53 protein-coding genes (1 of these 53 only partly in view) are annotated in these 57186 nt (G+C 64.8%); 25 read left to right on the forward strand and 28 right to left on the reverse strand.

Features of this window, described 5'->3' with window-relative positions:
• The coding region (locus DOD19_RS17310; RefSeq protein WP_162634379.1) for an AraC family transcriptional regulator at positions 1-297 on the forward strand (297 nt) is incomplete at its 5' end.
• Between the two features lie 4 nt (positions 298-301).
• Here the strand turns inward: DOD19_RS17310 and DOD19_RS28170 are convergent.
• The 10 genes from DOD19_RS28170 to DOD19_RS17360 form a co-directional block, all read right to left on the reverse strand.
• A complete protein-coding gene (locus DOD19_RS28170) occupies positions 302-436 on the reverse strand; it encodes a hypothetical protein (RefSeq protein WP_024978017.1) in 135 nt (44 codons plus the stop codon).
• 46 nt (positions 437-482) lie between these two features.
• A complete protein-coding gene (locus DOD19_RS17315; protein ID WP_112186830.1) occupies positions 483-875 on the reverse strand; it encodes a 4-oxalocrotonate tautomerase family protein in 393 nt (130 codons plus the stop codon).
• Between the two features lie 54 nt (positions 876-929).
• The gene (locus DOD19_RS17320) at positions 930-1346 is read right to left on the reverse strand and encodes a MarR family transcriptional regulator (protein ID WP_112186832.1); all 417 of its coding nucleotides are present in this window, start codon (positions 1344-1346) and stop codon (positions 930-932) included.
• 585 nt (positions 1347-1931) lie between these two features.
• Entirely contained in the window at positions 1932-4118 is a 2187-nt protein-coding gene (locus DOD19_RS17330) for a TonB-dependent receptor (RefSeq protein ID WP_112186834.1), read from the reverse strand.
• 119 nt (positions 4119-4237) lie between these two features.
• Entirely contained in the window at positions 4238-5860 is a 1623-nt protein-coding gene (locus DOD19_RS17335; RefSeq protein WP_112186836.1) for a PepSY-associated TM helix domain-containing protein, read from the reverse strand.
• Between the two features lie 7 nt (positions 5861-5867).
• A complete protein-coding gene (locus DOD19_RS17340) occupies positions 5868-6134 on the reverse strand; it encodes a hypothetical protein (RefSeq protein ID WP_024978011.1) in 267 nt (88 codons plus the stop codon).
• A complete protein-coding gene (locus DOD19_RS17345) occupies positions 6131-6415 on the reverse strand; it encodes a hypothetical protein (RefSeq protein ID WP_112186838.1) in 285 nt (94 codons plus the stop codon). The genes DOD19_RS17340 and DOD19_RS17345 overlap by 4 nt, the downstream gene beginning before the upstream one ends.
• A 170-nt stretch (positions 6416-6585) precedes the next feature.
• Positions 6586-7065, reverse strand: a complete 480-nt coding sequence (locus DOD19_RS17350) for a hypothetical protein (protein WP_162634380.1) — start codon at positions 7063-7065, stop codon at positions 6586-6588.
• A gap of 88 nt (positions 7066-7153) precedes the next feature.
• Entirely contained in the window at positions 7154-7741 is a 588-nt protein-coding gene (locus tag DOD19_RS17355) for a 2-hydroxychromene-2-carboxylate isomerase (RefSeq protein WP_112186840.1), read from the reverse strand.
• Between the two features lie 49 nt (positions 7742-7790).
• Positions 7791-8525, reverse strand: a complete 735-nt coding sequence (locus DOD19_RS17360; RefSeq protein WP_024978007.1) for an SDR family oxidoreductase — start codon at positions 8523-8525, stop codon at positions 7791-7793.
• 92 nt (positions 8526-8617) lie between these two features.
• On the opposite strand from DOD19_RS17360, the gene DOD19_RS17365 reads away from it, so the two are divergent.
• The gene (locus DOD19_RS17365) at positions 8618-9193 is read left to right on the forward strand and encodes a TetR/AcrR family transcriptional regulator (RefSeq protein ID WP_024978006.1); all 576 of its coding nucleotides are present in this window, start codon (positions 8618-8620) and stop codon (positions 9191-9193) included.
• Positions 9194-9206: 13 nt separating this feature from the next.
• On the opposite strand, the gene DOD19_RS17370 is transcribed toward DOD19_RS17365, so the two are convergent.
• From DOD19_RS17370 to DOD19_RS17380, 3 genes are all read right to left on the reverse strand, one after another.
• Positions 9207-9704: a hypothetical protein gene (locus tag DOD19_RS17370; RefSeq protein ID WP_037032090.1), complete on the reverse strand. Its 498-nt coding sequence runs from the start codon at positions 9702-9704 to the stop codon at positions 9207-9209.
• Entirely contained in the window at positions 9701-10204 is a 504-nt protein-coding gene (locus tag DOD19_RS17375; RefSeq protein ID WP_112186841.1) for a hypothetical protein, read from the reverse strand. Before DOD19_RS17375 ends, DOD19_RS17370 begins: the two co-directional genes overlap by 4 nt.
• A gap of 322 nt (positions 10205-10526) precedes the next feature.
• Positions 10527-11342, reverse strand: a complete 816-nt coding sequence (locus DOD19_RS17380; protein ID WP_112186843.1) for a helix-turn-helix transcriptional regulator — start codon at positions 11340-11342, stop codon at positions 10527-10529.
• 98 nt (positions 11343-11440) lie between these two features.
• On the opposite strand from DOD19_RS17380, the gene DOD19_RS17385 reads away from it, so the two are divergent.
• Both DOD19_RS17385 and DOD19_RS17390 read left to right on the forward strand, forming a co-directional pair.
• A complete protein-coding gene (locus DOD19_RS17385; RefSeq protein WP_112187211.1) occupies positions 11441-12334 on the forward strand; it encodes a DMT family transporter in 894 nt (297 codons plus the stop codon).
• A 111-nt stretch (positions 12335-12445) separates the two neighbouring features.
• Positions 12446-13486, forward strand: coding sequence for a LacI family DNA-binding transcriptional regulator (locus DOD19_RS17390; protein WP_024978001.1), 1041 nt, complete (start codon positions 12446-12448; stop codon positions 13484-13486).
• Between the two features lie 27 nt (positions 13487-13513).
• Here DOD19_RS17390 and DOD19_RS17395 read toward each other — a convergent pair whose 3' ends face one another.
• From DOD19_RS17395 to DOD19_RS17415, 5 genes are all read right to left on the reverse strand, one after another.
• Positions 13514-14440, reverse strand: coding sequence for an NAD(P)-dependent oxidoreductase (locus DOD19_RS17395; RefSeq protein WP_112187213.1), 927 nt, complete (start codon positions 14438-14440; stop codon positions 13514-13516).
• A 155-nt stretch (positions 14441-14595) separates the two neighbouring features.
• A complete protein-coding gene (locus DOD19_RS17400; protein ID WP_024977999.1) occupies positions 14596-15798 on the reverse strand; it encodes a sugar ABC transporter permease in 1203 nt (400 codons plus the stop codon).
• Between the two features lie 6 nt (positions 15799-15804).
• Positions 15805-17352, reverse strand: a complete 1548-nt coding sequence (locus DOD19_RS17405) for a xylose ABC transporter ATP-binding protein (RefSeq protein WP_024977998.1) — start codon at positions 17350-17352, stop codon at positions 15805-15807.
• Positions 17353-17415: 63 nt separating this feature from the next.
• Complete coding sequence (xylF, locus tag DOD19_RS17410; protein WP_024977997.1) at positions 17416-18426, reverse strand: D-xylose ABC transporter substrate-binding protein; 1011 nt, start codon at positions 18424-18426, stop codon at positions 17416-17418.
• Positions 18427-18456: 30 nt separating this feature from the next.
• Positions 18457-18558 carry a carbohydrate porin gene (locus DOD19_RS17415; RefSeq protein WP_112186845.1) on the reverse strand — a complete coding sequence of 34 codons (102 nt, stop codon included), beginning with the start codon at positions 18556-18558 and terminating at the stop codon, positions 18457-18459.
• Between the two features lie 341 nt (positions 18559-18899).
• Between DOD19_RS17415 and DOD19_RS17420 the strand changes: the two genes are divergently transcribed.
• Entirely contained in the window at positions 18900-19979 is a 1080-nt protein-coding gene (locus tag DOD19_RS17420) for a porin (protein ID WP_024977996.1), read from the forward strand.
• A gap of 137 nt (positions 19980-20116) precedes the next feature.
• Entirely contained in the window at positions 20117-20560 is a 444-nt protein-coding gene (gene cynS / locus DOD19_RS17425; RefSeq protein ID WP_112186847.1) for a cyanase, read from the forward strand.
• Positions 20561-20564: 4 nt separating this feature from the next.
• Here cynS and DOD19_RS17430 read toward each other — a convergent pair whose 3' ends face one another.
• A complete protein-coding gene (locus DOD19_RS17430) occupies positions 20565-21413 on the reverse strand; it encodes a FadR/GntR family transcriptional regulator (protein WP_112186850.1) in 849 nt (282 codons plus the stop codon).
• Between the two features lie 355 nt (positions 21414-21768).
• Here DOD19_RS17430 and DOD19_RS17435 point away from each other — a divergent pair, with 355 nt between their 5' ends.
• From DOD19_RS17435 to DOD19_RS17465, 7 genes are all read left to right on the forward strand, one after another.
• Positions 21769-22968, forward strand: coding sequence for an ABC transporter substrate-binding protein (locus DOD19_RS17435; protein ID WP_112186851.1), 1200 nt, complete (start codon positions 21769-21771; stop codon positions 22966-22968).
• A gap of 80 nt (positions 22969-23048) precedes the next feature.
• Positions 23049-23906 carry a branched-chain amino acid ABC transporter permease gene (locus DOD19_RS17440; protein ID WP_024977992.1) on the forward strand — a complete coding sequence of 286 codons (858 nt, stop codon included), beginning with the start codon at positions 23049-23051 and terminating at the stop codon, positions 23904-23906.
• Positions 23906-24874, forward strand: coding sequence for a branched-chain amino acid ABC transporter permease (locus DOD19_RS17445; protein WP_112186854.1), 969 nt, complete (start codon positions 23906-23908; stop codon positions 24872-24874). The genes DOD19_RS17440 and DOD19_RS17445 overlap by 1 nt, the downstream gene beginning before the upstream one ends.
• A complete protein-coding gene (locus DOD19_RS17450; protein WP_024977990.1) occupies positions 24871-25641 on the forward strand; it encodes an ABC transporter ATP-binding protein in 771 nt (256 codons plus the stop codon). The genes DOD19_RS17445 and DOD19_RS17450 overlap by 4 nt, the downstream gene beginning before the upstream one ends.
• Positions 25638-26351, forward strand: coding sequence for an ABC transporter ATP-binding protein (locus tag DOD19_RS17455; RefSeq protein ID WP_112186856.1), 714 nt, complete (start codon positions 25638-25640; stop codon positions 26349-26351). Before DOD19_RS17450 ends, DOD19_RS17455 begins: the two co-directional genes overlap by 4 nt.
• Positions 26348-27610 carry a Zn-dependent hydrolase gene (locus DOD19_RS17460; RefSeq protein WP_343226197.1) on the forward strand — a complete coding sequence of 421 codons (1263 nt, stop codon included), beginning with the start codon at positions 26348-26350 and terminating at the stop codon, positions 27608-27610. The genes DOD19_RS17455 and DOD19_RS17460 overlap by 4 nt, the downstream gene beginning before the upstream one ends.
• A gap of 20 nt (positions 27611-27630) precedes the next feature.
• Entirely contained in the window at positions 27631-29109 is a 1479-nt protein-coding gene (locus DOD19_RS17465) for a M81 family metallopeptidase (protein WP_112186858.1), read from the forward strand.
• Positions 29110-29112: 3 nt separating this feature from the next.
• On the opposite strand, the gene DOD19_RS17470 is transcribed toward DOD19_RS17465, so the two are convergent.
• Positions 29113-30165 (reverse strand): LacI family DNA-binding transcriptional regulator, encoded by a 1053-nt coding sequence (locus DOD19_RS17470; protein ID WP_112186859.1) that lies wholly within the window; start codon positions 30163-30165, stop codon positions 29113-29115.
• A 163-nt stretch (positions 30166-30328) separates the two neighbouring features.
• On the opposite strand from DOD19_RS17470, the gene DOD19_RS17475 reads away from it, so the two are divergent.
• The 5 genes from DOD19_RS17475 to DOD19_RS17495 are packed head-to-tail and all read left to right on the forward strand — an operon-like array spanning position 30329 to position 36653.
• Positions 30329-31876 carry an altronate dehydratase family protein gene (locus tag DOD19_RS17475; RefSeq protein ID WP_112186860.1) on the forward strand — a complete coding sequence of 516 codons (1548 nt, stop codon included), beginning with the start codon at positions 30329-30331 and terminating at the stop codon, positions 31874-31876.
• Positions 31877-31926: 50 nt separating this feature from the next.
• Positions 31927-33264: an MFS transporter gene (locus tag DOD19_RS17480; protein WP_112186861.1), complete on the forward strand. Its 1338-nt coding sequence runs from the start codon at positions 31927-31929 to the stop codon at positions 33262-33264.
• Positions 33233-34036, forward strand: coding sequence for a 4-hydroxy-2-oxoheptanedioate aldolase (gene hpaI, locus DOD19_RS17485; RefSeq protein WP_112186862.1), 804 nt, complete (start codon positions 33233-33235; stop codon positions 34034-34036). The genes DOD19_RS17480 and hpaI overlap by 32 nt, the downstream gene beginning before the upstream one ends.
• 29 nt (positions 34037-34065) lie before the next feature.
• Positions 34066-35151 (forward strand): tartrate dehydrogenase, encoded by a 1086-nt coding sequence (locus DOD19_RS17490; RefSeq protein WP_112186863.1) that lies wholly within the window; start codon positions 34066-34068, stop codon positions 35149-35151.
• A gap of 20 nt (positions 35152-35171) precedes the next feature.
• A complete protein-coding gene (locus DOD19_RS17495) occupies positions 35172-36653 on the forward strand; it encodes an NAD-dependent succinate-semialdehyde dehydrogenase (protein ID WP_112187215.1) in 1482 nt (493 codons plus the stop codon).
• Here DOD19_RS17495 and DOD19_RS17500 read toward each other — a convergent pair.
• The 4 genes from DOD19_RS17500 to DOD19_RS17515 are packed head-to-tail and all read right to left on the reverse strand — an operon-like array spanning position 36650 to position 41122.
• Positions 36650-37903, reverse strand: a complete 1254-nt coding sequence (locus DOD19_RS17500) for an FAD-binding oxidoreductase (RefSeq protein ID WP_112186864.1) — start codon at positions 37901-37903, stop codon at positions 36650-36652. The two genes, DOD19_RS17495 and DOD19_RS17500, sit on opposite strands and share 4 nt — an antisense overlap.
• A gap of 13 nt (positions 37904-37916) precedes the next feature.
• Positions 37917-38273 carry a RidA family protein gene (locus tag DOD19_RS17505; protein WP_112186865.1) on the reverse strand — a complete coding sequence of 119 codons (357 nt, stop codon included), beginning with the start codon at positions 38271-38273 and terminating at the stop codon, positions 37917-37919.
• A gap of 21 nt (positions 38274-38294) precedes the next feature.
• Positions 38295-39818, reverse strand: coding sequence for an amidase family protein (locus DOD19_RS17510; protein WP_112187217.1), 1524 nt, complete (start codon positions 39816-39818; stop codon positions 38295-38297).
• Positions 39819-39829: 11 nt separating this feature from the next.
• On the reverse strand, positions 39830-41122 hold the full coding sequence (locus tag DOD19_RS17515; protein ID WP_024977977.1) for an MFS transporter: 1293 nt from the start codon (positions 41120-41122) through the stop codon (positions 39830-39832).
• Positions 41123-41216: 94 nt separating this feature from the next.
• On the opposite strand from DOD19_RS17515, the gene DOD19_RS17520 reads away from it, so the two are divergent.
• Both DOD19_RS17520 and DOD19_RS17530 read left to right on the forward strand, forming a co-directional pair.
• Complete coding sequence (locus DOD19_RS17520) at positions 41217-41867, forward strand: XRE family transcriptional regulator (protein WP_024977976.1); 651 nt, start codon at positions 41217-41219, stop codon at positions 41865-41867.
• Between the two features lie 670 nt (positions 41868-42537).
• Complete coding sequence (locus DOD19_RS17530) at positions 42538-43452, forward strand: hypothetical protein (RefSeq protein ID WP_239498029.1); 915 nt, start codon at positions 42538-42540, stop codon at positions 43450-43452.
• Between the two features lie 3 nt (positions 43453-43455).
• Here DOD19_RS17530 and DOD19_RS17535 read toward each other — a convergent pair whose 3' ends face one another.
• From DOD19_RS17535 to DOD19_RS17550, 4 genes are all read right to left on the reverse strand, one after another.
• Entirely contained in the window at positions 43456-44901 is a 1446-nt protein-coding gene (locus tag DOD19_RS17535; protein WP_112186867.1) for an efflux transporter outer membrane subunit, read from the reverse strand.
• The gene (locus DOD19_RS17540) at positions 44898-46223 is read right to left on the reverse strand and encodes an efflux RND transporter periplasmic adaptor subunit (RefSeq protein ID WP_112186868.1); all 1326 of its coding nucleotides are present in this window, start codon (positions 46221-46223) and stop codon (positions 44898-44900) included. The genes DOD19_RS17535 and DOD19_RS17540 overlap by 4 nt, the downstream gene beginning before the upstream one ends.
• Positions 46216-49422 (reverse strand): efflux RND transporter permease subunit, encoded by a 3207-nt coding sequence (locus tag DOD19_RS17545; RefSeq protein ID WP_024977972.1) that lies wholly within the window; start codon positions 49420-49422, stop codon positions 46216-46218. The genes DOD19_RS17540 and DOD19_RS17545 overlap by 8 nt, the downstream gene beginning before the upstream one ends.
• Before the next feature lie 161 nt (positions 49423-49583).
• Positions 49584-50057, reverse strand: coding sequence for a MarR family transcriptional regulator (locus DOD19_RS17550; RefSeq protein ID WP_024977971.1), 474 nt, complete (start codon positions 50055-50057; stop codon positions 49584-49586).
• 190 nt (positions 50058-50247) lie between these two features.
• Here DOD19_RS17550 and DOD19_RS17555 point away from each other — a divergent pair, with 190 nt between their 5' ends.
• The 5 genes from DOD19_RS17555 to mhpT form a co-directional block, all read left to right on the forward strand.
• Complete coding sequence (locus tag DOD19_RS17555; protein ID WP_024977970.1) at positions 50248-51081, forward strand: p-hydroxycinnamoyl CoA hydratase/lyase; 834 nt, start codon at positions 50248-50250, stop codon at positions 51079-51081.
• A gap of 33 nt (positions 51082-51114) precedes the next feature.
• Positions 51115-52578 (forward strand): aldehyde dehydrogenase, encoded by a 1464-nt coding sequence (locus DOD19_RS17560; protein WP_112186869.1) that lies wholly within the window; start codon positions 51115-51117, stop codon positions 52576-52578.
• 81 nt (positions 52579-52659) lie between these two features.
• Complete coding sequence (locus DOD19_RS17565) at positions 52660-54564, forward strand: feruloyl-CoA synthase (RefSeq protein WP_112187219.1); 1905 nt, start codon at positions 52660-52662, stop codon at positions 54562-54564.
• 60 nt (positions 54565-54624) lie between these two features.
• A complete protein-coding gene (locus tag DOD19_RS17570; protein ID WP_112186870.1) occupies positions 54625-56373 on the forward strand; it encodes a tannase/feruloyl esterase family alpha/beta hydrolase in 1749 nt (582 codons plus the stop codon).
• Between the two features lie 29 nt (positions 56374-56402).
• Positions 56403-57186, forward strand: partial view of a 3-(3-hydroxy-phenyl)propionate transporter MhpT gene (gene mhpT / locus DOD19_RS17575; protein ID WP_024977966.1) — the 5' portion only. 437 nt of this gene lie beyond the right edge of the window; the window shows 784 of its 1221 coding nt (coding positions 1-784); its start codon is at positions 56403-56405; its stop codon lies off the right edge, out of view.

Below are 57186 nucleotides of genomic sequence, written 5' to 3' on the forward strand. Positions count from 1 at the left end.
ATCGTGGAGCGGGAATTGGCCGTGCCGCCTGCATTGGCGGAACTGGCCGCCCAGGCAGCGATGAGCGAGCGGACCTTGACGCGCCGTTTTGCCGCCGCTACGGGCAGCAACCTGCGGCGTTACGTGGCGACGCTGCGGTTGGAGCTGGCGGCGTTTCTGCTGCGCACGGGCCGGCTGCCGCTCGATCACATTGCCGATGAATGCGGTTACGGCAGTGTCAGCGCACTGAGCCGCGCGTTTTCTGCCGGCCAGGGTTGCAGCCCCTTGCAATACCGGGCGCAACAGCGCACGCGCTGAAGCGTCACGGACGCAGCAGATCGAAGCCAGCCAGCAACACCACACCCGAGAGCGCGGTCAGCGGCAACGAATGTTGGCCAAAGTACAGCAAGCCGGCGGCCAGCCAACTGGCCGCGAAGAAAGCGCTCATGCGGTTCATGATTTCACCTGTTCTTTGTTGGGTGGGATCGACGCGATCGGCACATTCACGCGTGCTGGTAGCGGTACTCCTGCGTCTTGCCGCCGTAGCCGTAAGCCGCTGCGCGAACGTCCTGCACATAGATATAGCTCTCTTCATGCAGATTGCCGAGTAGCTCAGCAAACGCCGTGAACGCCTCGGCGATGTACTGCGCCTTCTCCGCCTTCGTATTCGTTTCGTCCGTCACCTTGATGTCGAAATAGACGCTGTTCTTGCCTTGCGCGGCCAGCGTCTGCCCGCCGACGACCCAGTCTTCCGGGGCTACATAGTCGATGGCGATGGCCGTGACCTTCGGGTCTTTGCCCAGGATGCGAGAGGTGAGTTCCAGCAGCGTGGTGGAGATCTTCTGCGTCATTTCTGCAGAACGTTGGGCACTGACTTTGACGTTGAGAATCGGCATGATCGTCTTCCTTATTGGTTAGCAATGCAACTAGTTGATCAAAAAAATGGACGCTCATGTCAGGGTGGAGCGCACACCTCGGATCTTCGTCACCGTATCGGTGAATTCATTACTGCCCAATACGCGCTTCAACCTTGCGGTGACGGCGCCGCTTGCCTCGTTCAACGCCGCACCGATCTTGACCGCTTCCCGCGTCGGAAAGACGGCGGTCTCGCGGCCGTCGGCTTCGGTCTTGCGCCGTTCGATCAGGCCCTTGGCTTCCAGGCCATCGAGCGCGCGCGTTGCCGTGGGGCGCGTGACGGACATCGCTTCCGATAACTCGCTTTGCAGCATGCCCGGGCGGTCGACGATCGCACGGAGCATGAAGCCCTGCGGCGGCGTGAGATCGAAAGGCGCAAAGGCGTCTGCCCAGACGCGGTCGAGCTTGCGGGCCAGGGCGGTGGTGTTGAAGTAGAGGCAGTGGTCGAACATGGTGAAGTGGATGGTAGGTGAGGATGGTTAGATATGCAACTTGTTTTTTGTTTTTGTGGTCCATCTCCTTTTCGTTCCCTGCCGGGACCGACTCACTTTTCTTTGTCTTGCCAAAGAAAAGTAAGCAAAAGAAAGGCGCGCCCGAGATGGCGACTTCCCCTTGAATTTGTGTGACCGTGCGGGGAAGGAGGCAAACTCGCTGCGCTCAGACAAGCCTCCTTCCTTTATCCGCCCGCTCACAAAAATTCAAGGCGCCATCAAGGGCTCAACGTCAAAAAAAAAAAAAGGCCAACCCGTCGCGCGGTTGGCCTTGCCGTTTGGGCGAGCGCCCAGATTGTTTGGCTGTTGGTCTTTGACTTTGCTGCCCTATGCGGCGCCTTGAATTTCTGTTGCAAGGACGAAAGAGGAAGGGAAACTGTTTGAGCGAAGCGAGTTTTTCCCTTCCCCTCCTTGCGACATAAATTCAAGGAAGGGTTCGCCGCATCGGGCGCGCATTTCTTTGCTTACTTTCTTTGGGCAAGACCAAAGAAAGTGAGTCAGCCCCGGCAGGGGATGAAACCAGGGATGCACCAACAACAAAAAACATCAAAAATAAACCGTAGCACTAGCCCTGAACGTCCGAGGCGCCCCCTGCACAAGAATGAACCCCCAGCTCGGCAACCAGTACTTCTCATTCGTCAGGTTGTCGACATTGAACCGCAGCGTGACCGGTTTGCCGCTCACCTTGGTCGAATACCGCGCCCCCACATCAAACGTGTGATACCCCGGCACGATGTTGCTGTTGTTTGCTTCCAGCGCCGAGTTGCCAACGTATTGGCCGCCCGCCGAGAGCACAAGCCCCGGCATGGGCGGCACCGCATATTCCACATAGGCCGTGGCCTTGAAGCGCGGCGACCCATAGGCCCGTTTGCCCAGCACGGAGGCGTCGGACTCCGTGTTCTCGGAGTTCATGAACAGCACGCCGCCCAGCAGCGTCCAGTCACGCGCGAGCTTGCCGCGTGCGCTCAATTCGAGCCCGCGATATCGCGTCATGCCGTCTTGCGTATAGACGTTGTCCGGCCGCAGATACGCCAGCCCGCGCTGCACCTGGAACAGCGCTGCGCCGAATGTCCAGTCATGCAGTTCGGCCTTGGCGCCCACCTCGACCTGCTTACTCTTGAGCGGCCCGAATACCGTGCCCGCGTTGAGTGCTGTGATTGGTGCGCTGGCGCCGGCCTCAAGCGATTCCACGTAGCTCGTGTACAAGGTCACCGGCTGCACGGGTTTGAACATCACCGCCAGCGTGGGCGTGATGGGCTCGCGGTTGTATTTGGCTGAAGTGCTACCGTCGGTGTTGTACCCGGTCTGGTTGAAACGCGTGTAGCGCAACCCGCCAAGCACCGACCACTGATCGCTGAATTTGACCGTGTCGCTGGCAAAGACGGCGGTCTGGTCGATCCTGGATGTGCGAGCCAGACCGTCGGACGAAGGCACCCGCATCGGTGTCGCACCAGACGACACGAACGCCGAGGTGTCGTACAGATTGCCCGTACCGAGTATCGTCGAAGCAAAGCCGCCCGTGGCTTGCGTGAGACTCTGCCACGACGTGCCAAAGACGAGATCATGCTCGATCGGTCCTGTGCGAACCTTGCCGTTGGCTATCACCTGCGCCTGGCTGTACTGGTAGCGCTGGTACGAGCTGTACTGCAATTCGCTGAAGTTGCCTGTGTTGTCGGTCAGCTGGATCGCGCTGTCGGCATTGCCCCGGTTCTGCTGCGTGTAGCGATAGGCGGCGCGCACGTTCCAGTCGGGCGCGGCTGCCCAGTTCAGTTCGGTGCCGACGGATTTGATCTCGGTCTCGTAATACGAGCCTGGTGATGACACACGCTGGCTGCCGTCAATGGCGCGCGGCGTGCGCACGAACTCCGTCACTGGCACACCAAAATCCTGGCCGGGGATGATGCCGTAGTACGCACCCTGCACGTTGCGCTGCATGTACAGGCCATCGAACGACCACTGCAGATCGGGCGTGATGCGCGCATCGAGCGCCAGCGAGGCAGAGTCGCGCTTGATATGGCCGCCGTCGACGAAGGTGTCGCCTTCCTCATGCACTACTCCCAGGCGGGCGCCCAACGCCTTGGTCGGGCCGAAGCGCCCGCCCACATCCACCGATTCCTTGAGCGTGCCGCCGCTGGTAAAGCCGAACGTGGCGCTGCCGCCAAAGGTGTTGGTGGGGCGCTTGGTCACGAAGTTGGCGATGCCGCCCGGTGTGCCGAAGCCATACATGAATCCCGACAGGCCCTTGAGCAGTTCCACACGTTCGAAGTGTTCGAGCGGAACATCGCTGCCCCAGTTGGGCACGGCCAGGCCGTCGACCTTGTAGCCCTCCAGCAGATCCAGTTGCAGGCCGCGGATGGTGATGTTCGATGCCTCGCCGATGTAACCGTCGTTGTTGGCGGTGACCGCCGGATCGCCCTTGAATACCTCGCCGATGGTCTGCGCCTGCCGGTTCTGAATCAGCTCCTGCGTGGCAACGTTGATGGTGAACGGTGTATCGAGCACAGCCTTGTCGCCCAGTGCGCCGGTGCTGGCCTGCTTCGCGCCATACGCAGCAGGTTTGCCTGCAGTGATTTGCGTGGCGGGCAGGTCGACCTGCGTGGTGGTCTGCTGCGCTTGCGCCGATGCCCCTGCACCCATGGCGGCGAATGCCAGCGCGAGCCGGCGCACCAGCGGCGTTGGGCGAAGGAAAGCGATAGTACGGCGTGAAGCGGGTAGTAAAGCAACGGCTCGCATGATCAAGCTCCCCTGGATCAATGTTGTGGACAGGCGTGCGCAGTCCCGCGCGAGCCGGCGGGCGGCATGCGCGGAGTCTGTGCGGGTGGTTGTGGTTATTTGGTGCGGAGCGTGTGGAGCTATGGCTCTCTGGCGACGCTCGGGTGCAGGTTGTTGCCGGTGCGCGATTCACGCGCCGGCATGGCCCAGACAGAATCGGGCGCACCGTGGCGCGCCCGGCGCAGCGTCGCACGGGCAAGGCCGGCAAAGCCGCACGCGAGCGCCAGTGCGCCCAGGTCGAAACCGGCCACCATCCAGTCGCCGCGCGCCATCGTGCGCAGCAGGTGGTCACCGGTGACGACGGCATTGGTGATGGGCGCAAGCACCGCTGCAAGGGCGGCAGCACTCAGCAGTTCGACGGCGCCGCGTGCTGGCGGCCGCAGCATCGCCCAGGCAATCGCCGCGAAGAACACGGTGTAGTACGTCACGCCCACCGAACGCTCGGGCCACAGCAGGGCCGCCGGGAATGTCGCCATGACGCCGGCGCAGCATCCGATGCACACGCCAACCGTGGCGCGCGCCAGCAGTTGATGCAGGCGTGGCTGATCGGCCTTGCGTTGCTTGCGGCGCGATTCGATCCACAGCAGGTTGCCCGAATAGAAGACGAACGCCCCCGCCAGCCCCATCACGAGATACGCGAGACGCAGGACGATGTCGCCGTAAGTGCCGAAGTGCAGGCCGTAGACAAGGCTGTAGATGGCGTGATTGGTGTCGCGCGCATCGGGCGTCTGGTTGCCGACAAGCTTGCCGCTGTCGGGCTGATTGGCAGCCGCGCGAATCGCCACTGAACCGTAGTCGCCGACCGCTCGCGTGCTGCTGCCACGCACTTCCGCCACGGCATTCGCATCGCCAATGTGCTGGTAGTGGATCGACTTGACGGTGAAGTTCGGATCGGCCACCTCGCGTGCACGGGCCAGCAGTTGCTCGGCCGGCAGCATCGGCGCAGCGCGGTGGGCGGCCACCACCGTGCCAGCCGCTGTGGTCACACGCGGCACCGCATCGAACAGCTTGCCGTTGAGTGCCACGGTATTGAACACGGTCATCAGCACGATGCTCAGACACAGCACCGGCGCGGTGATCGCAAAGATCAGGTGGAAGGGCAGGCTGAACAGCCCCAGCACGTTGTGCATGTCCATCCAGAAGCGCTTGAGATTGCGCCCCGGGCGGACGGCCAGCAGATCCTTCTTCAAACGCGGCAGGTGCAGCAGCACGCCCGAGATGAGCGCCACGCCATACAGCACCGAGATCAAGCCCATGAAGTACATGCCCGGCGCTTCCAGACCCAGCGAGTAGTGCAGCCGGTTCAGAAAATTGGCCAGCTCGCCCTTCGAGGGCTCGATCGACAGATCTTTCGGCGAGGTCTTGCCGGCAGCGAGCCTACTGCCGGTCGTCATCTGCCAGTCGCCCTTGCTGTTCTGCCAGTACGCGGAGAACTCCGGCTCGCCCTCGTTGGGGAAGATGACGTATGCGCTTGCCGCTGCGGCCGGGTGCGTGTGCACCAGCGCGTTCACGAAGTGATCGATATCGGCCGGCTTGATGGCAACGGCGGGATGGTCGGCGCGCAGCGGGTTCTGCCACGCATGCAGTTCTTCATGGAACACGGTGAGCGCGCCCGCAAAGAACGCGATGAACAGCGCCCAACCCGCTATCAGGCCCACCCAGGTATGCAGCGTCTGATACAGACGTAAGGTCGTCGATTTCATGGCGACGTCAAGCCACCATCAGGCGCGGTAGCCATAGCACGCCGAACGACACCGCGTTGGCTGCCGCCAGCACGCCCCACGCATGGGCGCTGCTCCGAAACAGCACGCTCACGCTGATGATCACGGCCCACAGCGGCAGGCACGCGAGCAGCGCACCGATGACGCCGCTGTCCCAGCCGCCCGGCAGCCACAGAATGGCCAGCGTGCACAGCGCGACCGACAGCGGCAGCCCCAGCACGGTACCGGCCAGCCACTTGGTGCCCATGCCGTTCATGACCTCGCCCCAACGCCTGCACGCCGTTGATGTGTCCACGCACCCAACATGGGCCATAGCGACAAGGCCCCCGTCACCACGAGCACCACCGCGGTGGTTGCCCCCGGCCAGCCGAGCGCGTCGTTCCACAGCGCGGCGGCAATGACCGACAACGCAACGGCGGCGCTACACAGGACGCGCCTGCGCAGGCGTGGGGCGGGCGCGAGCAGCACCTGGTTGGGCGCGGCCGCATACAGGCAGCCCGCCGCCAGCAGCCCGAGCAGGAGGGCAATACCGTGCATGGCAGTGTTCAGTTTTTTTGATAACGCAAATGATAATGATTCGTATTAAATTACACAAGCCAGGCAGATTCAAGCGTGGGGATGGGGGAATTGACATGCCGCCGCGAGGGCGGACGTTGGTCAGGCGGCGCCCGCGCCATGGGTGGCGGGCGCGGCAGGTGTGACGGGGGTTACTGCTGCAGAACCTTGTATTCGATCTTCTTGAGCACGCCGTCCGCATCGTCGAAGTAGAACGAGGCGATCTTTTTCGAACCAATCGGAATCCCGACAAACATCACACCGATCGCTGCATCGCGCGTGTAGCGATAGTTCCAGATATCGAGACCACCGGCCGCAGCCTTGTCGCTTGGTGCACCCAGTTCGAGCGCCACGTCCCCGCGCTTGGCGACGCCGGGGACGAATTGCTTTTGCAACGATTCCTGCGTGGCGTCGGCAATCTTGTCAACGCCCGTTCCACTGCCGACGCTGACCGCGCAGCCGGACAGGGCAAGAGAAAGCGCAATACCGGATACGAAAATGCGAAACATGAAAGTCCTTTTTATTGATTGGAGTCTGGAAAGCCGCTTCGATGCCACAGCGCACATGGCTGATGCGCTGCCCCCGCATCGAATGCGCTCCCGCATCGTAGAGAGGACGCGCAGGAAGCGCATCCCCCAGAACGGCTCGTTCTCCAACAATCTGAGGTGAAACTTTCTAATGTCTCGTCTGATTGACGCTTAACTCAGCGTCCGCGGGCGTCTACGCGAGTGCCGCTTCCACAAAGTGCAGACGATCCTGCCCCCAGAACATCTCGTCGCCGACAAAGAACGTGGGCGCACCGAACACGCCGCGTGCCACGGCCTCTTCGGTCGTCTTGCGCAGCGTCTGCTTGATGCGGTCGTCCTGCACAAGCTCCAGCATCAGCGCGGGTGAGATGCCGGCCGCTTCCAGCACCGCAGCGAGTTCCTGCAGATCACCAAGATTGCGGGGGTGCTCGAACATCGCGCTGAAGATGGCGGCGAGGTAGCGATGGAATTCCGCATCGCTGCGCAACTGCATGCCCACCGCACCGCGCATCAATTGCAGCGTGTTGATCGGAAAGTGCGGGTTCTGCTGGATCGGCACGCCAAAGTGTTTTGCCCAGCGTTCCAGATCCACATTGGAGTAGCGGCCCTTGGCGGGAATCGTCGCCGGGCTGCTGTTGCCTGTGGCCTGGAACACACCGCCCAGCAGCATCGGCCGCCAGACAATGTCCGCGCCCTTGGCTTGCGCGATCTTCGGCAACTGGTGATACGCGAGGTAGCTGTAAGGGCTGCCCACATCGAAGAAGAATTCGACCTGCTTCATGCGTGTGTCTCCTGGTGTCGTGATGTTGCGATGGGCTTGGAACAGGCTTCTACCAGCGCTCGATCCAGGGCCGCAGGTCGAGTTCATGGGTCCATGCATCGCGGGGCTGCGTGTGCAGATACCAGTAGTTCTCGGCGATGTGCTCGGGGTTGAGGATGCCGTCCTGGTCTTTCAGCGCGTAGCGCTCGGGAAAGTTCTCGCGGATGAACGCCGTGTCGATCGCGCCGTCGACCACCACATGCGCGACATGTATCCCCTTGGGGCCCAGCTCGCGCGCCATGCTCTGCGCCAGCGCGCGCAGCGCATGCTTGGCGCCTGCGAATGCCGCAAAGTTGGCTGCGCCGCGCATGCCTGCGGTTGCCCCGGTGAAAAGGATCGTGCCGCGCCCGCGCGTGACCATGCGCTTGGCCACTTCGCGCCCTGCCAGGAAGCCCGAAAAACACGCCATCTCCCAGATCTTGAAATACTTGCGCGCGGTCTCTTCCAGGATGCTGCTCGGCACGTTGGCGCCAATGTTGAAGACCATCACCTCGATGGGGCCGACGTCGCGCTCGATGTCGTCGACGAGCTTGATGACGTCGTCTTCCTTGCGCGCGTCGGATGCGAAGCCCTGCGCCCGCCCACCTTCCGCGCGGATCGCCTCGACCAACGGTTGCAGCTTGTCGGCCGAGCGGCGTGTCACGCAGGCGATGTAGCCCTCGCGCGCGAAGCGCCTGGCGATGGCGCCGCCCGTGGCATCGCCCGCGCCGATGACGAGGGCCGCCTTGTTCTTGCTTGTCTCCATGTCCACCTCGTTTATAGAATAACGATCGTTACCGAAAGCAAAATTATGCTACTGATTGCATAGTGTCAAGCGGGAAAAACGCAGGGGAAAAGATGCGATACCAGCCCGGTCACAAGGAAGAAAAGCGCAAGGAGCTGCTGAAGGCCACGGGCCGCAAGGTCAAGGTGAACGGCTTTGCCGCGACCGGCGTGGACGCGCTTGCGCAGGCGGCCGGCATGACCAGTGGCGCGTTCTATAGCCACTTCGGCTCCAAATCGGATTGGCTCAAGGCATTGATCGAAGCCGAACTTGCCGCCAGTCGCGAAATGTGGGCTGGCAATCCGCACGATACGGCCGAAGATTGGCTGCGCTTCGAGCTGGATCGCTACCTGTGCCTTGCCCACGTGAAGCACCCCGAAGCAGGCTGCGCCGTGCCCGGCCTTGCCGCCGAGATCGCGCGTGCAGATGCTTCAGTGCGCAAGCTGTATCAGGAAGAGATGCGCAAAGGGCACGCGATCCTGGCGCAGCGTCTGGGTGACGATGATGCCGCGTGGGCGATGATTGCGCAGCTCGTGGGTGCCATCCATATCGCGCGTGCCATGCCGGAGGAGGCCATGCAGCGCACGATTGTCGAGGCGAGCAAGCGGTTTCTGCAGGACGCTGTGACGCGCCTTACCGCCAAGTCCTGACGTACGAGGCGCGCTATTGCAGGTTGCCCCAGCGCGGCACAGCGGGTTCCGCGTTCGCCCATTGCCACGTGGTGCCGTTCTGGCACGCATAGATCGTGTAACCGGCGCCGGGCGCATTTTTGGGAGCCAGGGCTTCCTGAACGGTCAGAACGGCCTCGCGGCAGGTGGCCAGCGGCGTCGTGAACGTGCGTACCAGCACGACCTGGCCGTGTGCCTTGGTCAAGCCCATCATGCGTTCGAGCGACCAGTTGAGCGAAGGCGTGCTGTCGCTCAATCGCCCGACTGCCATCGCCAGCGCGTCCTGCTCGCTGGCGGCCCATTTGCGCGTTGCGTATTTGATGGAGGCATCGGTCGCGGCGTTGACCGACACGGCCACGCCATAGGCCACCGCCGGATTGCCCGTGACGGTGCCCGTGGCCACGCCCGCTGCCGCGCCGGTCAACGGCCCCACCGACGAGCAACCGGCCATCAGACACGCACCCCCTGCTACAAGCCAGCGCGCGCGGCTCATTGCAGTGAACCCCATCGCGCCGTGGCCGGTTCTGCCGTCGCCCACTTCCATTGCTTGCCGTCATGGCAGATCGAGGCGACGAAGAAGTCGACCTTCGCTGCGCCGTCTTCCATTCCGTCGACGGTAAAGAGGATTTCCTTGCAGTTGACGAGCGGCCCGTTGATCGAACGCGTGACCACTACGCGGCCGTGTTCGTCTGGCTCTAGGGGGATGCGGTGCTTGACCTGCCAGTTGCCGACGGTGTTGTCGGCCAGCGCGCCGGCAATCTGCGCGATGTGGTCTTGGGTTTCGGTGTGGACGACACGCTGGCTGTGTTGCAACGCGGCCCGTGCGCCAGCTTGCACGCCCAGGCCGATGCCGGTGGCCACCGCCGCGTTGTCGGTCACCTTGGCAGCAAGGGCTGCCCCGCCGATGCCGGCTGCGGCAGTCGTGCCTTCCGACATCAGCGAACTGCAACCGCTGAGTGCCAACGTGCTCAGGGTGAGCGCGCTGCCCAGCATCCGGGCGGATGCGAACCGAGGTGTGCGCATGTGTGGACTTCCAAATCTGCAACAGAGCGAATTCTAAAGGACACTGCGGCCCGCAAACGGCGATGCGGCGCGGGTTCTCACAATTGTTTTTAGTTGCTGCGGTGCGGTGTTGCCTTTGTTCAGCCTGGGCAAAGCGCCTTCAACTGCGTGGCCAACGCATCAAAAACCACCCGCACCCGTGTCGATACTGGCCCTCTTTGTGGTCGATACACATGGAGCGTCCAAGGTTGAGGCTCGAACCGTCGAAGCACGCGCACGAGGTCGCGCGCTTTGGTCGCTTGGTGCGGATGGCCTATGCGGTAGAGCGCTCCGCCTCGCCGCCCATCTGCCGTCGATAGCGCTCTGGCGAAACCCCAACCTGCTTGCGGAACATCGCAATGAACGCCGAGGGCGTTCCATAACCGAGCGCGAGCGCAATGTCCTGCACGGGGCGGTCTTCCTTGAGCCACACCAGTGCCCGCAGCAGGCGCACGCGGTTGCGCCATTGCACGAAGCTCATGCCCAGCTCGGCGTGGAAGCGGCGCGCAAGTGTGCGTTCGGTGCTGTGCACGCGTTCGGCCCATTGCTGCAGCGTGGTGGCCTCGGCGGGGTCCAGGCGGATGGCGTGCAGGATGGGCTCGAGCTGGCGATCGGTGCTGTCGGGCAGGTAGCTGTCGGCGTGGCCGGCACGCACCAACATTTCCACCAGCAACTCGAACTGGCGCAGGTCCCACGCGTCGGTCATGGCGGCGACGCGGCGCGTGGCGAAGTCTTCAAACAGCGCACGCACCAGCGGCGTTTGTGGAATCAGGCAGGCCATGGGCGGCAACCGCTGCGCAAGCGGTTCGGCCATGTACACGGAGAGAAAATCCGTCGCCTGCCGGATCGATGCCGAATGTGGCTGATTGGCCGGCACCCAGATCACGTATTCGGCGGGCGCAGTCAGCCTGCGGCCATCGACCACCACCTCCATCAAACCGAGGCTGATCCGGTTGATCTGGCCCCACGGGTGCGTGTGCGGCTCAATGTCGGTTTCGGGCTCGAAATGGTCGTAGCGAAAGTAGAACGGGGCGCCTTTCGGCACCCGCAGATCGGCTTCGCGATAGGCGGTGTACAGGGTGTCAGCCACGGTTGTCGCTTTCGAGGGGTGATGTTGTCTGGTTCGAAGTATATGTTTTGAACCAGACATTACTAAACTGCGGTCTTCCATTGTTCGAGGAGGCCGTCGTGCCTGTGCTGTATCCCTTGCTGGCAGTGCTGATCTGGGCTGCCAACACCATCGTGTCGAAGGCCGCGGCCGGCGTGGTGGACCCGGCGGCCATTTCGTTCTACCGGTGGCTGCTGGCGGCCATCGTGCTGACGCCTTTCTGCGTGCGGCCGCTGTGGCGTCAACGTCAGGCTGTGCTGGCGCAGTGGCGGCGCTTTGCGGTGCTCGCGCTGCTGGGCATGGTGATGTACCAGTGCCTGGCGTATTACGCGGCGCACAGCACGAGCGCGACCAATATGGGCGTGATCGGGGCGCTGATCCCGATGCTGGGCCTGATCCTGAACGTGGTGGTATTTCGTCAGCCTGTCGGGGCGCAGGCAGTGACGGGCGTGGTGGTGTCGCTCCTTGGTGTGCTGTACCTGCTGGGGCGCGGAGAACCTGCCAACCTGTTCGATGGCGGCATCAACCACGGCGACGTGCTGGTGCTTGCGGGCGCCACTGCATACGCGCTGTACAACATCCTCTATCGCCGTTGGGCGCTGCCGTTCGGGCAGTGGCTCAATCTGTACGTGCAGGTGTTGCTGGCCGTCGTGATGCTTGTGCCGGTGGCCATGACGGCGCATAGCCTGGCCGTACCGGCCAAGGGCATCGGGCTGGTGGTGTTTGCGGGCATTGCCTCGTCGATCGTCGCGTCGTATCTGTGGATGCAAGGGCTCAAGCGCATCGGCAGCGAGCGTACAGCGGTGTTGATGAACCTGATGCCGGTCTTCACGGCAGGAATGGCTGCGGTGATGCTGGGAGAGACCGTGCACGGCTATCACTGGATCGGTGGCGGCCTCGTTCTGCTGGGTGTGAGCCTGGCGCAAGGCATCGTTCGGCTGCCGATCGGCCGTTCGGGATTGAGCGCCCGTTAGTTTTTTGGCCGCGCCGTTTGGGGGTTGGCGGTAAAATCGAACACATTGGCGGGCGCGTGATAGCGCCCGTTCCGTGTTCCAGAACCACTCTCGCCAGACCATCGTCAGACCATGAAGCGCAACGCAGGAGCTGTCACCGTCGATGATGTTGCCGCGCATGCGGGCGTGTCCATCAAGACCGTCTCGCGCGTGCTCAACCACGAGCCCAACATCAGCGAGAAGACGCGCGCGAAGGTGGTTGAGGCGATGCAGACGCTCGACTATCGGCCCAACCCGGCTGCCCGGCGACTGGCCAGCAAGCGCGCCGACATCATCGCGCTGGTCTACGACAACCCCTCCGACAACTACATCGTCAACATTCAGCACGGCGCGCTCGAAGCCTGCCAGGCGCTCGATTACAGCCTGCTGCTGACCCCTTGCAACTACCGCGACCCGAACCTCGCTGAGCAGATCATCCAGAGTGCGCGCCAGCGAGCACTGGCCGGCATCATCCTGACGCCACCGGTGTCGGATGTGCCGTCGCTGATCACGGCGCTGGATGAAGCGGGCATCGACTACGTGCGTCTGGCACCGGCCGATCGCGAGCACAAGGGGTTGTCGGTCAACACCGAAGACCGTGCTGCTGCGCGTGATATGACGCTGCACCTGATCGGGCTCGGGCATCGCCGCATCGGTTTCGTGGTGTGCGACCCCGCTCATGGCGCGGCGTATCAGCGCGTATTCGGCTATCGCGACGCGATGGCGCAGGCCGGCATCGAAGTCGACGAACGACTGGTGGAGCAGGGCGAGCACTCGTTCGAGTCGGGCGTTGCCTGTGCTGAGCGGTTGCTCTCCTGCGAGCCGCGTCCCACCGCCATCTTCGCAGGCAACGACGACATGGCCGCCGGGGTGCTCCGGGTAGCGCAGGCACGCGGCATCAAAGTGCCGGAAGAACTCTCCATTTGCGGCTACGACGACACGCCGCTCTCACGCCAGCTCTGGCCGGCGCTCACCACCGTGCGCCAGCCGATCCAGGCGATGGCGCATGCGGCTGTGGAGCAGCTCATTGCGATCCACCGCCCGCATCTACCGGGCCTGAAGCCGCATTCGGTGCACGAAAACTTGCAGTATGAGTTGGTGATTCGGGAATCGACGTGTGCGCCGGCGCGTTGAGCAGTTTGGCCGCCGGTTAGGTGGCGATTAGGCCGGCTGCCTGATCAACGCATACAAATCATCCTGCGGGTCATACCCCAGCAGCTCGCGCCCGGTCTCCAGGCCCCAATCCATTCCGCGATTGTTCGACACGCCATTCACGACGATGGCCGGTGCTGGCCAGCGCGCCGGGTCGGCCGTAATGGAGCAGAGGAACAGCCGGCGCAAATCCCCATTCGAGAGCCACATGTTACGGAACCAGCGTAGCGCCACGTGGCTGGCTTCATCGGGCAACTCGGTCGGCACGGGTGTGTCAGCGGTGCCGGAATAGTTGATCTCGTTGGGGTCGTTCTCGTCGGGGAGCGCCCAGCCGATGCGCAGCGACACGATCGACAGCTTGCCACCGTTGGCTTCGGAGACGGCGCCTACTGCTTTGCAGAGCCGTTCGCCCATTGCCTTGGACGTTCCGTAGGCGAGCGAGTAGACGTCTTCTGTACCGTTATTCCAGCGCGTGCCTGGGGCGGGCGGCAGTTCAGCGGTGAGTTTGCCGGGGCCGATGGTGCCGGCCAGGGGTTGGTCCTTGTACGCGCCCATCGCGTGGTTGGACGAGGCGAACACGAAGCGGCGCACGCCGTGCGTGGCAGCGGCCTGCAGCACATTGAGCGTCATGCCGTAGGAGGCCAGCGCTTGCTCCCACGTTGCGTCTGGCGTGGAGTGGATGGCGGCCAGGTGGATGACCGCATCGACGTTGCTCAGCAGATCAGTCCATGCACCATCGGCTTGCGTGAGGTCGGCCTTGACCCATTGGAAATGTTGGGCCGCTTGCGGCGAAAACTCGACGTTCTGTGCGACCCAGTCGATGCCGATGATGGAGGTGCACCACGGGGCAGAGGCCAACGCCTCGACGACCTTGCGGCCCAGGTTGCCAGCTACGCCGGTCACAAGAACGCGAGCAGGGGTTTGGTAGTCAGCCACGATGTGGAATTCCGTTCGGGATGAAGGAAAGAAAGGCGCGACCGGCGGCTGGCGCTGCAACATCATCGCGCGCCGCCGTGTCGTTCCAGATCAGGAAGGTGGGCCGGATGGGCCCAGGAGTTGTGTGGCGTTTGCCGACGGGGCAGCCGCCGAGGTCAGCCGCGATTGGAGCCCGACAGCACGTCAATCAGCACCGCGACCACCAGCACCACGCCCTTGACGATCATCTGCCACGAGGCGTCGACGTTCATTTGCTGCATGCCGTTGTCGAGGCTGGCCATCACGAGTGCGCCAATCAGCGCGCCGTACACCGTGCCCGAACCGCCGCGCATCGACGTGCCGCCGATGAAGCAGGCGGAGATGGCATCCAGTTCGCCGCCCACACCGGCGGAGGGCGAACCCGCCGCCGAACGCGCGGTGGTGATGATGCCCGCGAAGGCACACATCAGGCCCATCAGCACGAACACCAGCAGCTTGACGCGACCGACGTTCACGCCGGACAGGCGCGTGGCTTCCATGTTGCCGCCCACTGCGTAGACGTGACGGCCGAATACCGTTTGTGTCGCGACGTACGAGAAGATGGCCAGCAGCACCAGCAAGATCAGCACCGGCAGCGGCACACCGCTGGCGTCGTTGAGCACCGCGACGAAGCCAAACGAGGCGGCAGCGATGGCCAGCAGCTTCAGCCCATCAGCCCAAATCGGCGTGAGCGAGAGCGACAGGCGCGCACGCTCGCGACGTCGGCGCACGGTCAGCACAACCGAGCCGACAACGATGACAGCAGCCAGCGACCACGACAGCCATGCCGGCACGAAGCTCTGCGCGAGGTTGCCGAGGTCATCGGGCACCGGGGCAATCGTCACGCTGTCCGTGCTCCACTGCAGCAAGCCGCGGAAGGCCAGCATGCCGCCCAGGCCAACGATGAACGAGGGCACACGCAGCTTGGTCGTGATGAAGCCGTTGACCACACCGATGGCCGCGCCCGCCACGAGCACCGTGCCCACGGCCAGCCAGGTGTTCCACCCGAGGTTGACGGTGAGGATGGCGACCAGCCCGCCCAGCAAGCCAAGCAGCGAACCGACCGAAAGATCGATCTCCCCCGCGATGATGACGAACACCATGCCGCAGGCCAGCATGCCTGTGACCGACATCTGCAGGAACAGGTTGGAGATGCTGTTGGGCTTGAGGAACGTGCCGTTGGTCTGGAAGTAGAAGAAGACCCAGATGAGTGCGACGGCCAGCAGCAGCGCCAGCACCTTGTAGCGCACGAACAGTTGCTGGATGGCGCGACCGTCCAGGCGCGGGCCGCCATTGCCGCCGCTTTGGCGGGCGAGTTGGGATTGCAGGATATTGGACATGGCAATTCAAGCCGCTTGGCGGCCGGGTTCAGCGTTGATTGCAGCAGCCAGGATGCGCTCCTGGGTCAGGCCTTGATTGACGAAGTCGCCGCGCAACTGGCCTTCGCCGATCACCAGGACACGATCGCTCATGCCAAGGATTTCCGGCATCTCGGAAGAGACCATGATGATCGCCACGCCGCTGGCGGCGAGGTCGGCAATCATCTTGTAGATGTCGTATTTGGAGCCAACGTCGACACCGCGCGTCGGCTCATCGAGGATGAGCACCTTCGGCATCGCCAGCACCATCTTCGTGACCACGGCCTTCTGCTGGTTGCCGCCGGATAGGCTGGCAATCGCCAGTGCGGGGCTTGCGGTCTTGATACGCAGGCGTTTGATTTCGCGGTCGACGGTGGTGAGTTCGGCGCCCTTGTCGACACGCAAACCGCGCGCGTACTGAGCCAGCGTGGCAAGCGTGATGTTCTCGCCCACGGCCATCAGCGGGACGATGCCGTGGCGCTTGCGGTCTTCGGGCACCAGGCAGATACCGTTGGCAATCGCCTGTGCGGGCGTGCCGACCTTGACCGGCTTGCCGTCCATGATGATCTCGGCGCTGGAGCGGCCGGGGTAGGCGCCGAACAGCGCGGACACCATCTCCGTACGCCCGGCGCCCACCAGGCCGGCAATGCCGAGAATCTCACCGCGGCGCACGGCAAAACTCACGTTGTCTGTGCGCTTGCGGTTGGGGTTGGTGACATCCCAGCATGTGACGTTGCGCGCTTCCATCACCACGTCGCCCACGGTGTGTTCCACCTTGGGGAAGAGCGATGTCATTTCGCGGCCGACCATCATCGTGATGATGTTGTCGATGGTCATGTCGGCGGCGGGGCGCGTGCCGATGTGCTTGCCGTCGCGGATGACGGTGACGGTATCGCACACGCGCTTGACCTCATCGAGCTTGTGCGAGATGTACACGCACGCCACGCCGCCGCGCTTGAGGTCGTCAATGATCGACAGCAGCACCTCGATTTCCTTGGCCGACAGCGATGACGTCGGCTCGTCGAGGATCAACAGGCGCGCGTTTTTGGCGAGCGCCTTGGCGATTTCGAAAAGCTGTTGGTGGCCGCTGCCGTAGTTCATCACGGGCGCGGCCACGTTCACGTCGGTCAGGCGCAGGCGGGCGAGCAGTTCTTCAGCCTTGGCGTGCATGGCGTCGTAGTCCATGCGGCCCCCCGGCTTGGTGATCTCGTTGCCGAGGAAGATGTTTTCCGTGACGGAGAGCTGCTGCACCAGCATCAGCTCCTGATGGATGATGACGATGCCGGCGCGCTCGCTGTCACGCACGGAATGCGCGTGCAGCGGCTCGCCTTCCCACAGGATCTCGCCTTCGAAGGTGCCGTAGGGGTAGACCCCCGACAGCACCTTCATGAGGGTCGATTTCCCGGCGCCGTTCTCCCCGCACAAACCGACGCATTCACCCGGCTTCACTGCCAGGCTGACGCCGTCGAGCGCGCGCACACCGGAGAACGACTTCACGATGTTGCGCATCTCGAACAGGGTGCCGTTACTGCTCATGGCGTTCTCCTACTCACTACGACTGACCACTGACCACCGACGACCGACTGCTGCATCGACTGCTTACTTGCCGAAAATCTGCTGATGCGTATAGAAGCCGTCCTTGACGACGGTGCTGTCCAGGTTGTCCTTGGTCAGCAGCGTCGGGGTCAGCAGCACGGTGTCGACATCCTTCTTGCCGTTGTTCAGCTTGGTATTGAACTTTGGCGCTGTGCCCTTCACGAAGTCGACGGCCATCTCGGCTGCGGTAGAGGCAATTTCCTTGATCGGCTTGTAAACCGTCATGGCTTGCGTGCCTTCGGCCACGCGGCGCACGGCGGCCAGGTCGGCGTCCTGACCCGACACCGGCACCTTGCCCGCCAGCTTCTGGCGTGCCAGCGCCTGGATGGCGCCGCCGGCCGTGCCGTCGTTGGACGCGACGATGCCTTGGATGTTGTTGTTGTTTGCGGTCAACGCATTCTCAACAATGTTCTGCGCCTTGGAGGGGTCCCACTCCGGCGTCCACTGCTCGCCGACGATCTTGATGTCGCCCTTGTCGACGTACGGCTTGAGGACCTTCATCTGGCCTTCGCGCAGCAGGCGCGCGTTGTTGTCGGTCGCGGCGCCGCCCAGCAGGAAGTAGTTGCCCTTCGGCGCGATCTTCACGACGCCCTGCGCCTGCAGCTCGCCCACCTTCACGTTGTCGAAGGTGACGTAGCCGTCAACGTCGGCGTTCAGGATCAGGCGGTCATACGACACAACCTTGATGCCCTTCTTCTTGGCGCTGGCAATGGCGTTGCCCAGCACCTTGGAGTTGAACGGCACGATCACGAGCACGTCGACGTTCTGGGCGATCAGGTTTTCGATCTGAGCGATCTGCTTGGCTTCGTTGGCGTTGGCCGACTGCACGTTCACGGTCGCGCCCAGCTTCTTGGCCGATTCGACAAAGTAGTCGCGGTCGTGCGTCCAGCGCTCGACGCGCAGGTCGTCGATCGAGAAGCCGATCACCGGTGCTTCCTTGCTGGCGTGGGCCGAGGTGGCAGCGAAGGTGAGGACCGCTGCAGCGGCAATGGTGTTCAGTACGCGGGAAAGCATGAATGTCTCCTTCTTCATTGATGTTGTCGTTCAGAACGCTATGCCGGCTGTCAGCCCGATGACGAACGCGTTCTTGTTCTGGCTGGTGCCGTCCGGATGCAAGATGTACTGCAGATTAGGACGGTAGTACATCGACGGCTCGTGTGGCTAGCTGCAGGACGGCTTGCGCACATGGAGATTCGTCGCCATCACGTACGAGGACGCTCTGGCCGGCACCGGCATCCGGTTCACGGGCCGGTTGGGACTGCAGAATGGTCAAAATTGACAGCGCTGTCAATCTCGGGATTTGCCCTAGGGTCTGAGGCACCACACGCAATTGTCTCCAACGCCTGGCAGTGACGCACATTGGCTAAAAACTAGGGCAACTCCCTACATTGACAGCGCTGTCAATTCTCCTCATTCTCCTGTCCGGGCCCGCCAAGAGACTCGGCTCGAACGAACAAAGACAACGCCAAATTGAGGAGACGAAAGCTATGCGTATCAAGAACCCATCCCAGCGGATTGCCATCGCTGCCGCTGCAGCCCTGCTGGCAGCCACTAGCGGCCTGGCCGCCGCGCAGAGCAGTGTCACGCTGTATGGCCGCGTCGGCGGCGGCATCGACTACACGAACAAGATTGCGACTGCGAACGGCACCGCCAGCAACCTGCAGTACGGCGGCAACCAATGGGGGACCAGCATGTGGGGCCTCAAGGGTTCTGAGGATCTGGGTGGCGGGCTGTCTGCTGTGATGAACCTCGAGAACGGCTTCAATTCCGGCTCGGGTTCATCGGATGCGCTGTTCAATCGTTTCGCTGTCGTGGGGCTGTCGAGCACCACATACGGCACGCTGTTGCTCGGCCGGGCCATGGGCATTCCCGACGGCGAGACATGGTCGATTGACCCGATGGGCCTGCAGAACATGGGCGCCGAGACGCTGCAGGCCAACCGCACCTGGGGCTCACGCCAGAAGGCGATCACCTACAACTCGCCGACCTGGGGTGGCTTCTCGTTCCGCGCGCAAGCCGGCTTGAACGGAACGGCGGGGCACTTCAACGCTGGCAGGCAGCTTGCCGGTGCCATGGCCTACCAGAACGGCCCGCTGATGCTCAAGGCCTTCTACGAAGAAATTCGCGACACAAACGGCGAGTTCACCAACCTCTATACGGCTTCCCGCTTGTTCACGGCCGGTGGTACCTATCAGATTGGCGACGTCAAGCTGTTTGGTGGCTACAGCCGTATCCAGTCGGGTGGCGCCACCACGGCGGACGCGGATAACCCGAGCGGCGCGACCCGCCAGCAAACCTACTGGCTGGGGGCCAACTATCAGGTCACCCCGGCTTTGACGCTGATCGGCGGTGCATACAGGGCCAACCGCAACCAAGGCGGCGGAAATGGCACGCTGCTGACGGTGGGGGCCAACTATTACTTCTCGAAGCGCACGTTGCTGTACGGCACCATCGGTACCGTGATGAACGGCAGCAATGCGTCTTTCTCGGTTGAGGCGGGTGGCGGCAAGCCGGCCCCGGGTTCTGGCCAGCAAGGTGTGTACACCGGGATCATGCACTGGTTCTGACGCGCTTCGCGTCGACGTCCGAAGCGCGATGGCGGCATGGCCGTCATTGCGCAACCCTTCAAGGGGCGGCGTTCCTGGGTTGGCATCGACCTTGCTCATGTCGCGTGCTGTTTTCTCACCCAACCCAGGGAGCCACCATGCAACGCGAAGACGTAACCGATCTGATCGTCCTGCAGAAAATCAAAAAGAAACTGACGTGGACGCAATTGGCCGAGGTCATCGGCCACAGCAAGGAGTGGAGCACCGCCGCGCTGCTCGGCCAGATGACGCTGACCGAAGCGCAGGCAAAGGCCGTTGGCGCGGCGCTGGATCTGCCCGAAGAGGCCATCGCGCTGCTGCAGGTGACGCCGTACAAGGGGTCGCTGCCCACAGCGGTGCCAACAGATCCGCTGATCTATCGCTTCTACGAACTCATCAGCGTGTACGGCACGACCTTCAAGGCGCTGATTCACGAAGAGTTTGGCGACGGCATCATGAGCGCGATCGATTTCAACATGGACCTCACGCGCGAGCCCGATCCCAAGGGCGATCGCGTGCGCATCGTCATGAGCGGCAAGTTCTTGCCCTACAAGACCTACTGAGCCGTCACGCGTTGTCGTCGCTGTGGCCGCTGTCGTCGGGGTCGTCGAGAAGCGGCCGATTGCGGCGCGGCATCTCGGAATCCAGCACAAGACGGCCGTGCACGCGGCCCTTCATGCGCGTGACGTGATGCGTGCAGTCTTCCATGTGCGTGCTCATGAGTGCGCGCACAGTCTCGGCGTCACGCGCGCGTGCCGCGTCCAGAATCTGTCGGTGGAACTTGACGTTGGACGCGCCGAACTTGGCGTGGTCCTTCTGCGAGGTTTCGTTGCCGAACACCACAAGCTGCCGAATCATTTCGTTGATCAGCTCGCAGCAGAACCGCAGCATCGGGTTGGGATTGGCCGCGGCCAGGATGTCGTGAAAGCTCAGGTCTTCCTGTCGCTGATCGAGCGGCGCGGCGGCCTTGGCAGAAGCCGGGTCGCACAGGTCGATGGTGTGTTCGAGCGCGCGGAAGTCGTCGTCGGTCAGATGCGGTACCGCACCGGCGGCAAGCTCCGGCTCCAGCAGCCGACGCACGGTGTAGACGTCTGCAATGCCGATGTCTTTGAAGAACAGATAGTTCTGCATGAGCTGGAACGTGCGGTCCAGCGGCACCTCGACGATGGTGCCGCCGCCGGCGGGGCCCGTGCTCACACTCACCAGACCCTGCACCTCTAATGATTTGAGCGCCTCGCGGATGGTGCCCTTGCTCACACCAAAGGTCTCCTGCAGCTTGATCTCCTGCGGGAGCCTGTCGCCGGGCTTGAGGTTGCGCTGCGTGATCAGCCGCTTGAGTTCTTCGGCGACGAGGTCGGCGCGCTTCTGCTTGCGGATGCCGATCGACGCCGTTTTGCCTGCTCCGAGTGTGGCCATGGATGTCCGTTCCTTGTTGCGCGCATTCTAACTGCGGGGTTGTGCCGCCCGGCTGCCCGGCGTGGTGCATGCATGCCCATCCATCGTGCGCGCGCACCGGTTTCACACATCCTCGCGCAGCGGGACCGCGTCCTGCACCTCGGCGTAAACACCAACCTCTTGACCGTTGACGCATCGCCAACACGGCTTCTATGATGATTTCGCCTATTTATCATAACAAATATAAGAAACTGGTCTGGTTTTTGCTCGGCGCTATGGTCGGCGAAAACCTCGCCGGTCAAGGCCAGGAGGAAGCCGCCGCCGGTGGTGGCTCCAAGCGCTGTTCTGTATCCACACGAACCCCAAGGAGTGCGCTTTGAATCGTCGAGACTTGCTCAAACTGGCGGCGCTGTCCGCCGTGCCCGCGTCCCTGCTGCAGGCCCGCCTTGCGTTGGCTGCCGATGCCATCGAACTCGGTTGCCCGGTGCCGATGTCCGGCCCGTTCGCTGCCAACGGCAAGTTCGCCGACCTGGGCATGAAGCTGGCTGTGGAGCAATACGGCAAGGTGCTTGGCCGGCCGCTGGCGTACAGCGTGCTCGACACCGAGGGCAAGCCGGCCACCGCTGTGCGCAAGGTGCAGGAACTCGCGCAGCAGAAGAATGCGCGCTACTTCGCGGGCGGCATCCTGTCGTCCGAATCGCTCGCGATGGGCAAGGAGGCGGAGAAGTTCGGCGGTGTGTTCATCACCACCGCTGGCGCCGATGAGATTACGGGCAAGGACTGCAACCGCGCGACCTTCCGCTGGTCGGTGCCGACCTATGGCGCCATCGAGCGCACCGTGCGCCCGCTGATCGAATCGATGCCCAAGGCCAAGCGCTGGTACACCATCACGCCGCAATACGTGTTTGGCGATGGGCTGTTGTCAGCTGCCAAGAACATCTTCAAGGAAAAGGGCATCGAGCATGTGGGCAACAGCTACCACGCGCTTACCGAGAAGGAATTCAGCGGCTACCTGACCAACGCGATGGCGGCCAAGCCCGACGTGCTGCTGATCCTGAACTTCGGCTCGCAGTCGTCCGACACGCTGCGCCAGGCAGTGAGCTTCGGCATGAAGAAGAACACGACGATCCTGGTGGCGTGGGCATCTGGCCTGGAGCAGTTCGAATCGCTCGGCGCGGACCTGTGCGACGGCGTGTACTTCGGCGCGCAGTACTGGCACGCCGTGGATACACCTGCCAACCACGATCTCGTCAAGCGGACGCAGGCCGCGTTCAAATCCAACCCGAACTACAGCCTTGCAGGCTCGTACACCTGCACGAAGATCCTGCTCGACGCGATGGCCAAGGCTGGCAGCGCAGACCCGAAGGCCGTGATCGCCGCGCTGCAGGGCATGAAGTACGACGGCCTGACGGGCCCGGAAGAGATTCGCGCGGCCGACCACCAGGTGCTCAAGAACTACTACCTGCTCAAGGGCAAGCCCAAGAGCCGCATGAAAGACAAGGACGACTTTGCAGACGTGGTGGCCGTCGGCAAGGCGTTCCTGCCGGTTGAACAGACGCAGTGCAAGCTGGCCTGAGGGGCTGATCTGCCGCACGCCCGCCTTCGGTCACTGAAGCGCGGGCGCCTGTCTTTCTGAGTGTCATTTCGATCAACGCAATGAACGTCTACCTGCTCCAGGTCGTCAACGGCGTGGGGATCGGCATGCTCTACTTCCTGCTGGCGGTGGGGCTGTCGATCATCTTCGGGCTGTTGCGCTTCGTCAATTTCGCCCACGGCGCGTTCTATGCGCTGGGTGCGTATCTCTGCTTTCAGGCCCTGCAGATGGGCATGAATTTCTGGCTGGCGCTTGTGCTTGCGCCCATCGTCATCGGCGCGCTTGCCTGGGTGACGGAGAAGGTGCTGCTGCGCCACGTGTATGCACAGGCGCACGAGTTCCACATCGTCGTCACCGTGGGGCTGGCGCTGGTCGTGCAGGAACTCATCATCGTGGCGTGGGGACCGCTGGGCGTGGATGTGCCGGCGCCCGATGCGCTGCAGGGCGTCGTGATGTGGGGCGATTTCGTCTATCCGAAATACCGCCTCTTCGTGATCGGTTTTACCGCTGTGCTGGCGCTCGGCCTGTGGTGGCTGCTGGAAGGCACGCGGCTGGGCAGTGCGGTGCGTGCGGGTAGCGAATCGACCGAGATGGTGTCGCTGCTCGGCATCAACGTGTTTCGCATGTTCAGCCTGATGTTCGCACTGGGTGCGGCTACGGCGGCGGTGGCCGGTGTGCTGGCGGCGCCCATTCGCGGTGCGGAGCCCTTCATGGGCGTGGAAGCCCTCGGCGTTGCCTTCGTTGTGGTGGTGGTGGGCGGCATGGGCAGCTTTGCGGGGGCGCTGGTCGGCGGCCTGCTGGTCGGCATCGTGCAGAGCCTGATGAGCACGCTGTGGCCCGAGGGCGCGCGGCTGATGATCTACGTGGCGATGGCAGCCGTACTGCTGCTGCGCCCGCACGGCCTGCTGGGGAGGGGATGATGCAAGCCGCATTCCATGGACTCTCGCGCTACCGCTTCTGGTGGCTGGCGCTGGGCGTGACGTTGCTGCTGCCATTGGTGCTGACGTCCGGCACGTTGGCCACCGAAGTGCTCGTCTACGCGATGGCCGTCATGGCCTGCAACCTGCTCCTCGGCTACACGGGGCTGCTGTCGTTCGGGCAGGGCATCTTCTTCGGGCTGGGCAGCTATGCCGTGGGCATCGGCCTCACGCAACTGGCGCTGCCGATGCCCGTGGCGCTTGTTCTGGCCGTCGTGGTCGGTGCGATCGTGGCGGCGGTGGTCGGGTGGTTTGCCATCCGCCAGCGCGGCACGTACTTCGTCATGCTCACGCTGGCCTTCTCGCAGATGTTCTATTTCCTGGCCTACACCACGCCGTCGCTCACGGGCGGGGATAACGGCCTGCTCGATATTCCGCGCCCGGCGTTTGCCGGCTCACCCTGGGCGTTCTATGCGTTCGTGGCGGCGCTGTTCCTTGTTGTGTTCTTCCTCGTGCAGCGCGTGACGGAATCGGTATTCGGCCGCACGCTGCTGGCGATTCGCGACAACGAAGAACGCGCCCTCGCCGTCGGTTACAACGTGCGTACGTTCAAGCTGCTGGCGTTCGTCATCTCGGGTGCGGTGACCGGGTTGGCCGGTGCACTGCACGCCATGCTCACGGGCATCGCGCCGCTGGCTAATATCGACTACCACGTCAGCGAGATGATTCTGGTGATGACCGTCATCGGCGGCACGGGCAACGTGTTTGCCTCAGTGCTGGGTGCGGCGTTCTACGTGCTGCTGTCGGACTGGCTCTCCAGCCTGTGGCCGCGCTGGCTGATGTTGCTCGGCTTCCTGCTGATTGCGGTGAGCCTGTTCATGCAGCGCGGGCTGTTCGGGCTCGGGCAGAAGCTGTGGCAACGCGTGCGTGCAACGCGTAATGCACCGGCGGTGCAGGAGGAACGCGCATGACCACCACGCCCATCCTGCAAGCCACCGGCATCGTCAAGCAATACGGCAAGTTCACCGCACTGGGCGGCGTCGATCTGCGTGTGATGCCCGGGACGGTGCACTCCGTCATTGGCCCGAACGGCGCCGGCAAGACCACGCTGTTCCACATGCTCACGGGCACACGCATGATCACCAGCGGCACCATCGTCTTCGATGGCCACGACGTGACGCGCGAGGCCGATTTCCAGCGCGTGCAGCGCGGCATTGCACGTTCGTTCCAGGTGACGAGCCTGTTCCCGAGCCTTTCCGTGCGCGAGAACCTGCGCCTTGCGGCACTCGGTACCGCGCCGCGTCGTGCCATGCACGGCTGGCGCTTGCCGCAGGGCGAGCTGGCCTGCGCCGATACGGTTGACCGCGTGCTTGATCGGCTTGAATTGCCACGCCTGGCCGATACGCCGGCCGCCGCACTCTCGCATGGCCAGCAGCGCCGGCTGGAGGTGGGCATGGCACTGGCCGCCAACCCGCGCGCGATCTTCCTCGACGAACCGACTTCCGGCATGGGCGTGGACGATCTGCCCGCCATGAAGGCGCTCATCCGCGGCCTGGCGCAGGACCATACCGTCGTGCTGATCGAGCACAACATGGACATCGTGATGGACATCTCCGACACCATCACCGTCATGCAGCAGGGCAAGGTGCTGATGGAAGGAACGCCCGATGCCGTAAGAGCGGACCCGCGCGTGCGTGCCGCGTATCTCGGCAACATGATCACGGGAGGCAAGAAATGACAACGACGGCGATCCTCGACGTTGCAGACCTCCACGGCTACTACGGCAAGAGCCACGTGCTGCAGGGCGTGGCGCTCTCGGTGGGCGAGGGAGAACTGGTGACGCTGCTTGGCCGCAATGGCGCGGGCAAGTCGACCACGCTCAAGGCGATTGCCGGCGTGGTGCCGCCGCGCGGGCATGTGCGCTTTCGCGGGAAGGACATTGCCGGACTGCCGGCGCATCGCATTGCCGCGCAGGGTTTGTGCCTCGTGCCGGAGCATCGCGGCATCTTCAAGCTGCTGACGGTGGAAGAGAACCTGAAGCTCGGCGCGCGGCGCGATTCTCCGTGGCAACTGGCCGACATCTACCGCATCTTCCCGCGCCTGCACGAGCGGCGGCGCAACGGTGGCGCCAACCTCTCCGGTGGCGAACAGCAGATGCTGGCTATTGGCCGTGCGCTGATGAACCACCCGCGCCTGCTGATGTTGGACGAGCCGGTGGAGGGCCTGGCGCCCGTCATCGTCGAAGAGATCGTCGCGCAGTTGAAGATGATCAAGCAGGCGGGCGTGTCTATCCTGCTGGTCGAGCAGAACCTGGAGGTTTGCACGCAGTTGGCTGACCGCCACGTGATCATTGAACAGGGCCGCGTGGTCTACACCGGCAGCAACGAAGCCTTCCGCACCGACGACGCCGTCAAGGACCGTTACCTCGGCGTCGGCCTGGCCGCATGAACTCGCGAGAAATGATGACGACAGAGACTCAACTTCGTATCAACGGCGCGCGCCTGTGGGACACGCTCATGCAGCAGGCCAGCATTGGCGCGACACCCAAGGGTGGCGTGCGGCGCCTGGCGCTGACGGATCTCGACCGCCAGGGCCGTGACTTCTTTGTTGCGCAGGCAAAGGCTGCCGGGTGCACCGTGCGCGTGGATGCCATCGGCAATCTGTTCGCACGCCGCCCCGGGCGCAACAATGCGCTGCCGCCGGTCATGACGGGCAGCCATATCGATACGCAGCCGACCGGCGGCAAGTTCGACGGCAACTACGGCGTGTTTGCCGGCATCGAGGTCTTACGCACGCTCAACGACGCGGGCATTCAAACCGAAGCGCCCATCGAAGTGGCCGTGTGGACCAACGAAGAGGGCTCGCGTTTCGTGCCGGTGATGATGGGCTCTGGCGCGTTCATCGGCGAGTTTGCGCTGGACGCCGTGCTGGCCGCGCAGGACCGCGATGGCGTGGCCGTGGGCGAGGCGCTGCGCAGCATCGGCTACGCAGGCGCCGAGCCGGTTGGCGGCAGGCAGATCGGAGCCTACTTCGAGGCGCATATCGAGCAAGGGCCGGTGCTCGAAGCGCACGGCACGACGATTGGCGTGGTGACTGGCGCGCTGGGCCAACGCTGGTACGACGTGGTTCTGACTGGCATGGAGGCGCATGCTGGCCCCACGCCGATGGAGCTGCGCCGCGATGCGTTGCTGCCCGCGGCGGAGCTTGTCGGCATTGCCAACCGCATCGCGCGGGAGCGGCCACCCCATGCGCGCGCCACGGTGGGCTGCCTGAGCGTGCACCCGGATTCGCGCAACGTGATCCCAGGCCGCGTATCGATGACGATCGATTTTCGTGCCGCCGACGATGCGATGCTGTCCGACATGGACGCCGCACTCCATGACGCCGTGACGGCGTTGGCCGCACGCAGCGGTATCGACATTGCGTTGCGCCAGGTGGTCTATTTTCCGCCGCAGCCGTTCGACGCGACGCTTGTGGACGCGGTGCGCAGCGGGGCGCGTGCGCTGGGCTTGTCCGAGATGGACGTCATCAGCGGGGCGGGCCATGACGCGGTCTACCTTGCCCGTGTGGCACCCACCGCGATGATCTTCGTGCCGTGCAAGGACGGCATCAGCCACAACGAGATCGAAGACGCCCGCCCAGAGCATCTCGAAGCCGGGGCCAACGTGCTGCTGCACGCGATGCTGCAAGCCGCCGGCCGCGTTTGACACCACCACCAGACCGCCCCATGCGCATCCTGATCGCCCGCTTCAATCACGAGACCAATACGTTCTCGCCGGTGCCGACGCCGCTGGCATCTTTCAACCCGCACTACGGCGCTGACGCCTATCGCGCCGCCAAGGGCACGCGTACGGCGGCCGGTGCGTTCATTGATCTGGCCGAGGCGGCCGGCGCGAAAATTGTCGTGCCCGTTGTTGCCGGTGCGAACCCCAGCGGGCGCGTGGCCGCAGATGCGTACACCGCGTTGTGCGACGCGATTGTCGCGGCTGCGCCGGGGTGCGACGCGCTGCTGCTCGACCTGCACGGCGCGATGGTCGCCGAGAACAGCGACGACGGCGAGGGTGACTTGCTCGAACGCTTGCGCGCGGTCGTGCCCGACGTGCCGATTGCCGTCGCGCTCGACTTGCACGGCAATCTCACGCAGAAGTTCATTGACCTGGCCGACATCGCGGTCAGCTTCAAGACGTATCCGCACGTCGACATGTATGAAACCGGGGAGCATGCAGGGCGCCTGCTGTTCGACAAGCTGGCCGGCCGCGCGAACCCCGTGCTCGCGTGGCGCCGCTTGCCGCTGGTCACGCACACGCTGCGCAGCCGCACCGATGAAGGCGCGATGCACCGCGCCGTGGCGCTGGCCAAGCAGGCGGAGCAGGACGGCATGCTGGCCGTGTCGATCCTGGCCGGATTCGGATTGGCGGACATTTCCGCGCCGTGCCTTTCCATCGTGGTGGTCGGCAACGGCGACAAGCACGCTGCCGACGCTGCGGCGCAACGCATTGCTGATGCCATCTGGGCCGACCGCGAAGGGTTCGTCTACCGCTCCGAACCGCTGAGTGAATCGGTCGCCCGCGCAGCCAAGTTGGCGGACGCGCCGGGCAGCGGCCCCGTGCTGCTGCTCGACCACGGCGACAACTGCATGTCCGGCGGCACGTGCGACGACATGCACGTCCTGCACGAAGCGTTGAAGCAAGGATTGAGTGACATCGCCGTCGGGCCTGTGTGCGACCCCGAGGCCGTCGCCGCAATGATCGAGGCCGGCGTTGGCGCCACCGTCACGCTGCCGGTGGGCGACAAGGTGCCGCTTGCGCAGCTGGGCATCTACCCGGTGCCGCGCGCGCTGACGGGCAAGGTCGCCGCCATCAGCGACGGTGAATACACGATCACGGGGCCGACCTACACCGGGCAGCGCATCCGCATGGGGCGCACGGCGCTGCTGGACATTGGCGCGGCGCAGGTGGTCGTCACCGAGACGCCGCAGGAGCATTGGGACCTCGGTATCTTTACGCACATCGGCGTGGACCCGCATGCCGCGCGCTTCGTTCTGCTGAAGTCGCGCATGTATTGCCGGCCCGTGTTCGTGCCCATCGCAAAAGCCGTGGTGGAGTGCGACGGCGGCGGCGTAACGAGTTCGGACTACGCGCGCTTTCCGTTTGCGAAGGTGCAGCGGCCTGTGTTTCCGCTCGATGCGGAAGCGGTGTCAGCCTGAGCGCTACGCGCTGTCGCGCTCAACGAGTGTGAAGCCCACGTCGACCGTGCGGCGTTCTTCGTCGCCGTGCTCGATGCGATCGATGAGCAACGTTGCCGCCAGCTTGCCAATGCCCGTGCCGTCGATGCGGATTGTGGTGAGGGCAGGCGTGGTGTCCTTGGCGAACACCTGGTCGCCGTAGCCGACCACGCGAATCTGTGCGGGCACCGCAACGCCGCGGTGTTCCGCTTCCATCAACACCCCGAGCGCGAGGATGTCGGCGCCGCAGAAGATGGCGTCGGTGTCCGGATGCTGCGCGAGCAATTCGCCCAGCGCACGCCGCCCATCGCCCAGGTTGGCAGGGGATTCAGCGGCAATCACGGGAATGTCGACATCCGGGTCGAACGCCTTCACGAAGGCTTGCGCGCGTGCCTGCGCGCGGCGGTCGCTGGGCGTGACGACGGCAGGGCGCTTTGCGCCGCGCTGCTTCAGATAGCGCGCTGCCGCTTGCCCCACCTTCTGGTGCGAGAAGCCCACCAGCATGTCCAGCGGGTTGCGCGTGATGTCCCACGTTTCCACCACCGGCACGCCGGCGGCTTGCAGCTTCTGCCGCACGCTGGCCGAATGCACCACGCCGGTCAGCACGATGCCCGCAGGCCGCCGCCCGACGATGGCGTCGAGCAGCGCGTCTTCGCGTGATTCGTCATAGCCGCTCTGGCCGATGAGCAATTGATAGCCCGCCGCCGCGAGTTCCGTGGTGAGTGCCGCCACCGTTTCCTGGAACACGCTGCCCGCAATCGTGGGGATGAGCGCGACGATCAACCGGCTGCGGTTGGACGCCAGTGATCCGGCCACCAGGTCCGGCGTATAGCCCGTCTGCCGTACCGCTGCGCGCACGCGTTCCAGCGTGTCGCTCGATACCAGCTCTGGCGTGTTCAGCGCGCGTGACACCGTCACCTTGGTCACGCCCACCAGCTTGGCAAGGTCGCTCAATGTGACGCGCCCGGTGTTCTTGCGCGCGCGGCGTGCGGCGGCGGGTGCGGTTTCTAAGAGGGACACGGCGGGGGACTTGGTCACGTGATCGAGAGGCCGATTAGGGAAACACAGGGGAACGAAGGGGCTAGCAATTATCGCAAAACCCGACTACGATTGCGCCAATGTTACCGGTTACATAAACCGGTAACATCAAAACTGACGATAGACGACGGCTGCACCAGAAGACAGCCCGGAGGAGCAAAGGATGTTGCAGGCAACCCCAACGTACGCTGGGCCGCTGATTCAGCTGAACGCGGCAGACAACGTGCTGATTGCGCGCGAAGGGCTGTCGCTTGGGGCGAACCTGTCGATTAACGGCACCGCGGTGCGCCTGCGCGCGCAGGTGCCGGCCGGCCACAAGATCGCCGCGCGGCGGATCGCGCAGGGCGAATTCATCCGCAAGTACGACACGATCATTGGCCGGGCAGCGCGCGATATCGAAGCGGGCGAGCATGTTCATACGCACAACGTGGAGCTGATCGACTATGCACGCGACCCGGGTTTCGGCCTGGATGTGCGCCCGGTCGATTACATCCCAGAGGCGCAGCGCGCAACGTTCAATGGCATCGTCCGCCCCGACGGCCGTGTGGCCACGCGCAACTTCATCGGCATCCTCGCGTCGGTCAACTGCTCTTCCACCGTTATCAAGAACATTGCGGCGTGGTTCACGCCGGAGCGCCTGGCGCCGTTTCCCAATGTGGATGGCGTGGTGGCATTTGCGCAGACGAGCGGCTGCGGGATGTCGTCGCCATCCGAGCATTTCGATGTGCTGCGCCGCACGTTGGCGGGCTATGCGCGGCATCCAAACCTGGCGGGGGTGCTGATCGTCGGCCTGGGCTGCGAGCGCAACCAGGTGGCAGATCTGATGACAAGCCAAGGCCTGGAAACCGGCAAGCTGATGCACACGCTCGTGATGCAGGACACCGGCGGTACGCGCGCCACCATCGAGGGGGGCATCGCCGCCATCCAGAAGATGCTGCCGGCGGCCAACGCCATCGTGCGTCGCCCGGTATCGGCCAGCCATATCAAGATCGGCCTGGAGTGCGGCGGCTCCGATGGTTTCTCGGGCATTACCGCCAACCCGGCGCTGGGTGCCGCGATGGATTTGCTGGTGCGCCACGGCGGCACGGCCATTCTGTCGGAAACGCCAGAGATCCACGGCGTGGAAACCATGCTCACGCGCCGTGCGGTGTCGCCGGAAGTCGGCCAGAAGCTGCTTGATCGGCTCGCCTGGTGGGAGAACTACACGCGCGGCCACAACGGCCAGTTCAACGGTGTGGTTGGCCCCGGCAACCAGCAGGGCGGCTTGGCCAACATCTTCGAAAAATCACTCGGCTCGGCCATGAAGGGCGGCACCACGCCCCTGCAGGCCGTGTACGAATACGCCGAGCCCATTGACCGCGCCGGCTTCGTCTTCATGGATTCCCCTGGCTACGACCCCGTTGCCGTGACGGGCCAGATTGCCAGCGGCGCCAACCTCATCTGCTTCACCACGGGGCGCGGCTCGATGTTCGGCTCCAAGCCCGCACCGACGATCAAGCTCGCCAGCAACACGCCCATGTTCCGCCGGCTTGAAGAAGACATGGACATCAACTGCGGCCGCATTCTCGACGGCGAACGTTCGGTGGAAGAGATGGGCCAGGACATCTTCGAACACATCCTGCGCACCGCCTCGGGCGAGCGCACCAAGAGCGAGCTGCTCGGTCTTGGAGACCATGAATTCGTGCCCTGGCACATGGGCATCGTGAGTTAGCGCCTCGACTCGAAGGCACGCATCACCTATTACAAAACAGGAGACAAACCATGCAGGACACATCACAAGGCGGGGCGCGCTCCAAAGTGCGCTGGGTCGTCGCCGGCCTCATGTGGGCGGCGATTGCCATCAACTACATCGACCGTACCGTGCTGTCGGCCGCCGCGCCGCACATCCAGAAAGAATTCCACCTGAGCGCGGTGGAAATGGGCGTCGTCATGTCGGCGTTCTTCTGGTCGTATGCGCTGCTGCAGTTGCCGGCGGGCATTCTGGCCGACCGTTTGGGGCAGAAGAAGGTGCTCGGGTTTGCGGTGCTGTGGTGGTCCGTTGCGACGGCGTTGACGGGCCTGGCCAACGGCTTCAAGTCGCTGGTGGGCCTGCGTGTGGCATTGGGCATCGGGGAGGCGGGTGCGTACCCCAGCAGCGCGGGCATTACAGGGCGCTGGTTCCCCAAGCAGGAACGCGCCACGGTGGCGGCCATTTTCGACAGCGGTTCCAAGCTGGGTAGCGCTGTCGCCTTGCCGCTCATCGCGTGGCTGCTGGTGATGTTCGATTGGAAGATCACCTTTGCGGTGACGGGCGCGCTGGGCCTCGTGTGGGCGGTGGTGTGGTGGGCGGTGTTCAAGGAAACGCCCGAAGCGCACAAGGGCGTGAACGCCGCGGAGCTCGCCCACATCCAACGCGGCCTGCCGCCAGCCCGCAAGGATGAACCCAAGGTGCCCTGGACGAAGCTGCTCACGCACCGGAACATCTGGGCGATGTGCATCGGCTTCTTCATGATCAACTACAACTCGTACTTCTTCATCACATGGCTGCCGACGTACCTCGTCAAGGAACGCGGCATGGGCCTGATGGAGATGGGCTTCATGGCGTCGCTGCCGCTGTTCGTGTCGATGTTTGTGGAGGTGTTTGCAGGCTGGGCGTCAGACCGCGTGTATGCGTCGGGCAAGCTTTCGCTCACGGCCACGCGCAAGCTCTTCCTGGTGATCGGGCTGGTGATGGCATCGAGCATCGGGCTGGCCGCGTTCGCGCAATCGGCGGTGGTTGCGGTCATCCTGCTGTGCATCGCCAAGTCGGGCACGACCGTGGCGGCGTCGCAGGTGTGGGCGCTGCCGGCGGACGTGGCACCGGGCAACAACGTGTCGATGGTGGCGGGCCTGCAGAACAGCGTGTCGAACATGGGCGGCGTGGTCGGCCCGATCGTCACCGGCGCCATCGTGGGTGCCACGGGCTCGTTCATTCCGGCGCTGGTGTTTTCCGCCGCGCTGATCGGCTTGGCGATCCTGAATTACCTTTTCCTGCTCGGCAAGGTGGAACCCATCAGCTTCGAGCCCACTTCTGAAACACTCCATTCGCATGACCAACGCAATGCAAACGCCCGCGCTTGACCGCCCGAACAGTTTCAAGGCCGCGCTGGCCGCCAGGCAACGCCAGATCGGCTTCTGGCTGGCGATGAGCGATCCGTACCTGGCGGAGGTAAGCGCCACCGCCGGCTTCGACTGGCTGCTGATCGACAGCGAGCACGCCCCGAACGACGTGCGCACGATCCTCGCGCAACTGCAGGCCGTAGCGCCGTACCGCGCCGAGCCCATCGTGCGCCCGTACAACGGCGATCCGTCGCTCATCAAGCGCCTGCTCGACATTGGCGCGCGCACGCTGCTCGTGCCGATGGTCGACACGGCGGACGAGGCGCGCGAACTCGTGCGCGCGGTGCGCTATCCCCCGCGCGGTATTCGCGGCGTGGGCAGTGCAGTGGGCCGCGCATCGCGTTGGAGCGCCCGCACCGATTACCTGCAGGTTGCCGATGACGAAGCCTGCCTGCTCGTCCAGGCGGAGACCGTTACCGCGCTGCAAAACCTTGAAGCCATCTGCAATGTGGATGGCGTGGACGGCGTGTTTATCGGCCCGGCGGATCTGGCAGCGTCGATGGGCCACCGTGGCAATGCAGGCCACCCGGATGTGCAGGCTGCCATCGACAACGCCGTGCGCACGATTGTTGCGTCGGGCAAGGCCGCCGGCACGTTGACGTCCGATGCGGCGCTGGCACGTCACTATCTGGAACTGGGCTGCACCTTCGTCGCCACCGGCGTTGATATCCTGATGTTCGCCAACGGCGCCCGCAAGCTCGCCCGTGAGTTCATCGCGCCGCAAGGTGCCTGATTCTTCTTCCTCTTTCTACCGGACCTGACATGACCCGCAAGAACTACCGGATCGCCGTGATCCCCGGCGACGGCATCGGCCGCGAAGTGATGCCCGAAGGCCTGCGCGTGCTCGAAGCGGCCGCACGCCGCTTCGGCATCAGCCTCGAAACCCAGCACATCGACTGGGCCAGTTGTGATTACTACCAGCAGCACGGCACGATGATGCCGGATGACTGGAAGCAGCGACTGCAGGGCATGGACGCCATCCTGTTCGGCGCGGTCGGCTGGCCGGCTACGGTGCCCGATCACGTCTCGCTGTGGGGCTCGCTGCTCAAGTTCCGCCGCGAATTCGACCAGTACATCAACCTGCGCCCCGTGCGTCTGTTTGAAGGCGTACCGTGCCCACTGGCCAATCGCAAGCCGGGCGACATCGATTACTACGTCGTGCGCGAGAACACCGAAGGCGAATACACGTCGCTCGGCGGCATCATGTACGAAGGCACCGACCGCGAGATCGTCATCCAGGAATCGGTCTACTCGCGCAAGGGCGCGGAGCGGCTGCTGAAGTTCGCCTTCGACCTTGCCCAGAGCCGGGAGCGCAAGCATGTGACGCTTGCCACCAAGAGCAACGGCATCGCCATCAGCATGCCGTGGTGGGACAAGCGCGCGGATGAAGTCGCGCAAAGCTACCCCGATGTCACGCTCGACAAGCAGCACATCGACATCCTGACCGCCCGCTTCGTGCTGCAGCCGGGTCGCTTCGATGTGGTGGCTGCCACCAACCTGTTCGGCGACATCCTGTCCGATCTTGGCCCCGCGACGACTGGCACGATTGGCCTGGCACCTTCCGCCAACCTGAACCCCGATCGCACGTTCCCGTCGCTGTTCGAGCCGGTGCACGGCTCCGCGCCGGACATCTACGGCAAGAACATCGCCAACCCGATCGCGATGATCTGGTCGGCGGCACTGATGCTCGACTTCCTGACCGAAGGCCAGGGCGAAGGGCGCGCCGCGCACGACGCTATCGTCGCGGCCATCGAGACCGTGTTGAAGGAAGGCCCGCGCACACCAGACCTGGGCGGCACCGCCAACACCACGCAGGTGGGCGAGGCGATTGCCGCGCACCTCGGTTGAACGGCTTGAAGGAATCGACGATGGCTTTCAGCTTCGACCAACTCCGTCAGACGGGGCTCGTGCGCACCGACAACCTGATCGACGGTCAATGGGTTGCCAGCACAGACGGCGCACGCTTTGCCGTGACGGACCCTGCCACCGGCAGCCTCATCGCCAACGTGCCTGACAGCAGCGCCGCAGACGCGCGTGCCGCCACCGACGCGGCAGCACGCGCCTTTCCCGCGTGGCGCGATACGCTGCCTGCCGAACGCGCTGCAATCTTGCGCCGCTGGCACGCGGCCATCGTCGCCAATGCCGATGCGCTGGGGCGGCTGATTTCGCTGGAGCAGGGCAAGCCGTTTGCCGAAGGGCGCGGCGAGGTCATGTACGGCGCCTCGTACGTCGCGTGGTTTGCCGATGAGGCCACGCGCATCTATGGCGATCTGATCCCGCAGCAGCAGCGCGGCAAGCGAATGAGCGCCGTCAAGGAGCCCGTGGGTATCGTGGCGGCCATCACGCCGTGGAATTTCCCGCTGGCGATGATTGCGCGCAAGATCGCGCCGGCGCTGGCGGCGGGCTGTACCGTTGTCGCCAAGCCGGCGGAAGACACGCCGCTCACGGCGCTCGCGCTGGCGCAGCTTGCGCAGGAAGCGGGGCTGCCGCCGGGCGTGCTGAACATGATTTCCGCCTCGCGTGATCGCGGCATCGAAGCCGTGGCCGATTGGCTGCACGACAGCCGCGTGCGCAAGATCACCTTTACGGGCTCCACGCCGGTGGGCAAGCATCTGGCACGCGAATCGGCGGGCACGCTGAAGAAGCTGTCGCTGGAGCTGGGCGGCAACGCGCCGTTCATCGTGTTTGACGACGCGGACCTCGATGCGGCCATCACGGGTTTGCTGGCGGCCAAGTTCCGCAACGGCGGCCAGACGTGCGTGTGCCCGAATCGCGTCTACGTGCAGGCCGGCGTGTATGAGCGCTTTGGTGCCATGTTAGCCGAGCGGGTTTCCGCGCTGAAAGTTGCACCCGCCACCGATCCGGATGCGCAGATCGGCCCGATGATCAACGCCCGCGCTGTCGACAAGATCGAACGCCACGTGCAGGACGCCGTCGCCAACGGTGCGCGCGTGCTGGCCGGTGGCAAGCGCTTGCCGGAAGTTGGCGAACACTTCTATGCGCCCACCGTGCTGGCCGACGCCAACAGCGGCATGGCCCTGTGCGGCGAAGAAACGTTCGGCCCCGTTGCGCCGCTGTTCCGCTTTGTCGATGAAGCCGAAGCCGTGCAAGCCGCCAACGACACGCCGTTCGGCCTCGCGTCGTACTTCTACACGCAGGACATCCGCCGCATCGAGCGGGTATCACGCGCGCTGGAAGCGGGCATCGTCGGCATCAATGAAGGCGCGCTTGCCAGCGAGGCGGCGCCCTTTGGCGGCGTGAAGGAATCGGGCTACGGCCGCGAGGGCTCCAAGTACGGGCTCGACGATTATCTGTCGATCAAGTACCTGTGCCAGGGCGGGTTGAACTAGCGCGCTGAATCCCAGAAGCGTTGTGCACGGAACGGGCGAGCATCCACGGTGGGTGTCTCGCCCGTCATCATTTCTGCAATTAATCGCCCGGTAATCGGCCCCAACGTCAGGCCGTGGTGTGCATGGCCGAACGCGAACCACAGGCTGGGATGATGCGGCGCGGGCCCGATGATCGGCAACATGTCGGGCGTGCAGGGGCGAGCGCCCATCCACGGTTCCGCATCCACACGTTCGGCCAGCGGAAAGAGCTTGCGGGCGACGGGCTCGACGGCGTTGAGTTGCACGGGCGTCTTGGGTGCATCGCGGTGCGCGAGTTCCGCGCCGGTCGTCAGGCGAATGCCGCGCGCCATCGGTGCGAGCACATATCCGCCGTCGGCATCAAGCACGGGATGGTTCAACTGCGCACCTTGCGCGGGCGCGTAGTGCATGTGGTACCCGCGCTTGACGGCCAGCGGCAGGCTGTAGCCCAGGCGCGAGGTGATGACGTCCGCCCAGGGGCCCATGGCGATGACGACGTTGTCGGCGCGCAGCTCGCCTTCCTTGGTTTGCAGCAGCCACGGTGCGTTGGGCGTGAGCGTGTTGGCATCGGCTTCAAACAGGCGGCCGCCGAGTTGCTGGAAGTATTTCGCGTAGGCCGTGACCAGGGCGTTCGGGTCGCTCACGGAATCGGCTTCTGTGTAGCGCAGACCGCCCAGCAGCGATGTATCCAGATGCGGTTCAACCGTGCGCAGGCGCGCAGGGTCCAGCGCTTCAAAGGCGACGCCGTACTCGCGTTGCCAGCGTTCGACGTTGCGGGTTTCCTTGTCCTGCGTGGCCGTGTTGCGGAAGACCTTGATCCAGCCGCTGGGGCGGATCAGATGCATGGCGCCGGCGGCTTCGGCCAGTGCGCGGTGCTCACTCACGCTATGTGCGATGAGCGGCGCATACGCACGTGCAATCGCCGCGTGCCGCGTGGGGTGCGAATTGCGCCAGTACTGCCACAGAAACGGCAGCAGCCGGGGCAGATCGCCCAGGTGGTAATGCACGTCCGCCGACGTATTGCTCGCATAACGCAACAGCGTCGACAGGTCGCGCGGGAACGCATACGGATACACACCCTCGCGCTGGATCAGCCCGGCGTTGCCGAACGACGTCTCAAAGCCCGGCGCGCGGCGGTCCACCAGGGCGACGGCGCGCCCGCGTTTCTGCAGATGCACCGCCACCGATACGCCGACAATGCCGGCGCCCAGCACAAGGGTGTCGAAGCGCATGGCAACCCGCTCCTTAACGCTTGGCCAACGCCGTGACGGCAATTTCCACGTCAATGCCCGGGCGCATCAGGCCTGACTGCACGCAGGCGCGTGTGGGTGCGTGGCCGGCCGGCGCCCGGGCCTCCCAGGCCGCGTTCAGCTCGGCAAAGTGCTTGGCATCGGTCAACCAGATGTTGGCGGAAATCAGTCGCGTCTTGTCCACGCCCTCTTCGGCGAGCAGGGCATCGATGCGCTCGAGGATATTGTTGGTCTGCTCCGTCACCGACAGGAAATCGACGCCGGGCACTTGCCCGGCCAGATGCACGATGCCGTTGGCGATCACGATCTGGCTCATGCGGGCGTTGGTGTGGAGGCGTTGGATATCGATCATGTCGAGGAGGTCGTTGTAGGTTCAGACGGCCGAGGTGCCCATGCCGCTCGTGGCGGCATCGAACACCGGCGGCGCGGTGACGATGGATTGGAGTGCAGGCGTCGGTTGCGTGAGCTTGGCGAGGTCTGGACGCGGCCGCCGCAGCGTATCAGACGCATCGAAAGCCTGCTCAAGCGCATGCGCCACGGCAAGCGTTCTGCGGTCGCCGTGAAAGGGCCCGACGATCTGCAGGCCGAACGGCATGCCCGCGTGGTCAACACCGCATGGCAAGGAGATCGCTGGGTGCGTGGTCAGCGTGACGACGTACGTCAGCGCCAGCCAGCGGTAATAGTTCTCCTGCGCGCGGCCGTCGATGTGCGTGGCATACAGCTCGCTCCATGGAAACGGCGACACCGGCGTCGTGGGCGACAGAATCACGTCGTACTGGCCGAAGGCCGCCTGGAAGCGCTTGAGGATGCGCGTCTGTTCAGCCTGGGCCCACGCGCAGTCAGCGAGCGTCATGGCGGCGCCCAGTTCATAGTTGGCGCGCGAGTTGGGGCCGATCGACGCCGGGTCGCGCGTATAGGCATCGTGCAGGCCGGCGACGAAGCTCTCTGCGCGGATCACGTCAAAGCAGCGATGCACCTCGCCCAGGTCGAACTGCACGGGTTCGCACGACCGGAACATCGGCGCGATGGCGGCAATGCGCTCGCGGAAGACCGTGCGGATGCTGGCATCGACATCGCAGCAGCCGAAGTCCTCTGTCCAGCCGACGCGCAGGGTGGAGAGATCGACGGGTGCGGGCGTGGCAAAGCTCAGTGGATCGACGTGAAAGCTGAGCGGATCGCTTGCCGCCAGGCCCGCCGTGGCGGCCAGTTGCAGGCAGGCTTCGGCCACGGTGCGTCCCATCGGGCCGACCACCGAAATGGGCGTCCAGCCGAGTTTCTTGCGCGAATTCGGCACCAGACCCGGCGATGGCCGAAAGCCGACCACACCGCATTTGGAGGCCGGAATGCGCAGCGAGCCGCCGGTGTCGGAGCCCGTGCAGACGGGCAGCATGTCGCACGCCAGCGCCGCTGCCGCCCCGCCCGACGAACCGCCTGCATTCAGCATCGGGTTGAACGGGTTGCCTGTCGCGCCCCACACCGGGTTGCGCGTGTTGGCGCCGGCACCGAACTCCGGCACGTTGGTCTTTGCCACCAGCACGGCGCCCGCTGCGCGCAAGCGCTCGACCAGCAGCACATCCTGCGTCGGCACGTTGCTGCGTGCGGTGGGCGAGCCATACGTGGTAAGCAGGCCGGCGGTGTCTTCCAGATCCTTCACGCCCAGCGGCAGGCCGTGCAGCAGGCCGAGCGGTTCGCCATTGAGCACGGCACGCTCGGCCGCACGGGCGGCGTCGCGGGCGTGGCTGTAGCACGTCGCCGTGATGGCATTCACGGCTGGGTTGATGGCTTCGATCCGCTCGATGCAGGCGTCGAGCAACTCGACGGGCGAGATTTCCTTGGCGCCGATCATCCGACGCAATTCCACGGCAGAACGGCTGACGAGTGTGTCGTTGTGCGACATGAACATTCCCTTTAAAGCGCTTCGCCGGTACGGTCCCGCAGCCAGATCACCGGCACCAGTGACACCAGGCATGCCGCCGCCACATACCACGCCGGCGCCAGCGGGTTGCCCGTGCGCTCCACCAGCCAGCTCGCGATGAACGGCGAGAACCCGCCGAAGAACGATGCGCTCACCACATACGTGAGTGCAATGCCGGTGGCGCGCACATGCTTGGGAAACAGCTCCGGGATCATCACCAGCACGGGCACGATCTGCGCGGCGACGAATACCGCCAGCAATGCGGATACCGCGTACAGCGCCAGCGGCGTTGGATGCGCGCCCAGAAAGGCAAACGCGGGGTAGACCGCCAGCAGCATGATGATGCGCGAGGTGACCAGCAAGCGCTTGCGGGTGTAGCGATCGGCCATGCGCCCGGCAATCGGTGCGGCCACAAACAGGACGAGCGAACTGACCACGCCGGAAGCCACTGCCGCCGTGGGCGACATATGCAGCGTGCGCACCGCGTGACTCGGCAGGAAGAACGCGGTGATGTACACCGACACCGAGCCGCCAAGCTCTGCAAAGGTGCCGAGAATGGTCAGCTTCAGATGTGTGGTCAGCGCGGCCTTGAGGGCGCCCTGCGGCTTGGCGTGACCGGGCGCTGCATCGCGGCGGTCGAGCGTTTCTTCCAGCCGGCGGCGGATCAGCATGCCGGCTGGCGCGGCAAAAATGCCCAGCAGGAATGGCAGCCGCCAGCCCCAGGCGAGCACCGCCTCTTTGGACAGCGTCACGTTGATGAGTGTGGCGACCGCCGCGCCCAGCGCGAGCCCCAGTGCGGTTGCCGCAAAGTTCCAGCTCGCAAAGAACGCCCGGGTGCGGTCGCTGGCGTACTCGACCAGCAGCGTGGTGCCGGGCCCGAATTCGCCACCTGCTGCAAAGCCCTGCATCAGGCGCGCGGCAAGCACGATCATCGGCGCGAAGATGCCGGCCGTGGCGTAGGTGGGCGCCGTGGCGATCAGCGCGCACGACAGCGCCATCATCATGATGGTCAGCACCATCGCCTTCTTGCGGCCGACGCGGTCAGCATAGGCACCGATGATGACGCCGCCGAGCGGCCGCACCACAAAGCCCACGCCAAACACCCCGATCGACAACAGAAACTGGTTCACCGGCGATGCCGATGGAAAGAACAGTTGCCCGATCTGGATGGCGAAGTAGCTGTAGATGGTGAAGTCGTAGAACTCCAGCGCTGTGCCGATGGTAGTGGCGGCAATGACTTGCGTGCGTGACAGCGCGGGGCGGCTGTCGAGGGCGAGTGTCGACACGGGCTGCTCTCCTAGGTTGGAGGCTGGGGAGGGTTTGAGTTATCGTATACGAGAAAAATCAAATTCTCGTATACGAGAAAACCCGGAGACATGCGTGGCATCCAGCGCAAAAGCGGCTATCCAGGCCCATCCAATCGACGAGGCACCGGCGCAGCTCAATCACCAAGAGGTCGGCGCGCGCATTCGCGAGGCACGCAAGGCGCGCGGGCTGACGCTGCAAGAGCTGTCGGAGCGCTCTGGCGTGGCGCTGTCGACCATCTCCAAAGCCGAGCGCGGCGACATTGCGCTGACGTATGAAAAGTTTGCCGGCCTGGCGCAGGCATTGGGGCTGGAGTTCGAGCAACTGCTCGGCCGGCGCCGCACGCCGGATGCCGGACCATTGCGCCCGACCTTCACGCCCTCGGGCGGCCAAGTCATCTATGACACGCCGAATTACGAATACGGCATGCTGGCCGATGCACTGACCGGCAAACGCATGTTGCCGATGCGCGCGCACATCCGCGCACGCTCGGTCGACGACTTTCCCGATTACATCCGCCACCCCGGCGAGGAGTTCGTCTTCGTGCTGGGCGGCGAGATCGAACTGCGCTTCGAAAACGGTGAAGCCTTTCGCCTGGCGCCCGGTGACAGCCTGTACTTCGACAGCGCAGTCGGGCACGTCTATCTGTCCGTCAGCAAGGAAGACGCCGAGATACTCGCGTGCTGCACCGGCACCGATGTGCGCGAACTTGGCGACGTGATCTGAGCGGCTGACTTGCGCAGCGCCCGCCCCGCCAGAACATCCGGCGCAGCCTTGCCGTCGGCCACCACCACCGTGCCATTGACCAGCAGCCAGCGCACACGCACGGGCGGCAGCCCCGGCTGTCATAGCGCGCACGGTCGGCGTAGGTGGCAGGGTCGAGGATGACCAGATCGGCAAACTTGCCGGGCTGCACAGTGCCGCGGTCTTTGATGCCGTAGATATCAGCGGTGCGTGCGCTCGCTGACCGGACCAGCGAGCGCAAGGCTCAGGGTGTGGGCGGACAGCAGGCACTGCGGCAAACGGTATGGGCGCATATCGGCTTCCTCGTGGTTTGCAGCGAGTGTAAGGAGCCTGGTTGCCCACATGACATGCAAATGGTTCGGGCCGGTATGCGGAGCGGACATGCAGGGGTTCGCGGTGCAGGAGCGCTTGCGCGCAGGCGTCAATACAACACTCAGCGTTTTCAATATCTGAGTTAAGAACAACTAATCACCCGCAAAGCCTTGCCAGCATTGGATGTGGCAAGACATTGGCGAGAATGTGCGGCTGTCCCCACTTTGGAGGGGGGCAACTGCCTTGCCCCGGTGACACAATCGCGAAAATTCAGAAGTCACGCGGCGCCACATGCGACGCATGGCAGACCCGGTCGGGGAGCTTCATGCAAGAGAGTTGGATGGCAATTTCGGCGGCGCGCGCGCGGGCCCATCACCTGTACGGCGTACGCGGCTGGCTGGTGACACTGCTGTGGCTGAACACGCTGCCGGCGCTGGCGATCGTGCTGGCGATGGGCATGATGCTCACGCTCGGCGAGGCCAACGGCGGGCCGGCGCGGGCGGCGCCGGCGCTGGCTGGGCTCGTCTTCCCGCTGGGGCTCGTTACCCTGGCCTTCTTGCGTGTGCGCTGGTTTCCGATGGTGTGGCTCGGATACGGCGTGCTCCAGCTGCTGGCCACGCTGGCCATGAGCGGCGGCATCCACGCGTGGACCATGCAAGCCTCCGGCGGTACGGCAGGGCGCATGCCCATCACGCTGCTGCTGGCAGCGGAGGCGCTGCTGCTCATCGGCTCGGCAGCGTACGTCTGGTTTTCGCGCCGCGTGCGCGTGACCTATCGGCATGAGGTGCGGCTGACCGATCCTGCTGCAGCACCGGCCGTGTTCGACAAGCCCGCCCCCAATGAAACGCCCTCTGACGCCACCGACCACGCACGCGAACGCGCGGCCCTGCGGCGCGTTGCACAGGAACTGAGTTCCGGGGTGCTGGACACCCGAACCTGGATGCACGTCATGCGGCATCACGCCGACGCCACAGATGGCACCCGCACGGCGGCCTATGTGCGTGCGCGCATGTCAGAGCTGTGTCCGCCGGCGCATGTGCATCCGCCCGTCGTACGCACGTTGTCGACCGGGCTGGGCGCGCTCCTGGTGAGCGTGCTGGCCGCGGGTGTGCTGATGGCTTTGGTGATTGCGCTGGCGCTGCGCATACCTGGCGATGCCACCGATCTGCTTGAAATGCTCGTTGCCGTGGCGCTCACGCTGAGCTGGCTGGGCGGTCTCTTTGTTGGCGCGGGTTTTCTGCGCCGCGTTGCCTGACGCCTACCGCGTGGCTGCTGGCGCAGGCGCGGCGTGGTTCCAGTCGCCGCCCACCGCCTTGACGAGGAACACGCTCGTCGTCATCTGCTGGCCGAGAATCTGCACGGCCGTGCGCTGGTTGTTCAACAGCGATTGCTGCGCGGTGATCACGTCCAACGAGGTTGCGAGCCCGCCTTCGTAGCGCACGCTCGCAATGTCGTAGACCTTGCGGGCGCTTTCCACGGCATGGCGCGCCTGGTTTGCCGCGCGGTCCAGCGATTGCAGCCCGGCCAGTCCATCTTCCACTTCCTGCAACGCGCCCAGCACCGTCTGCCGGTAGTTGGCGATCGCGCCCTGGTAGGCCGCATTGGCAATGTCCACGCGTGCCCGCGTGCGGCCAGCGTCGAACACCGTCTGGGCGATCTGCGTGCCGAACGACCACAGCAGCGTAGGCGCAGAAAACAACAGCGAAAGATCGCGGCTTTCCCAACCGGCGCCGCCGTTGAGCATCACGCTCGGGAAGAAGGCCGCACGTGCCACGCCCACTTGCGCGTTGGCGGCCGCTGCACCGCGCTCTGCGGCGGCCACGTCGGGGCGGCGTTCGATTACGTCGGAGGGCAGCGCCACCGGAATCTGCGGCGCGGTGCCCGCCAGCGGTGCGGGGTCGAGATGGAAGGCCGGGGCCGGTGTACCGACCAGCGTCGCCAGCGCGTGTTCGTACTGCGCGCGTTGCTTGGTCAGCAGTTCGGCCTGCGTGGCGGTGCTGTCCACCAGCGCTTGTTGTTGCGCCAGATCGAGCCCCGAGGCCACGCCGTCCTGATGCCGCGAGGTGACGAAATCGAGCGCCTTATGCTGCAGCGCCAAACCTTCCTGCACCACGGCGATTTCCGCATCGGTCTCGCGCAGGTTGTACCAGGTGGTGGCGACCTGCGCGGCAAGCAGCAGGCGGAAGTTCTCGAAATTGGCGCCCGCCTGCTCTTCACTTGCGGCGGCGTTGGCGACGGTGTTGCGCACGCGGCCGAACAGATCGGCTTCGTAACTCGCGTCGGCGCGCAGGACGAAGTCGCTCTGCACGGTCGACATCGTCGGGCTCGTGTATGAAGAGAGCGGCCGTTCCGACGACGTGCGCGTGCGCGTGTCGTTGTTGGTGGCCGTGAGGGTGGGGAGCAGGCTTGCGCGGGCGACGCGCGTCTGAGCCTGCGCCTGCTCCAGGTTCGACAACGCAACCTTGAGCGATTGGTTGTGCGCCAGCGCCTGCGTGACGAGCTTGTCGAGCTGCGGATCGTTGAAGCGCTGCCACCACGGGCCTTTGGGCGCGGTGTCGGCGGGTTGCGCGGCGCGCCAGGGCGCTTCGGTCTGCCAGTGCGCGGGCACGTCCATGGCCGGGCGCTCGTAGGTCGGCGCGAGCGAGCAGCCGGCCAGCGCGGCGATCATCGATGCCACCAGCGTGGTGGTGCGCAACCGCGTCATGATGCATGCGGCGCAGAAGCCGCGGGCGCTGATGCCGGGGCAGGCGTGACGATGGTCACCGCTTCGCCCTGCTCGATGGAATCGGCCGGGTTGAGGATCAGCGCGTCCGTCGCCTTCAGGCCGGAGACGATTTCTACCGTGCGGCCGTAGTCGCGTCCGATGGTGACGGGGCGCAGGTCGACGTGGCCGTTCTCTGCCACGGCGATGCGCGGGCCCTCCTTGCGGAAGAGCAGCGTGTTGGTCGGCACCGTGAATGCAACCGGTGCATCTGCCTTCGCGCTGGCGCCGGCTTCGTCGCCGGTGGCTTTGCCCTTGATGGCGACCTGCACATAGGCGCCGGGCAGCAGGCGACCGTCCTTGTTGGGTAACTGCACTTCCACCTGCATGGTGCGCGTGGTGGCGTCGATGGCGCCGGAGGCGCGCGCGATGGTGCCGTGGAAGGTCTGGCCCGGCAGCTCGGCCAGCGTCACGGCCACGTCCTGCCCGACCTTCACCTGTTGCGAATACGCCTGCGGCACGTAGAGGTAGATGCGCAGCGGATCGGTCTGCGCAAGCGTAAACAGCTCGCGGTTGGCGCCCGCGTTGCCGGCGTTGACCAACGCGCCGACATCGACATTGCGCTTGGTCACCACGCCCGCAAAGGGGGCCACCACGCGGCGGAAGCCTTGCAGTTCCTGCAGGCGGCGCACGTTGGCTTCTGCGGCAGCCAGGTCGGCCTGGGCCTGGTTGGCGGCGCTGGTGCGCTCGTCCAGTTCCTGTTGCGAGACGGCGTCTTTCTGGCGCAGGTTCTGCCAGCGCGTGAGCGAGGTCTGCGCCAGCGCCTTGCGTGCGGCAGCCTGGTTGCGCGTGGCCTGCGCCTGGTTCAGTTCCTGGTCCACTTCTGGCGTGTCGAGCAGCGCCAGCACTTCGCCCTTGTCGACGTGCGCGCCGATGTCCTTGAACCAGCGCAGCACGTAACCGCTGGTGCGCGCATAGATGGGCGATTCAACGTAGCCCTGCAGCGTGCCCGGCAGCGTCAGTTCGCGATTGGTGTGGGCCGGTTTGGGGGCGATGGTGGTGACGTAGCGGCTGGTCTGCGCGTTCACCTGCCGCTCCAGCGCATGCGCGTTGTAGTACCGGCCGACCAGCGTGCGTGCAGCGCCCAGCGCCAGCACCACCCCTACTGCAATCACGACCCAGCGTGCGCGGCGCATGGCGGGGCCGCGGTCGACCTGTTCGATCGGGTCCACCGTGACGACGTGGTGGGGCGGGCCGCCCGCGAGGTGCCCCGAATGCGGCCCTGAATGCGGCCCTGAATGGGCACCGGATGTTTGTTCAGACATGTCCTTCGCTTCCCCGCAAATCGTGACTACGCCGGGCGGCGCGCCGCTGCAATCTGTTGTGCACGCTGGCAAACACCACCGGAACAAAGAAGAGGGTCGAGACGGTCGCAAACAGCAAACCGCCGATCACCGCGCGCCCAAGCGGCGCGTTCTGTTCTGCGCCTTCGCCCAGGCCCAACGCCATGGGCACCATGCCGATGATCATCGCCAGGGCCGTCATCAACACCGGGCGCAGGCGTGTGGCGCCCGCTTCCAGCGCGGCCTGCACAGGCGCAATGCCTTCGGCCAATCGCTCCCGGGCGAACGAGATCAACAGAATCGAGTTGGCCGTCGCCACACCCATCGTCATGATCGCGCCCGTGAGTGACGGCACCGACAGCGTGGTCCCCGTCACGAACAGCATCCAGGCGATGCCCGCCAGCGCGGCCGGCAGGGCCGTCACGATGATGAGCGGGTCGATCCACGACTGGAAGTTCACGACGATCAGCAGGTACACCAGCACGATCGCCATCACCAGCCCCACACCCAGGCCAACGAAGGACGATTCCATTGTCTTCACCTGGCCGCGCACCGTGACCTGTGCGCCGCGCGGCAGCTTGGGACGAATGTCGTCAACGGCTTTCTGCACTTCCTTGGCGACGGCGCCCAGGTCGCGGCCCTGCACGGCGGCGTACACATCCACCACGGGCGTGATGTCGTAATGCGAGACAACCTGCGGCTGCACCCCGGGGCCGACCTGCACGAGGTTGCCCAGCAACTGCGGGCCGCCTGCCTGTGCAGCGCCACCGCGCGAGCCCGCCACCGGCGTGCGCAGCAGCGCATCAAGAGAGTCGACGCGGTACTGCGGGCTTGTGACGGCCACTTGGTACACCACGCCGTTGATCGGGTTCAGCCAGAACGTGGGCGAGGTCTGGAAGCTGGAGCTGAGCGACACCAGCAGGTTCTGCGCCACGTCGCGCCCTTCCAGGCCCACCTGCTGGATGCGGGTGCGGTCCATGTTCAGGGCCAGCGTGGGCTGGTCGAAGCGCTGGTGCACATGTGTATCCACCGCGCCCGGAATCTGCTTGATGCGGTTGGCCAGCATGCCCGCGAGCTGCTTGTTGGTGGCCACGTCTGCGCCCGAGAACTGCACGTCGATGGCCGACGGCAGGCCGAAGTTCAGGATCTGGCTGACGATGTCGGCGGGCTGGAACGCGAACTCCACGCTAGGGAACCGTTTCGGCAGTTCTTCGCGCAGGCGGCGGATGTATTCGGCGCTGGGTTTGCGCTCGCCTTCGTGCAGGGCGATCAGGATTTCGCCGTCGAGCGTGCCGATGGTGCCGGCGTTGCTGTACGACAGGTTGATACCGGAGTTGGGCACGCCCAGGTTGTCGAGGATGGTCGACAGCTCTTTCTTGGGAATGATTTGCCGGATGGTGGTTTCCACCTCGTCGGCCAGGCGCGCTGTCTCTTCAATGCGCATGCCCGACGGTGCCCGCATGTGCAGGCGGATCTGGCCTGCATCCACATCGGGGAAGAAGTCGCGGCCGAGCACCAGGAACAGCGCGCACGACGCCACGCAAAAGCCCAGGAACGACAGTGCAAACACGCGGCGGCGCTCCAGCAACCCGCCCAGGACGGCGGCGTAATTGCCGCGCATGTGCTCGAACTGCGTGTTGAAGGCCCGATAGATGCGGCCGAACGTGCTCGGTTTTGCGTCGGCTTTCTTGGCGTCTTGCGTGTGCCCGGTCATGAGCATCATCACCAGCGTCGGCACCAGCGTGCGCGACAGCACATACGACGCCAGCATGGCGAAGATCACCGCTTCGGCCATCGGCACGAACAGGTAGCGAGCCACGCCTGTGAGGAAGAACATCGGCACGAACACGATGCAGATGCAGAGCGTCGACACAAAGGCCGGCACGGCAATCTCGGCCGCGCCGTCCAGGATGGCGGTAACGGGCTCCTTGCCTTCGTGCAGATGGCGCTCGATGTTCTCGATGGTGACGGTGGCATCGTCCACGAGAATCCCGACCGCGAGTGCGAGGCCACCGAGCGTCATCAGGTTGATGGTCTCGCCCAGCAGGTGCAGCACGATGATCGACGACAGGATCGACAGCGGAATCGACACCGCAATGATGGCCGTGCTGCGCCAGTTGCCGAGGAACAGCAGGATCATGGCGGCCGTCAGACACGCGGCGATGAGCGCCTCGCGAATCACGCCTTCAATGGCCGCTTTCACGAACAGCGACTGGTCGAACAGCGGTGTGATCTTGATGTCTTGCGGAAGCGCCGCCGCGGCGGTGGGCAGCAGCTTGTAGATATTGCTGACGATATCCAGCGTCGACGCACCGCCGTTCTTCAGGATGGACAGCAGCACGCCGCGCTGGCCATCCTGGCGCACCACGTTGGTCTGCGGCGAGAAACCGTCGCGCACATGGGCCACGTCGCCCAGGTACAGCGTCGCGCCGTTGCTGGTCTTGACCGGAATGGCGTTGAGCGCGGCGATGCTGCCGGGCGTGCCGTTGAGCGTGACGCCGTATTCGGTGGCGTCGATCTTTTGCGTGCCCGCTGGCAGGATCAGGTTCTGCGCGCCCACCGCGTTGACGATGTCCACGGGCGTCAAGCCCTGCGCCAGCAGCTTCTGCGTGTCGAGATCGACCGTGATCTGCCGGCTCTTGCCGCCATACGGGAACGGCACGGCGATGCCAGGCACCGTAATCAGGCGCGGGCGCAGGAAGTTCAGCGCCGCATCATTGAGTTCCTGCTCCGACAGCGTGTTGCTCGACAGGCCCAGTTGCAGGATCGGAATGCTCGACGCTGAATACTTGATGATCAGCGGCGGAGTCGTCCCCGGTGGCAACTGCCGCACCTGCGCCTGCGACACCGAAACGATCTGCGCCAGCGCGGTCTGGATGTTGGCCGTCGGCTGGAAGAACACCTTGACGATCGAGATGCCGTTCAACGATTGCGATTCGATGTGCTCGATGTCGTTGACGGTGGTCGTCAGGCTGCGCTCCGTGACTGACACGATGCGGTCGGCCATCTCCTTGGCGGGCAGGCCGTTGTAATTCCAGATGATGCTGACGACCGGAATATCGATTTCCGGAAAGATGTCCGTTGGCGTACGCATGAGCGTAAACGGCGTCGCCAGCAGGATCAGCAGGGCGAGGACGATGAACGTCAGCGGCCTTCGCAGCGCGAGTTGGACAATCCACATGGAGGTGTTTCAGAACCGCGGTGCGTTGATGGGGGACGAAGGCCGCTCGAACGGCGGCGACCAGCCATTCTATCGCCGAGGGGTGTCGATCAGAATGTTCCTATGATCAGACTTTATTACATTGAATAACGGCGGCCGCCGGGGCAACTGAAGGTGCCCGCTCAGCGCAGATTCCGCCCACATTGCAGCAGCAGATCGTGCAGCAATGCGGCGTGCGCGACGTCGATTCCCTGCAACATTTCCTTCTCCAGCCGGCTGACGGCCTCGTCGCATAGCGCCAGCAGCGCGAGCGCTTCGTCGGTCAGGCCCAGCATGACGATGCGGCCGTGCGTCGGATCGGGCGTGCGCGTCACCCAGCCCCGCGCTTCCATCGTCTTCACCACTTCATTGGCCGATTGCGGCGACATGAAAGAGCGTTCCGCCAGTTGCGCGTTCGACAGGCTGCCGCGCGCATGCAGCACAGAGAGCGCGGTGAACTGCGGGACTGTCAGCCCATGCGGCGCCAGCGCCTCGCCCAGGCGGCGCTTGACGATGCGGTCGGTGCGGCCGATCAGGTAGGGCAGTCGGGCAGACGTTGCAGGGGCGCCCTCTTGCGCGGGCTGGGGGGTGTTGCGTTTGGTTCGTGTGGCCGCCATGGATGTGAGTGGGTGTGCACCTATGCAGATGCGCACATTCTGCTACGTGTCGTTCGGATCAGGGTTTACGGCAATGATAATCTCCTTGTGATATCAGGTTACCTGATATTAAATGGGCACCAAGCTGAGACGCGCCGCACACACAAGGCGGCGGGTGTCTCAAGCAAGCCGACTGATCAAGGAGATGGAAATGGCTGATTACCAAGGGCGCTGGCAGACCGTGGACGTGAAGGTGGACCAGGGCATTGCATGGGTGACGTTCAACCGCCCCGAGAAGCGCAACGCCATGAGCCCGACGCTCAACGCGGAGATGATCCAGGTGCTTGAAGCGCTGGAGTTGGATGCCGATGCCAAGGTGCTGGTGCTGACCGGCGCGGGCGATGCATGGACGGCCGGCATGGACTTGAAGGAATACTTCCGCGAAGTGGACGCGGGCCCCGAGATCCTGCAGGAGAAGATCCGCCGCGACGCCTGCCAGTGGCAATGGAAGCTCTTGCGCATGTATGCCAAGCCGACCATCGCGATGGTCAACGGCTGGTGCTTCGGTGGCGGGTTTTCGCCGCTGGTGGCGTGCGATCTGGCGATTGCCGCAGACGAGGCCACCTTCGGTCTGTCGGAGATCAACTGGGGCATCCCGCCGGGCAACCTCGTCAGCAAAGCGATGGCGGATACCGTTGGCCACCGTCAGGCGCTCTACTACATCATGACCGGCGAGACCTTCACAGGCCAGCAGGCCGCCGCCATGGGGCTCGTCAACGAGAGCGTGCCGCGCGCCCACCTGCGCGCCCGCACCGTGGCGCTGGCCGAGAAGCTGCTGGAGAAGAACCCGGTGGTGCTGCGTGCCGCCAAGCACGGCTTCAAGCGCAGCCGCGAGCTGACGTGGGAGCAGAACGAGGACTACCTGTACGCCAAGCTCGACCAGGCCACGCTGCGGGACCCGGAGGGCGGCCGCGAGCAGGGCCTCAAGCAGTTCCTGGACGACAAGTCCATCAAGCCGGGTCTGCAGGCATACAAGCGCGCCTGATCCGCTCCCTCCAACGCCCCCGGAGACGAACCCATGCCTGACGTGACTCAGCTTGTGACCCTGCTGATCGGTGGTCAAAGCCGGCCAGCCGCCAACGGTGCCACCTTCGAGCGCCGCAACCCAGTCAACGACGCGGTCGCCTCGCGCGCGGCGGCTGCCACGCTGGAGGATGCGGACGCCGCCGTGCAGGCCGCCGCCGATGCCTTCCCCGCGTGGGCAGCGCTACCGCCGGGCGAGCGCCGCAAGCGCCTGCTCAAGGCGGCCGACCTGATGGACCAGCACACCGAGGCATTCATCCATGCCGGCGCAGCCGAAACCGGCGCCAGCCCCAACTGGATCGGCTTCAACGTCATGCTGGCGGCCAACATGCTGCGCGAAGCTGCCTCCATGACCACGCAGATCGACGGCAGCGTCATCCCGTCGGATGTGCCGGGCAACTTTGCGATGGCCGTGCGTCAGCCGTGCGGCGTGGTGCTGGGCATTGCGCCGTGGAACGCGCCGGTGATCCTGGGCACGCGCGCGCTGGCGATGCCGCTGGCGTGCGGCAACACGGTCGTGTTGAAGGCCTCGGAGATGTGTCCGGGCGTGCACCGGCTGATCGGCACCGTGCTGCAAGAGGCTGGCTTGGGCGACGGTGTGGTCAACGTGGTGAGCAACGCGCCGGCCGATGCGGCCCAGGTGGTGGAACGCCTGATCGCGCACCCGGCCGTGCGGCGCGTGAACTTCACGGGCTCGACGCACGTGGGGCGCATCATTGCGCAGCACGCCGCGCGGCATCTGAAGCCTGCGCTGCTGGAGCTGGGCGGCAAGGCGCCGGTACTGGTGCTGGACGATGCGGATCTCGACGCCGCGGTGGATGCCATCGCCTTCGGTGCGTTCTTCAACCAGGGGCAGATCTGCATGTCGACCGAACGCGTCATCGTCGATCGCAAGATTGCCGATGCCCTCGTCGACAAGCTGGCCGCCAAGGCGCGCACGCTTCGCGCAGGTGACCCGACCGACGCCACCGCGCAGCTGGGCGCGATGGTGAGCGTGGATGCGGCCAAGCGCGTGCAGGCGCTGGTGGAAGATGCCCGCGCGCTCGGCGCCGCGCTGCCCGTTGGCTTGCACATGGATGGCGCCATCGTGCAGCCGGCCATCGTGGATGGCGTGACGCCTGCCATGCGGCTGTACAACGAGGAATCGTTCGGCCCCGTGGTGACGGTGGCGCGCGTGGATGGCGACGAAGAGGCGATCCGCTTGGCCAACGACAGCGAATACGGCTTGTCGGCCGCCGTGTTCAGCCGCGATGTGTCGCGCGCCATGCGGGTTGCGCAGCGTATCGAATCGGGCATCTGCCACATCAACGGCCCCACCGTGCACGATGAAGCGCAGATGCCGTTTGGCGGCGTGAAGAGCAGTGGCTATGGCCGTTTTGGCGGCAAGGCATCGATTGCGGAATTTACCGAGCTGCGCTGGATCACCTTGCAGAATACGCCGCGCCACTATCCGATTTAACCGATCTGAAGTTCGGCAACCGCCCACCACAACCATAAAACGGGCGGCGCATTCAGGAGACAAGACGTGAATCACGTCGAAATGCAGGCTCAAGGCCGGCAGGTTCAAACCGGGCATCACACGCCGCCCCCGGCAGGTGTGCCAAATCACCCATACAGGCAGGTTGCCGTGAGCGATGCGCCTGCGCGTTGCGAGATGGACGCGCGCGACGGCACCGTCTGGCACGTGCGCAATACCGAGGCGCTTGCCGAGCATCCGCAACGCATGACCGACTGCCTCGTGGCGGGCGCGCAGCGCCATCCGGATCGTGTGCTGGCTGCACGCCGCGGGGCAGACGGCGCGTGGATCAAGCTGACGTATCGCGAGATGCTGGAGCACGCCCGCGCCATCGGCCAGGCGTTGCTGGATCGTGGTGTCTCCACCGAGCGCCCGCTGGCGATTCTGTCCGGCAATGATCTTGAGCATCTGCAGCTGGCACTGGGCGCCATGTGGGCGGGCGTGCCGTATGCGCCGGTGTCGCCGCCGTATGCATTGGTCTCGACGGATTTCGGCAAGCTTCGGCACGTGTTCGACGTGCTCACACCGGGGCTTGTCTATGCGGCAGATGGCACGGCCTTCGCCAAAGCCATCGATGCGGTGGTGCCGGAGGGCGTCGAGGTCATCACGCGCGACGGCGGCTTGCCTGGCCGCACCGCCACGGCGTTCGACGCATTGCTGCAGACGCCCGTAACGACAGCAGACGCCGCGCAGGCCGCAACCGGCCCCGATACGCTGGTGAAGGTGCTCTTCACTTCCGGCTCGACACGCGCGCCCAAGGCCGTGCCGACCACGCACCGCATGCTGTGCAGCAACCAGCAGATGCTGCGCCAGACCATTCCCGAATTTGCCAAGGAGCCGCCGGTGCTGGTGGACTGGCTGCCCTGGAACCACACCTTCGGCGGCAGCCACAACGTTGGCATCGTGCTTTACAACGGCGGCACGCTTTACATCGATGACGGCCGGCCCGTGCCGGGCAAATTCGACGAGACCCTGCGCAACCTGCACGAGATCGCGCCCACCGCGTATTTCAACGTGCCCAAGGGGTGGGAAGAACTCGCGCTGGCGCTGGAACGGGACCCGGCATTGCGCGAGCGCTTCTTCTCGCGCGTGAAGCTCTACTTCTTTGGCGGTGCCGGGCTGTCGCAAGAGGCATGGGACCGGCTGGAGCGCGTGACCGGCCAGCACTGCGGCGAGCGCATCCGCATCATGGCCGGGCTGGGCATGACCGAGACCTCGCCGTGCTGCCTGTTCACCACCGCGCCGATCATGCGCTCCGGCTATGTCGGCACGCCGGCACCGGGGTGCGAACTCAAGCTCGTGCCCGTGGGCGACAAGCTGGAGGCGCGTTTTCGCGGGCCGCACGTCATGCGTGGCTACTGGCGCCTGGGCGAAGAGCCCGCGGCTCCCGTCTTCGACGAAGACGGCTATTACTGCAGCGGCGACGCGCTGCGTTTCTACGACCCGGAGCACCCCGAGAAAGGCCTCGTCTTCGATGGCCGCATCGCGGAGGACTTCAAGCTCAGCTCCGGCACCTTCGTGAGCGTGGGGCCGTTGCGCGCCCGCGTGATCGCGGCGGGCGCGCCGTACGTGCAGGACGTGGTGATTGCCGGCATGAACCGTGACGACATCGGCTTGCTGGTATTTCCGCAAATGGAGCGATGCCGCAGCCTGTCTGGCCTGCCGCCCACCGCGGGCGTGGCCGAAGTATTGGCTGCCCCCGCCGTGCGCGCCGCATTTGCCGCGCTGCTGCATGAACTGAACGCCACGGCCACCGGCAGCGCCACGCGCGTGGCGCGGCTGCGCTTGCTTGACGCGCCGCCGTCGCTGGACCGTGGCGAGATCACCGACAAGGGCACGCTCAACCAGCGTGCCGTGCTGACCCACCGTGCAGAGCAGGTCGACACGCTGTATCGCGATGGCGATCCCGCTGTCATCCGCGCGGGCTGATCCCAACGCAGCAATACGACCAACCGGCAAAGACTGGTTCATCCACCCAGGAGGAGACTCATGAAGACCGTCATGTCACGGGGCATGGCGCTGACCGCGCTCGCCCTCGCGCTGAGCTGCGCCGGCTGCAACGACGACAGCACAGGCGACGCATCAACGTCGCAAGCATCGCAACTGCCACAACTCACGCCTGCCACCGGCTTGACGCTCGCCACCACGTGCGAGAGCTTTGCCGGCAAGCTGAGCTTTGCCAACACCAGCATCACCGCCGTCTCTACCGTGGCGGCAGGCACGTTGACCGTTGGCGGCAACGCCGTGCCCGAGCATTGCCTGATCACCGGAACCATGAACACGCGCGTGAGCCCGGTAGACGGCAAGACCTACGCCATCGGTTTTGAAATGCGCCTGCCCAAGGCGTGGAATGGTCGCTTCTTCTATCAGGCCAACGGCGGGCTGGATGGCTCGGTGGCCACCGCGCTGGGCGCGCTGGGTGGCGGGCCCGTGAGCAGTGCGCTGGGCTCGGGGTTTGCCGTGATCAGTTCGGATGCTGGGCATAACGGCAGCCAGGTGCCGCTGTTCGGGCGTGACCCGCAGGCGCGCCTCGACTACGGCTACAACGCCGTCGCCACGCTCACGCCAATGGCCAAGTCGATGATCGCGCAGGTGTACGGCAAGGCGCCGGACCGCAGCTACTTTGGCGGGTGCTCCAACGGCGGGCGCCATGCGATGGTGGCCGCTGCGCGCTCGGCCAATGCGTATGACGGCATTGTGGCCGGCGACCCGGGTTTCCATCTGCCCAAGGCGGCCATCAACGAGGTGTACAGCGCGCAGCAGCTGGCGACGGTGGCCACGGCCAACACCAGTGCCGGCTTTCCAGACATCACCACGTCCCTGAGCGCAACGGAGCGCGCCATGGTGGCCAGCCACGTGCTCGCCAAGTGCGATGCGCTGGATGGCACGACCGACGGCATGATCAACAACCTCAAGGCGTGCCAGACGGCCTTCAGCCTCGCTAACGATGTGCCGACCTGCACCGGCGCACGCGACGGCACTTGCCTGACCGCCGCGCAGAAGACCGTGATGGCCAATCTGTTTGCCGGCGCGCACAACAGCGCAGGGCAGGCGTTGTATTCGGGCTTTTCGTTTGATGCCGGTATCAGCGGCAGCAACTGGGCTGCCTGGAAGCAGGGCAACTCCATTCAGCTCGACCCCGCAGCACTGGCGTTCGTGTTTACGACCACGCCGCAGCCCGCATCCGCCATTACGTCACTCACCGCGTATGGCCTGGCGTTCAACATGGACACCGACGCGCCGAAGATCTTCGCCACCGACGCCACGTACACCGAATCCGCCTGGTCGTTCATGACGCCGCCCGACGAGACCAACCTCGGCACGCTCAAGGGGCGCGGCGCCAAGCTGATGGTCTATCACGGCACGAGCGACCCGGTGTTCTCGTCCGACGACACGACCGACTGGTACCAGCGCCTGGCTGTTGCCAACGGCGGCGATGCCAGCAACTTCGCGCGCTTCTATCCGGTGCCAGGCATGAACCACTGCGCGGGCGGCCCGACCGCCGACCAGTTCGACATGCTCACGCCGCTGGTGGCCTGGGTGGAACACGGCGTGGCGCCCGACAGCGTGGTCGCCACCGCGCGCGGCCCTGCCAACGCCGTGCCCAATGCCGAAGTGCCCAGCGATTGGAATTCCGCCGGCCACGACCGCACGCGCCCGCTGTGCGCGTACCCGAAGAACGCCCGCTATACGGGCACCGGTAACGTCAACGACGCGTCGAGCTTCAGTTGCCAATGACGGCCGCCCAACATCCGGAAGGAGACGCCATGCAAACCACCACCACGACATTGACCCGGGAGAACGTTGGCCCCGGTGTCGCCATGACCCTCGGGCTGTGCTTCATCGTTGCACTGCTTGAAGGGCTCGATCTGCAATCCATCGGCGTGGCCGCGCCGCGCATGGCGCGCGAGTTCGGCCTATCGGTCGGGCAGATGGGCCTGGCCTTCAGCGCCGGCACGTTCGGCCTGTTGCCGGGCGCCATGCTGGGCGGCCGCCTGGCCGATCGCATCGGCCGCAAGCGTGTGCTGATCCTGGCCACGGCGCTGTTCGGCATCTTTTCGATCGCCACGGCGCACGTGTGGGATTTCAACAGCCTGCTGATGATCCGCGTTGCCACCGGCATCGGCCTGGGTGCCGCCATGCCCAACCTGATCGCGTTGTGTGCCGAAGCGGTACCCACACGCCTGCGCAACACCGCCGTGAGCGTCATGTATTGCGGCATCCCGTTTGGCGGCGCCATCGCCGCGGTGGTCGGCATGTTGAGCGCGGGCGATTCCGGCTGGCGTCACATCTTCTACGTGGGCGGCTTCGGCCCGCTGGTCGTGGTGCCGCTGCTGCTGACGCTGCAGGAATCGCGCCGGTTCGACAGCGCACAGCGTGGCGCCATCCAGCCACCGCCCGTGTCATGGGCACTGTTTGGCGAGCGCCGCACGGCCGCCACGCTGTTCCTGTGGGTCAGCTATTTCTTCACGCTGATCGTGCTGTATTTCCTGCTCAACTGGCTGCCTTCGCTGATGGCCGCGCAGGGGCTGAGCCGGCCGCAGGTGGGCA

This window comes from Ralstonia sp. GX3-BWBA, from assembly GCF_003290055.1.
Taxonomy (GTDB): Bacteria; Pseudomonadota; Gammaproteobacteria; order Burkholderiales; family Burkholderiaceae; genus Ralstonia; species Ralstonia holmesii.

Coding starts and splice junctions, on each gene's coding strand:
- DOD19_RS17355 (WP_112186840.1), bottom strand. CDS start 7,741: ATGAAGCAGGTCGAATTCTTCTTCGATGTGGGCAGCCCTTACAGCTAC.
- DOD19_RS17400 (WP_024977999.1), bottom strand. CDS start 15,798: ATGTCCAATATCCTGCAATCCCAACTCGCCCGCCAAAGCGGCGGCAAT.
- DOD19_RS17460 (WP_343226197.1), top strand. CDS start 26,348: ATGAACTCGCGAGAAATGATGACGACAGAGACTCAACTTCGTATCAAC.
- DOD19_RS17440 (WP_024977992.1), top strand. CDS start 23,049: ATGAACGTCTACCTGCTCCAGGTCGTCAACGGCGTGGGGATCGGCATG.
- DOD19_RS17475 (WP_112186860.1), top strand. CDS start 30,329: ATGTTGCAGGCAACCCCAACGTACGCTGGGCCGCTGATTCAGCTGAAC.
- cynS (WP_112186847.1), top strand. CDS start 20,117: ATGCAACGCGAAGACGTAACCGATCTGATCGTCCTGCAGAAAATCAAA.
- DOD19_RS17445 (WP_112186854.1), top strand. CDS start 23,906: ATGCAAGCCGCATTCCATGGACTCTCGCGCTACCGCTTCTGGTGGCTG.
- DOD19_RS17565 (WP_112187219.1), top strand. CDS start 52,660: ATGCAGGCTCAAGGCCGGCAGGTTCAAACCGGGCATCACACGCCGCCC.
- DOD19_RS17450 (WP_024977990.1), top strand. CDS start 24,871: ATGACCACCACGCCCATCCTGCAAGCCACCGGCATCGTCAAGCAATAC.
- DOD19_RS17365 (WP_024978006.1), top strand. CDS start 8,618: ATGCGATACCAGCCCGGTCACAAGGAAGAAAAGCGCAAGGAGCTGCTG.
- DOD19_RS17560 (WP_112186869.1), top strand. CDS start 51,115: ATGCCTGACGTGACTCAGCTTGTGACCCTGCTGATCGGTGGTCAAAGC.
- DOD19_RS17510 (WP_112187217.1), bottom strand. CDS start 39,818: ATGTCGCACAACGACACACTCGTCAGCCGTTCTGCCGTGGAATTGCGT.
- DOD19_RS17500 (WP_112186864.1), bottom strand. CDS start 37,903: ATGCGCTTCGACACCCTTGTGCTGGGCGCCGGCATTGTCGGCGTATCG.
- DOD19_RS17495 (WP_112187215.1), top strand. CDS start 35,172: ATGGCTTTCAGCTTCGACCAACTCCGTCAGACGGGGCTCGTGCGCACC.
- DOD19_RS17455 (WP_112186856.1), top strand. CDS start 25,638: ATGACAACGACGGCGATCCTCGACGTTGCAGACCTCCACGGCTACTAC.
- DOD19_RS17330 (WP_112186834.1), bottom strand. CDS start 4,118: ATGCGAGCCGTTGCTTTACTACCCGCTTCACGCCGTACTATCGCTTTC.
- DOD19_RS17415 (WP_112186845.1), bottom strand. CDS start 18,558: ATGTACTACCGTCCTAATCTGCAGTACATCTTGCATCCGGACGGCACC.
- DOD19_RS17530 (WP_239498029.1), top strand. CDS start 42,538: ATGGCAATTTCGGCGGCGCGCGCGCGGGCCCATCACCTGTACGGCGTA.
- DOD19_RS17405 (WP_024977998.1), bottom strand. CDS start 17,352: ATGAGCAGTAACGGCACCCTGTTCGAGATGCGCAACATCGTGAAGTCG.
- DOD19_RS17545 (WP_024977972.1), bottom strand. CDS start 49,422: ATGTGGATTGTCCAACTCGCGCTGCGAAGGCCGCTGACGTTCATCGTC.
- DOD19_RS17390 (WP_024978001.1), top strand. CDS start 12,446: ATGAAGCGCAACGCAGGAGCTGTCACCGTCGATGATGTTGCCGCGCAT.
- DOD19_RS17315 (WP_112186830.1), bottom strand. CDS start 875: ATGCCGATTCTCAACGTCAAAGTCAGTGCCCAACGTTCTGCAGAAATG.
- DOD19_RS17465 (WP_112186858.1), top strand. CDS start 27,631: ATGCGCATCCTGATCGCCCGCTTCAATCACGAGACCAATACGTTCTCG.
- DOD19_RS17335 (WP_112186836.1), bottom strand. CDS start 5,860: ATGAAATCGACGACCTTACGTCTGTATCAGACGCTGCATACCTGGGTG.
- DOD19_RS17375 (WP_112186841.1), bottom strand. CDS start 10,204: ATGCTGGGCAGCGCGCTCACCCTGAGCACGTTGGCACTCAGCGGTTGC.
- DOD19_RS17540 (WP_112186868.1), bottom strand. CDS start 46,223: ATGTCTGAACAAACATCCGGTGCCCATTCAGGGCCGCATTCAGGGCCG.
- DOD19_RS17360 (WP_024978007.1), bottom strand. CDS start 8,525: ATGGAGACAAGCAAGAACAAGGCGGCCCTCGTCATCGGCGCGGGCGAT.
- DOD19_RS17570 (WP_112186870.1), top strand. CDS start 54,625: ATGAAGACCGTCATGTCACGGGGCATGGCGCTGACCGCGCTCGCCCTC.
- DOD19_RS17420 (WP_024977996.1), top strand. CDS start 18,900: ATGCGTATCAAGAACCCATCCCAGCGGATTGCCATCGCTGCCGCTGCA.
- DOD19_RS17345 (WP_112186838.1), bottom strand. CDS start 6,415: ATGCACGGTATTGCCCTCCTGCTCGGGCTGCTGGCGGCGGGCTGCCTG.
- DOD19_RS28170 (WP_024978017.1), bottom strand. CDS start 436: ATGAACCGCATGAGCGCTTTCTTCGCGGCCAGTTGGCTGGCCGCCGGC.
- DOD19_RS17370 (WP_037032090.1), bottom strand. CDS start 9,704: ATGAGCCGCGCGCGCTGGCTTGTAGCAGGGGGTGCGTGTCTGATGGCC.
- DOD19_RS17340 (WP_024978011.1), bottom strand. CDS start 6,134: ATGAACGGCATGGGCACCAAGTGGCTGGCCGGTACCGTGCTGGGGCTG.
- DOD19_RS17490 (WP_112186863.1), top strand. CDS start 34,066: ATGACCCGCAAGAACTACCGGATCGCCGTGATCCCCGGCGACGGCATC.
- DOD19_RS17320 (WP_112186832.1), bottom strand. CDS start 1,346: ATGTTCGACCACTGCCTCTACTTCAACACCACCGCCCTGGCCCGCAAG.
- DOD19_RS17430 (WP_112186850.1), bottom strand. CDS start 21,413: ATGGCCACACTCGGAGCAGGCAAAACGGCGTCGATCGGCATCCGCAAG.
- DOD19_RS17555 (WP_024977970.1), top strand. CDS start 50,248: ATGGCTGATTACCAAGGGCGCTGGCAGACCGTGGACGTGAAGGTGGAC.
- DOD19_RS17480 (WP_112186861.1), top strand. CDS start 31,927: ATGCAGGACACATCACAAGGCGGGGCGCGCTCCAAAGTGCGCTGGGTC.
- DOD19_RS17550 (WP_024977971.1), bottom strand. CDS start 50,057: ATGGCGGCCACACGAACCAAACGCAACACCCCCCAGCCCGCGCAAGAG.
- DOD19_RS17505 (WP_112186865.1), bottom strand. CDS start 38,273: ATGATCGATATCCAACGCCTCCACACCAACGCCCGCATGAGCCAGATC.
- DOD19_RS17350 (WP_162634380.1), bottom strand. CDS start 7,065: ATGCGCTTCCTGCGCGTCCTCTCTACGATGCGGGAGCGCATTCGATGC.
- DOD19_RS17535 (WP_112186867.1), bottom strand. CDS start 44,901: ATGACGCGGTTGCGCACCACCACGCTGGTGGCATCGATGATCGCCGCG.
- xylF (WP_024977997.1), bottom strand. CDS start 18,426: ATGCTTTCCCGCGTACTGAACACCATTGCCGCTGCAGCGGTCCTCACC.
- hpaI (WP_112186862.1), top strand. CDS start 33,233: ATGACCAACGCAATGCAAACGCCCGCGCTTGACCGCCCGAACAGTTTC.